This is a genomic window from Pseudomonas yamanorum, from assembly GCF_013386765.1.
Taxonomy (GTDB): Bacteria; Pseudomonadota; Gammaproteobacteria; order Pseudomonadales; family Pseudomonadaceae; genus Aquipseudomonas; species Aquipseudomonas yamanorum_A.
The window spans coordinates 70294-111519 of the sequence record NZ_JACARE010000017.1 but is presented as its reverse complement, the minus strand read 5'-3'; the positions used below and the strand labels follow the sequence as shown (position 1 = coordinate 111519).

Genomic DNA, 41226 nt, shown 5'->3' with positions numbered 1-41226 from the left:
GCCGCCGTGCTGTTGATCTTGCTTTTGATCTGACTGCCCCATTCAACCCGCGGAGCACTCAATCAGGTGCACATATCTCCCCCCCAACCCCACCTACGCAACCATTGGTTACAAGTTGGTGATAACCTCACTTCTCCCCCACCCAGACCTGCCTCCCCGATGCCCAGTGAACCCGCGCTGCTGTTACGTCACCACCGCCCTTTCATCGCGTTCTGGCTGGCGCGGATCTTTACCGCCAGCGGCTTCCAGATGCTCACCGTGGCCATCGGCTGGAACCTCTACCAACTGACCGGCAACGTGCTGGACCTGGGCCTGGTCGGCCTGGTTGAGTTCGTGCCTCGGGTGCTGTTCATGCTGCACACCGGCCATGTGGCCGACCGCTACGAACGGCGCAAGGTAGCCGCCATCTGCCAGACCGTGCAGGCCTTGATCGCACTGTCCCTGGCGATCGGCGGACTGACCGGCAACGTCACCCGCGAGATGATTTTTATCCTGGCATTCCTGCTGGGCGCCGCGCGCTCGTTTGAGATGCCCACCACCCAGGCCCTGCTGCCGAGCATCGTGCCGACCGCGCTGTTTCCCCGCGCCGTGGCGTCCTCGCAATCGGCCCAGCAATTGGCAACCATCGTGGCCCCGGCCCTGGGCGGTTTGCTCTATGCCTTTGGCAGCGTCTGGGTGTATGGCCCGACCGTGGCGCTGTACCTGATCGCCTGCGTGCTGACCCTGAACCTGCCGGCGCGGCAGACACCGTTGAACAAGGCCAAGGCGACCATGGACTCGTTGCTGGCCGGGATTCGCTTTATCCGCAGCCGGCCCGACATCCTCGGGGCGATTTCCCTGGACCTGTTCGCCGTACTGCTGGGCGGCGCCACAGCGTTGCTGCCGGTGTTTGCCAAGGACATCCTGCTGACCGGAGCATGGGGCCTGGGGCTGCTAAGGTCGGCGCCGGCGGTCGGCGCGTTGCTCATGTCGTTGTGGCTGGCACGGTTTGCGGTAGACCGGCATGTCGGGCGGATCATGTTCACCGCAGTTGGCGTATTCGGCGTCGCCACCATCGCCTTCGGCCTGTCGACCTCGTTCTGGTTTTCCCTCGCGGTGCTGGTGGTACTGGGCGCGGCAGACATGATCAGCATGGTGATCCGCGCCTCGTTCGTGCAACTGGAAACCCCGGATGAAATGCGCGGCCGGGTCAGTGCCGTCAACGGGCTGTTTATCGGTGCGTCGAATCAGTTGGGCGAGTTCGAGTCAGGGATCACCGCCCATTGGTTCGGCACCGTGCCCGCCGTGGTCATGGGCGGGATCGGCACGCTGGTGGTGACCGGGGTCTGGATCAAGCTGTTCCCGACCCTGGCCAACCGCGACCGGATGCATGTGCCGGTGGAAGAGACCAAGGCCTAGAACACCTTGTCGAGGGTGACGGGAAAGTCCCGCACCCGCTTGCCGGTGGCGTGATACACCGCATTGGCCACCGCCGCCGCGACCCCGACAATCCCGATTTCGCCGACGCCCTTGGAACCCAGGGCGTTGACGATCTCGTCGTGTTCTTCGACAAACAGCACGTCAATCTCGCCGATATCCGCGTTTACCGGGATGTGGTACTCGGCCAGGCTGTGGTTCATGTAACGGCCCAATTGATGATCAACCTGGGTCTCTTCATGTAACGCCATGCCGATGCCCCAGACCACACCGCCGAGAATCTGGCTGCGGGCCATCTTCGGATTGACCACCCGCCCGGCCGCAATCGCACTGACCACCCGGCTGACCTTGATGGTGCCCAGGTCCTCATCTACCCGCACTTCGACAAACACCGCCGAATGCGTGGCAGAGGCGTAGCCTTCGCGCTGTTTGCCCGGCTCGCAGTCAACCTGCACTTCCAGCGCCGACTCGCCGCTGTCCTGAACCAGTTGCGCCAAAGAAACCCGCTGATCACCGGCATGCAGCTGTCCGTTTTCAAACCTTGCCGACTCAGCGTCTTTAAAGGCCGGGTACGTCTTGCGCGCAATATCCAACAGCTTGGCATTCAAGGCTTCACACGCCTGCTGCACCGCGCTGCCCACCGACGACACGGTAAACGAACCACCCTGCAACGGCGCCGTCGGCAGCGATGAATCCCCCAACAGGAACGTCACGTCACCCACCGGAACACCACTCGCCTGGGCGGCAATCTGCGCCATGACCGTGTAGGTGCCAGTGCCGATATCGGTGGTGGCGCTGCTGACGGTGAGCTTGCCGAGGTGGTCGATCCGCGCCTTGGCGCTGGCCTTCATTTGCAGGGCCTCCCACACGCCACCGGCCATGCCCCAACCGATCAACTGCCGGCCATCGCGCATGCTTCGCGGTTCCGGGTTGCGCTGGCTCCAGCCGAAGCGTTCGGCGCCTTCGCTGTAGCATTCGCGCAACGCCTTGCTGGACCAGGGCTTGTCTTCGTTCTGGTTGCGCTCGGCATAGTTGATCAGCCGCAACTGCACCGGGTCGATGCCCAGGGCGCAGGCCAGCTCGTCCATCGCGCACTCCAGGCCGATCACCCCGAGCGCTGCACCGGGGGCGCGCATATCCAGCGGCGTGAACACATCCAGCGGCACCAGCTTGTAGGTCAACTGCACATTGTCGCAGTGATAAAGCATGCCGCTCCATTCCACCACGTGCTCGCTGAAGTCCTCGAAGCGCGAGGTCTGGCCGATGGCGGTGTGCCCCAGTGCGAGCAGGCGGCCATTGGCAGCGGCGCCCAATTGCAGGCGCTGCAAGGTGCGCGGGCGATAGCCGAAGGTGAACATCTGTTGACGCGTGAGCGTAACCCGCACCGAACGCTTCAGTGCCAGCGAAGCCATCACGGCCAACGGCAATTGATACTGCGGGCGCAAGCCGGAACCAAACGCGCCGCCAACGAACGCAGCAAAGATCCGCACCTGGCGTTTATCCAGGCCGAAGACTTTTTGCACATAGGCCTGGCAGTTCTGCGGGCCCTGGGTTTTGTCGTGGATGTGCAGGGTGCCGTCCGGCTGATACAGCACGGTACTGGCATGGGGTTCCATCGGGTTGTGGTGCTCGATGGGCGTGCTGTAGTGCAGATCCAGGCGAGTGGCGGCGCCGGCCCATTCGGCCTGGAAGTTGCCCCGCGGCTTGGGCGGCGTCTGCGTCGACGGGTGCGCCTGGTGCTGCAAGGCCAGCAGGTCGGTCTCGGCAGGCTCGGCTGCGTATTCGATCTCCACCAGGGAGCCGGCGTGGCGGGCCAGTTCCAGGTTGTCGGCAATCACCAACGCCAGCGGCTGGCCGCTGTAGAGCACACGGTCGTTATACAGCGGGCGAAAGGGCGAGCCGTCGGCGGCATCGGCGTCGGCGTAGCTGTCGTCGTAGCTGGCCAGTTTCGGGCGGTTGAGGTGGTCGAGCACCATCACCACACCGGGCAGCGCCAGGGCTTTGGACGCATCAATGCGGATGACGCGGCCTTTGGCGATGTTGCTCGACACCACGCTGCCGTGCAGCAGGCCATCCTCGGGAAATTCACCGGCATATCGCGCCTGGCCGGTGACCTTGAGCAGACCGTCCACCCGGTCCAACGGTTTGCCGATCGCGCTCATGACGTGGCTCCCGCAACAGCGGCATCGCTCAAGGCGCGAATGATCGCGCGGCGTGCCAGTTTGATCTTGAAGCCGTTGTGCTCCAAAGGCTCGGCGTCTTGCAGCATGGCTTCGGCGGCGGCGCTGAAGGTTTCGCGGCTGACGGCCTGGCCGATCAGCGCCGCCTCCACTGCGCGGTCGCGCCAGGGTTTGTGGGCGACACCGCCCAGGGCCAGCCGGGCATCCACGATCACATCGCCGTCCAACTCCAGCGCTGCCGCAACGGATACCAGGGCGAAGGCATAAGACGCCCGGTCGCGGATTTTCAGGTAGTGGCTGTGGGCAGCCAGGTGGTCGGCGGGTAATTCGATGGCGGTGATCAGTTCGTCGTCGGCCAACTGGTTATCCCGCTGGGGTGCATCCCCCGGCAGCCGGTGGAAGTCGGCAAATTCGATGACCCGCGCACCGCCACGGCCTTGCACATGCACCCGGGCATCCAGGGCGGCCAGGGCCACGCACATGTCCGAGGGATGGGTAGCCACGCACTGGTCGCTGGCGCCGAGAATCGCGTGGATGCGATTCAAACCGACCCGCGCCGGGCAGCCACTGCCGGGCTCGCGCTTGTTGCAGGGCACGGCGGCGTCATAGAAGTAGTAGCAACGGGTGCGCTGCAGCAGGTTGCCGCCGGTGCTGGCCATGTTGCGCAGTTGCGGCGAGGCGCCCGCGAGGATGGCCTGGGACAGCAACGGGTAACGTTGTTCGATCAGCGGGTGCCAGGCCAGGTCGGCGTTGCTCACCAGGGCACCGATCATCAAGCCGCCCTCGCCGGTTTCTTCTACGTCACGAAGTGGCAAGCCAGTGATATCGATCAGGTGCTCGGGGCGGCTGATGTTTTCTTTCATCAGGTCCAGCAGGTTGGTGCCGCCGGCGATAAAGCGCGACGCCGGGCTGACCAGGTGCACCGCTTCCTGCACGTCGGCCGGCTTGCTGTAATGGAAGGGATTCATTGCTCACCTCCCTGCGCACGGCATGCCGGCAAGGCTTCTTCGATGGCGTCGCGGATGTTGTTGTAGGCGCCGCAGCGGCACAGGTTGCCGCTCATCAGTTCCTGGATTTGCGCGGTGTCGCGGGCGCGGCCTTCACGGGCCAGGCCCACCGCCGAGCAAATCTGCCCCGGGGTGCAGTAGCCACACTGGAAGGCGTCGTGCTTGATGAACGCCTGCTGCATCGGGTGCAGGTCTTCGCCCGAGGCCAGGCCTTCAATGGTGGTCAACTCGGCGCCGTCGCACATCACGGCGAGGGTCAGGCAGGCGTTCACGCGTTTGCCGTCGAGCAGCACGGTGCAGGCGCCGCACTGGCCGTGGTCGCAGCCCTTCTTGGTGCCGGTCAGGTCCAGTTGCTCGCGCAGCAAGTCGAGCAAAGTGGTCCATGGCAACACATCCATTTGGATGTCCAGGCGATTGATGGTCAGGCGTATCGGGTGACTGACGAACGGCTTGGCCGCAGCAAAGTTGGGGGTCGCGCTCATAAACACCTCACGGATTGGTGTGCAATCGCGGCGTTCTCGGAAGTCGCCGTCTTAGCGGTACGACTTCCCGGGGTTATGAGCGTTCAAGGCAATTGATGGGTGGCGATCAGCGAATGCTGAGGGTGGTAACCAGTTGGTTGCGCGGCGGGTTGATCGAGGTGTTGCTGTACTGGAACGTGCCGCCGGCTTCGATATCCAGCTGGAACGTATAGATGTAGCCCATCAACGTACCGGCACCACTGCACGCCTGGCTGATGGAGCCGACCTGGCAGATGGGGGTGCTGCTGCCGGACACCGGCGCGCCATCGAAGAACGCGTGGGAACTGTTGCCCAGGCCGACTTCCATCACATACACGAAGGTTTGCCCGCGGTGTGTGCACATCTGGGTGCTGGCCGCCCGCTCAGGGATGGTTTCGGTGCATTTGGCCGACTGCACCTTGAACACCCGAACCTCGCTCAACGCCGGTGCAGGCGCGCCCCACGCCGGTGCTGCACCGAGCCACAGGCCGATACAACCGAACAGAGCTAGACTCCAGGCGCTGGCTTTTTTCATGCTGTCGATGACCCTGTAATAAACGTCGGCGCAGTATGCCTCAAGGCCATGATCAAGCCTATGCGCCACTGGCCCTCGGCTGCTGGTATGATGCGCCGCTTTTTCCGATCCTCTCTGGAACCACAGGCGCTTGGCGCAGTTTGTGCTTTGACTTAGAGGTCAACAAATAACGACGCAAAATAGCGTCACAGGGAGCAGGCATGCTGGAAAAGCTGTTTCAACTCAAGGCACACAATACGAATGTGCGCACCGAGATTCTCGCGGGCGTCACCACCTTCCTGGCCATGGCCTACATCCTGTTCGTCAACCCGAGCATTCTCGGCGAGACCGGCATGGACAAGGGCGCAGTCTTTGTCGCGACCTGCCTGGCGGCGGCCATCGGCTCCACCGTGATGGGCCTTATCGCCAACTACCCGATTGCCCTGGCACCGGGCATGGGCCTCAACGCGTTCTTCACCTACACCGTGGTCCTGCACATGGGCCACACCTGGCAAGTGGCGCTGGGTGCTGTGTTCATCTCGGCGGTGCTGTTCTTCCTGCTGTCGATCTTCCGCATCCGTGAATGGATCATCAACAGCATCCCGCTGCCGCTGCGCTCGGCGATTGCGGCGGGTATCGGCCTGTTCCTGGCGCTGATCGCCCTGCACAACGCCGGCATCGTGGTCAGCAACCCGGCCACCATGGTGGGCCTGGGCGACCTGAAACAACCGGCGCCGATCCTCGCCACGCTCGGTTTTGCGCTGATCGTTGCACTGGAAGCCTTGAAAGTGCGCGGCGCGGTGTTGATCGGCATCCTGGTGGTGACCATCGCCTCCATCGTGCTCGGCTTCACCCCGTTCGGCGGCGTGATGTCGATGCCACCTTCGCTGGCGCCGACCTTCCTGCAACTGGACATCAAGGGCGCCCTGGACATCGGTCTGGTGAGCGTGATCTTCGCCTTCCTGTTCGTCGACCTGTTCGACAACTCCGGCACCCTGATCGGCGTGGCCAAGCGCGCAGGCCTCATGGGCAAGGACGGTCACATGCCGAAAATGGGCCGTGCGCTGATCGCTGACAGCACCGCTGCCATGGCCGGCTCGCTGCTGGGCACCTCGACCACCACCAGCTACATCGAATCGGCTGCAGGCGTGAGCGCCGGTGGCCGTACCGGTTTGACCGCGGTCGTGGTCGCCATCCTGTTCCTGCTGGCGCTGTTCTTCTCGCCACTGGCGGCCAGCGTGCCGGCCTTCGCCACCGCGCCGGCGCTGCTGTTTGTTGCGGTACTGATGACCTCGGGCCTGGCCGAAATCGACTGGGACGACATCACTGTCGCCGCGCCGGTGGTGATCACCGCCCTGGCGATGCCATTCACTTATTCCATCGCCAACGGCATTGCCTTCGGTTTCATCGCCTGGACCGCCATCAAGCTGCTTTCGGGCCGCTACCGTGAGCTGAACCCGGCGCTGGTGATCCTGTCGATTCTGTTTGTGATCAAGCTGGGCTGGTTCAACGCATGACTTTTGACGCCGCAAGCTACACCGTTCAACTGGAAGAAAAGGTCACGCGCTTGCGTGACCTGCTGGCGCCGTTCGACGCGCCAGAGCCGCAGGTTTTCGACTCGCCCTTGCAGAATTTCCGCCTGCGGGCCGAGTTCCGCCTGTGGCGCGAAGGGGGCGAACGCCACTACGCGATGTTCTCCCAGGACGACAAGCGCACGCCGATCCTCATCGAAGAGTTTCCGATTGCCAGCCTGCGCATCAACCAGTTGATGCCGCAGCTCAAGGCCGCCTGGCAAGCCAGCGCCGCCTTGAGCCACAAGCTGTTCCAGGTGGAGTTCCTCACCACCCTGGCCGGCGACGCGATGATCACCCTGTGCTATCACCGCCCGCTGGACGAGCATTGGCACACCGCGGCGAACAAGCTGGCAGCTGATTTGAATGTCAGCATCATCGGGCGCTCAAAGGGCAAGCGTGATGTGATCGGCCGCGATTACGTGGTCGAAAAACTCGACGTCGGCGGTCGCACCTTCAGCTATCGCCAGCCCGAAGGCGCGTTCACCCAGCCCAACGGCACGGTGAACCAGAAGATGCTCAACTGGGCGTACGAAGCCTTGGGCGATCGCAGTGATGACCTGCTGGAGCTGTACTGCGGCAACGGCAACTTCACCCTGCCCCTGGCCACCCGCGTGCGCAAAGTGCTGGCCACCGAGATCAGCAAGACCTCGGTGAATGCGGCCCTGAGCAACCTCGATGAAAACGCGGTGGATAACGTCACCCTGGTGCGTTTGTCTGCCGAAGAGCTGACCGAAGCCTTGAACGAAGTGCGGCCGTTCCGACGCCTGCACGGCATCGACCTCAAGAGCTACGAATTCGGCAGCGTGTTCGTCGACCCGCCGCGTGCCGGCATGGACCCGGACACCTGCGAACTGACCCGGCGCTTCGAGAACATCCTGTACATCTCCTGCAACCCGGAAACGTTGGCGGCGAACATTGCACAACTGCATGACACGCATCGGATTACCCAGTGCGCCATGTTTGACCAGTTCCCGTGGACGCACCACATGGAATCGGGTGTGTTGCTGACTCGGCGATAAGTCCCCAGGACACCGAAAATATCCAATGTGGGAGCTGGCCGGCTCTCACATTGGATCCTCATGTATCAGTGGAATCACCGTCTTCCAGCACCTCCTTGCGCGGCCGGCCACCCTTCTTGCCATTGGCACGGGCGGCAGCGGATTTGGCGGCGCTGCTCTTGCGACCGTTGCTGGAGGCTACCAGGCTTGTAGCCAAGGCCATTAACGGCTGGCTTGTGGCGATAAGGCCCGTGATGGAGATATCCAGGTCCTGGCCCTCACAGCACAGCGCCTTTCCGCCAAACCCCACCTCCAACTGCTGGAAATCCTGCAAGGTAAACCCCTTGAACTCCGGCAGCCCCGCCACCGGCAACAGGATCCGACTGCCGTCGCTGAAGCCAATGGAAATGCTGTCACTCTCATAACGCACGTTGCTGGCGTTGGCGTACAAACGCTTCGACCTGCGTCCTCGATCGATGGCCTTATCGATATCGGCCTCGGTGATCGGTACATACGGTAAAACTTTGGCCTTTACGATTTTTTTCATAAATCGATCTCCACAAAACCCGGTGCCCTGACCAGATTCAAAATTGTTTTCTGCCCCACGACATCGTGCCGGGCGCGTGCGATCACATAGACACCGCGCTGAATGATCAACCCAGGCAACACCTCGCTGGCTTCCCAGTCCCAGGAGTGATTCTCCAGACAAACCGTTTGCAGTTTTTCCCACCAGATCCGGCGTGCCCGCGCCAGGTAATGCGGTTGCATCAGGGTGTAGCGAATCCCTTCAAGAATCGACATCGATGGCCGGTGCCGTTCGGGGTCTACATCCCACAACGCCACATGCCCATCCAGAAAGCTGAAACGAAACCGCGCATCCCATTCCTTGCCCGCCACATGCACATGAGGCGGGCAATGCTCATCCCTGAGAAACACCGCAATCACACATCCTTTGTAAGTGCCTACTTTCATCGTAACCCATCCGTTAGGTTATTTTCCGCCAGGTAACAATTTTCCACATGCACCCGACAACCGGCTCCATGCCTCGAAGCTGTCTCACAGATTAGTAACGACGAACAACCCGTCGAATGCCGGGTTGTAACCACTCATGCCGATGGCTGGAAATACCCGGCCAACGCCCGCAGGTCCTGCTCGCTTAGCAACCCGGCGAAATACTTCAGCTGTATCCGCGCCAGCAGGTACGCATGCCGTGCGTCCGCCAGGTCACGGCGGGCCGTGAACAGTTGCTGCTCGGCGTCCAGCACATCAAGGTTCACACGCTCGCCGCCGGTCACGCTTTTCCTGGTTGCCGTGACCAGGGCAGTGGCCGAGCCGACCGCCATTTCATACGCCCGCACTTTGGCCGCGCCGCTGGTGTTGAGGTTGAATTGTTTGCGCAGTTCGATCAGCGTCTTGGCCGTTTGCGCATCCAGTTCGTGCTGGGCCTGGGACAGTTGATTGGCGGCCTGGCGGGTTGACGCCGACACCGAGCCGCCGGCAAACAGCGGCAGGCTGACCTGGATGCCGACGCTGTTGGTGTCGTACTTCTGGTTGTAGCTGCTTTCCGAATCGGAGCTGGTCTGGCGGCTGCTGGCATACAGGCTGACCTTGGGCAGGTGCCCGGCGCGCTTGCGCTCCACTTCGTACTCGGCGACGTCCAGCGCATGGTGCTGGGATTTAAGTTCCGGGTTGTTGGCCATGGCCATTTCCCGCCAGGTTTCGAAACGGTTGGGCTCCAGTGGCGGAATGTCGAACTGGCGGGTCAGCGGCGCCAACTCTTCGATCTGCAACGGCTGCCCGACGATGGCTTCCAGCTCGCGCAAGGCGGCGTCCTGGGTGTCCAGCGACTCGATCTCTTCAGCCTGGGCCAGGCTCAGGCGCGCCTGGGTTTCCAGCACATCGGTGCGGGTGCCCTCGCCGCCCTTGAGCAGCCGTTCATTGAGTTGCAGGCGCTCCACATATGCACGTTTCTGGGCGCGACTCAGTTCGATCCGCTCCTGGGCCAGCAACGCCTGGCTGTAGGCGCTCAACACCCGCACGGCCAACTCCTGGCTCTTGCCGCGAAAGCGTTCGTCGGCAAACAGCGCCTGCGCCGCGCCCTGGCGATAGCGCGCGTAGGCTTCGTAATCGAGCAGCGGTTGTTGCAAGGTCAGGGTCGAGGCATAGCTGCGGTAATCGCGGTCGCTGGTAACGTTGCCCACCGCCGTTGACTGGGTGACTTCGGATTCATTGCGCGAGTTGTTGTAGCTCCAGGACAGGTTCGGCAGCAGCCCGGCGCGGCCGATGACGCGGTTTTCCTCGCCGGCCTCGCGCTCCTGGATTGCCGCCTGAAACGTCGGATCGTTGCGTAGCGCCAAGTCATAGGCATCGAGCAATCCCAACGCCTGAACCGAACCGCTGCAGGCACAACACAGGCTGAATAACAGCGCCTTCATTCTTCCACCAACGCCATGTGAGTCCGATCCAGCAAGGGTTTGAACAGGTAGTTGAGCATCGAGCGCTCACCGGTTTTGACGAAGGCTTCCACCGGCATGCCCGGGCGAATCTGCAAGCCGTCGAGCTGGCGCATGCCGGCGGCGCTGACCTGGGCGCGCAGGGTGTAATACGGTTCGTCGGTGCGCTCGTCGACCTGCCGGTCGGCCGACACCAGCGTCACTTCACCGGCAATGCGCGGGGTGGTGCTCTGGTTGAAGGCCGAGAACAACAGCTCCACCGGCAAGCCCGGGTGCACCTTGTCGACCATCTGCACCGGCACCCGCGCTTCCACCAGCAATGGTTCGCCCTGGGGCACGATGTCCATCAGCGCCTGGCCGGGCTTGATCACGCCGCCTTCGGTGTACACGTCCAGCCCCACCACCACACCGGCGGCCGGGGCGCGCACCAGGCTGTTGGCCAGTTCGAATTCGGCCGAGGCCAGGCGGTTGCGCAGGTCGTCGCTGCGGGTGCGGGTTTCGGCCAGTTGGCCGCGCAGCTCTTTCTGGAAGTCTTCGCCGAGCTGGCGGATGCGCAGGCGCAGTTCAAGGACTTGCCGTTGCAACTGGCCGATGCGGCCGAAATCCTCGGCAATCGCACCGTCGAGCTGGGCGTAAAGGCGTTCACTTTCCAGCAGCCGATTGCGCGGAATGTAGCCGTCCCGCGCCAGCTCCCGCAGGCCTTGCAGTTGTTCATTCATCGCGGTGCGTTGCAGTACTTTGCTGGCCTGGGAATCCCGGGTACCGCGCAGTTGCGCTTCGGCCCCGGCGATGGTTTCCCGCAGGCCTTGCTGCTCCGTGGCCAGGGCCTGGGCGCGACTGCTGAACAGTTGCCGTTGCAGGCTCAAGGTGGCGGCGGCTTCAGGCTCATTCAGCAGTTCGGGGCCGAAGACAATGGCCGACAAGCCTTCGCTCTCGGCACTCAAACGCGCTTCGCTGGCCTGGGACGCAATGAACTGGCTGCGCAAAGACTGCATCTGCCCGCGCAACGGGGTTTCCTTCAGGCGGATCAGTACTTGCCCCGCGCTCACCACTTCGCCATCGCGCACCTCGATACGCTCGACGATCCCGCCCGCCGGGTGCTGCACTGTCTTGCGATGCCCCGAGACCATGACCTTGCCGGACACCGCCACGCCCTTGTCCAGCGGCGCCAGCGCAGCCCAGCCGAGAAACCCGGCAAAGCCGCCGAGTACCAGCAGCCACCCAAGGCGCGCGTATTTTTTGTCGTCCAGGGCCAGCACGTTATTCACCGGCGGCACGCTGTTGTCCGCCACAAGCACAGGTCGGTTCATGCTTTTTTTCCTTCACCGAGGCGGTAGCTCATGCTCATTGCAGACACCGGTTTGGGCGGCGCCGGTGCAGGTTTCTGCGTGGCCTCCAACACCCGCGCCGTCGGCCCGAATGCTTGCAACTGGCCGTCCCGCAGGATCAGCAACTGGTCGGTCAGGGCCAGCACGTTGGTCTTGTGAGTGATCAGCACCAACGTGCGACGCTGGGCCTTGAGCAGCGTGATGGCCTGGACCAGGGCCTGTTCGCCGGCCTCGTCGAGGTTGGAATTGGGCTCATCGAGCACGATCAGCGCGGGCAGGCCGTACAACGCCCGTGCCAGCGCGACACGCTGCTTCTGCCCGCCGGACAACCCGGCGCCGCCCTCACCCAGTTGGGTGTCATAGCCTTGGGGCAGTTGCAGGATCATGGGGTGCACACCGGCCATTTGCGCGGCGGCGAGCACCTTGTCCGAATCCACGGGGCCGAAACGCGCGATATTGTCGGCGATGCTGCCGGCGAACAGCTGGATGTCCTGGGGCAGATACCCAATGTGCGGGCCGAGTTGCTGCTTGTCCCATTGCGCCAGGTCCGCGCCGTCCAGCCGCACCTTGCCGGCCATCGGCGCCCAGGCCCCCACCAGCAACCGCACCAGCGTCGACTTGCCGCAACCGGAGGGGCCAATAACGCCCAGCACATCGCCTGCCGGCAGACTGAAACCAAGGTTGGCCAACGCCGGGCGACGACTGCCCGGCGCACACGCACTCACCTGCTCGACCGTCAACTGGCCGCTGGGCGCCGGCAAGCTCATGCGCTCAGGGCGCGCCGGGTTGGCCGCCAGCATCAGGGTCAGACGCTCATAGGCCAGGCGCGCCGAACTCCATTGTTTCCATACGCCGATCAGTTGGTCGATGGGGCTCAGCACCCGTCCCATCAGGATGGAACCGGCGATCATCATGCCCGGCGTGATCGCCCCCTGCACCGCCAGCAACGCACCCAACCCGAGGACCAATGACTGCAACGCCAGGCGCACGCCCTTCGACCAGGCGCTGATGGCGGCGGTCTTTTCACTGGCCAGGTTCTGCGCCGCCAGAAACGCCTGGTGCTGGGCAAACCAACGCGCACGCAGGGTTGCCAGCATGCCCATGGCTTCGATGGTTTCGGCATTGCGCAGGTTGGACGTGGCCTGTTGGCTGGCGCTGATGGACAGCTGATTGGCCTGGGTCAACGGCGCCTGGCAGATATGCTGGTTGGCCCACGCCAGCGCCATCAGCATCAGCGCACCAACCAGCGCCAGGAGGCCGAGCCAGGGGTGGAACAGGAAGATCACCAGCAGGTACACCGGAAACCACGGCGCATCAAAAAACGCGAACAGCGCCTGGCCGGTGGCGAACTGGCGCAAGGTCGTCAGGTCACTCAACGCCTGCCCCGCCGCCTGGGTGCCACCCTTGAGTTGCGCCTCGAACGCGGCGTCGTACACCCGCTGGTTCAGGCGCATGTCCATCTGTGTGCCGAGGCGTATCACCACCTGGCTGCGCACCCACTCCAGCGCGCCCATCAAGCCGAACAAGCCGAGGATCATCAGCGTCAGCATCAACAGGGTCATTTCGTTGCCGGAGGCCAGCACCCGGTCGTAGACCTGCAACATGTACAGCGCCGGGGCCAGCATCAGCAGGTTGATCACCGCCGAGAACAGGCCGATGTTGAGGAAGCCACTTTTATAGGCCGTGAGGGCGGCCAGGGTTTCGTTGCCGGCATGGCGCATCGGGGGAATTCTCATGGGGGAAAACAGGAAGCGCCGCCCGGGTTTGACACGCCGTACGCCGCTGCGCAGAATTTGGCACCGCCGTCGCCCTGGCCTTCGATAACTCATGGCGACGACGGGGTTTACGCAGCGAATGGGAGAGCGATCTTCCATTCGCTTTTTTCATGGCGCAGCAAAATCAGGCAGCGAGCGCCCAGTCCTGTGCCACGTCCTGCACGCCCACCAGGGCGACGTCGGTGGTGGTTGCCGTAGCGTGTGCCGCCAGGCCGGCCGAGATCTCGTCGAAGGTGTTGGCGGTGGACAGGCCGAAGTCGTCCAGCAGGTTATTGAGCACGGTTTCCAGGGCCGAGGTGTTGCCTTGCATCAGGCTGTAGATCACGTTCTGCACGTCGTTGCCAACGCGGCCTGCGCCTTGCGCCGCGCTCAGGTCGAGGCCGTTGAACGCCACTTTGAACGCGTCGAGGGTGAAGTCGCTGCCATTGCCGCCGCCCAGGCCGGTGCCCAGTTGAACGTTATCCAGGTTGCCCCACAGGTAGTGGTTTTCGTTGTGGCTGGCTGGCAGCGCCGGGTTGAATACGTAGTGCAGGCCATTGCTGGTGTTGCTGTCGGCAATGAAGGCGTAGTCGGAATTGTTGGCGCCGTGGGTCGAATATTGGTCGCCGCTCAGGGAGCCGTTGCTGAAGCCGCCGGTGTTGCTGTTGCCGTGACCCGCGGTGTTGAACCCCAGTGCCCAGTCGGTCAGGTAGTCCGAGACGGAGTAAGCACCGAGCGCAGCTTCGTAACTAACAGAAATAGTCATCACTTAACCTCGTTATAAACAACACGATTGATCAGCACGCTCATACAGCGCACTTTTTGCCCACCCTTGGGCAAAACCGTTGGTTGATAAAGTGCCGTGCACCTTGATCAAAACTTGTATTCGAGCATCCCGCTCAACGTTCTCCCGCGCGCCAGGCTCAGGTTGTTGGCATCCCCCATGGCGACGAAGTAGGCCTCATCGGTGGCGTTTTCCAGCGCCAGGGCGATGTTCAATTGGTCGGTCATCCAGTAACTGGCGTACAGGTCATAGAGGGTGTACTGGGGCCATAGCGCCTGGTCGATGAAGTCATAACCTTGTGAGTCGAGGTTTTCGCCATTGCCCGAGCTGTAACGCACCCGTACGCCCATATCGAGTCGCTTTTCCAGGAAGCGCGCGCCCAGGGTCAGCGAGCCGCGATCCGCCGGCATATAGGTGGCGTTGCCCATGATCCGGCCACAGCTTTCCTTGTTGTTGGCAGCATCGTCGTCCAGCACTTCATAGGTGGTCACCGGGCGCAGGCCGATCGTGCCGTTTGGCCGGGTGTAGCGTTCATAGCGCGTGGTGGACGGCCCGCTCTTCTTCGCCCCGCCCAGGTAATAGTTCTTCGAGCAGAACTCGTTACTGCCGATCATGTGGGTGTAACTGAGATTGGCGTACGCCCGCCCCATGTCGTAGTTGAGTTGGTACTCCACCCCGCGAAAGCGCGTCGGGTTGGTGTTATTGACGTACGCCATCGTGCCGAGAAAACCGCCGACGGAGGTCTCCGGCAAACTGACGCTGTGATTGAGGAACGAGAAGTTCTCGATCCGGGTATCAAAGTAAGCCACCTTCATGCCCAGCCGGTCGTCACCGAACAGCAGTCCCTCTTTGAGGATGTTCACGCCCATTTCCCAGTCCCGCGACTCTTCGGGTTTCAGGAAAGGGTTGGGAAATACCCGCTCAGATGAGTTGCCGCCGTGAGGCCGCCCGGTCATGAAGGTTTCCGTCACCGCCGGCGGGCGCCAACCCTTGCCCCAGCGGGCGTAGAGTTGCAGCCAGTCCAAGCCCGGCTTTATGCCGATACCGAACGTGGGAGAGAACTGGCCCTCCTCTCGATCGATGTCGAAAACCTCCTCGACACGCTTGGCGCCTACCGTACTGTTGTAGAAACGATCGCGCCGGTACAACGTCATCCCGGTGACGCCTTCCAGCCGATAGCGGTCGTACCGCAAGCCCGCATCCAGCGTCAGCCAGTCGCCATATTCGTACTGCAGGTTGTTGAACAGGCTGGCGATGGTGCGTTTGCCACCGGGCGTCCCGCCTTCAACGTAAGGCAACAGGCCGGAAAGGTTGGTGGCCTCGACTTTGTTGGTATCGGGCTTGAACTTGTCTTGATACACCTCCACGCCGTAGTTCCAACTCAGGTGGCCCAACGCATCGAAGTCGAACCGCGAAGTGTTGTCGCCCTGTACGCCCCAGGTATCGGTCTGAAAATGATCCGTGTAGCCCGCCACATAGTTGCCGGAGGTCAGCGACGCGGCGTTGGGCGCATTGTCCCGGTCCATTTGTGTGGTGACGTAGTAGACCTTGGCCTTGAAATCGATCAGCGGGTTATCCGGCGTGTAGCGATAATCCAGCGCGATATTCTTGGCATTGAGGTTGTTCTTGCTGACGCGCTGGTAGTAGACGCTCTGGTTATCCGGGGCGGTATAGGCCCAGGCGTCATTGCTGTCGCTGTCACTTTCCAGATAGCTCAGTTGCACCCGCTGGTCATTGGGCAGGTTCAGCCCGAACTTGACGATTTGAGAACGGGTCACGCTGCCGGTGTCACCGACCTCACTGTTCAACCAATCGTCAAAGGCCGCAGGCTGGGAGTCACGCGCACGCAAATGAGTACCCAGCTTCTGGTCGTTGTGGGTACCGGCGCGGTAGTCGCCAAAATGCCGTTCGCTGTACCCCAGCAGCACGTCGCCACGCTCGTCGCCAAACGCGAACACTCCGCTGCCGTTGAAATAGGTGCCGTTACCCAGTTCACCAATCCCGCTACCGGCACGCAGACGCCCGCCATAGTCCTTGCCATCGGCCAGAAACTCACTGGCCTCCAGGGTCTTGAACGATGCAATCCCGCCCAACACTGCTGCCCCGCCTTGCCCGGACTGGCTGCCCTTGTCGATTTCGATGCTGGAGATGAATTCCGGGTCGATCAACATCGTGCCGTTGCGCTGCTGGTGGCCGTTGACGTTGAAGTTCTGGCGCATGCCGTCGATGTTCATGTTGACCCGGCCGTAGTCCTGCACGCCGCGGATGTTCACCGACAGGCCTGGGTCACGCTGGTTGACGGCGGTGTACACGCCGGCGGTTTCTTCCAGCATGTCGGCGGCGTGGCGCGGCGGGCGCTTGTCGATCTGCTCGCGACTGATCACGGCCACCGAGCGCGGCGTGTCGTACACCCAGTCGCTGGGCTTGCCGTTGGTGTTGCCGGTAATGGTGGTGGTGCCCACGGTCAGCGCACTGTCATGGTCGGCGCTGACGCGAGTCAGCGTTACTTGCCGATCCCCGGTAAAGCGATATTCCACCGGCGCACTGCCCACCAATCGGCCGAGGCCTTCCTGGGCGCTGTAACGGCCCTTGAGCGCGGTACTGGTGAGGCCTTGCAGGCGCGCGCTGTCGAACAGCACCTGCAGCCCGGCCTGGTCGGCGAAGGTCAGTACGGCACGCCCCAAGGGTTGCGCCGCAATATCGAAGGTCAGCGTGACGGGCTGTGACTCACCGGCTGGCGCCTCGGCGGCCTGCACCTGGCAGGCAGAGGCGAACAGCCCCAGGTGAATGGCAAGGGCCAACCGGCTACTGGTGTTGCGCCCCTTGGTGATTGCAGACATCTACGTTATCCCTTCGCTGACCATGCTTGTTTATGCGAATACTTCTCACTTAACAGGACGTGTCAGGCGTTGGAACTCAGTAAGGTTTTTTGAAAGTTTTTTCGAAGGGCGTAAACGGGGCCCGACGACCCCATCAATAGATCAGGCTCAGCCCCGCCAAATCCAGGCGCTGCACCTGCAATTCTTCGGTCAGGGTGCCGAGGGCGGTGTCGAGCATATCGAGACGGAACACGCCGCTGACTTCGCGGCTGCCCAGGTCGGCATTGGTCAGCACCACCTTGCCAGGCCGGTAACGGTTGAGCTGCTCGATGACCTTGGCCAGTGGCAAGCGGTCGAAGATCAGCACACCGCGACGCCAACTGGTGGCGCGCTCCAGGTCGAGATCGTTGAGGGCCACCACACCGTTTTCAGGACTGTAGCGCGCGGCCTGGCCTTCCTTGAGCACGGTTTGTTTCTGCGGCACTGCCTGCAGCGTGACCGCCACACTGTGCTGCAGCACGCCGACCCAGGCCTGCCGGTCATCCTCACGCTCGACCACAAACCGCGTGCCCAGGGCGCGGGTTTGCCCGCTGGCGCTCTGCACCACGAATGGCCGCTTTTCCTCGCCGGCCATCGGTGCCACATCAAAGATTGCCGAGCCCTTGATCAGGCTGATGCGCCGTTGCACGCCGTCAAACTCCAGCTTGATTGCACTGGCGGAATCCAGCTGCACGCTGCTGCCGTCCGCCAACTGCACGGTGCGCACTTCGCCCTTGTGGGTGACGTAATCGGCCTGCATCTGCAACAACGCCTCAGGCCCGCGCACCCAGCCGACACCGGCCACCACCAGCAACAGCGCGACGCTCGCCGCCATGCGCCACGGCTTGCGACGACGGGCACCACGCACCGGCGCAGCGGCCGAGGCGGGACGCTGGCGATGCACCGCCTCATCGCGATGCACCTCGCCCAGCGCCGCCCACGTCTGCTCGGCAAAGCGCAGCGCCGCTTCATGGCGGCTGTCCCTGGCGATCCATTGGCGCAGTTCGGCTTGCTCCTGATCGGTCAGGTCGCCGGCGTGCAGGCGCACCGCCCAATCGGCAGCCGCCTCGGTAATACTGTGCTGTTGGGAACCAGGGCTATTCACGTGTGAATCTCGAATTTTTCGTTATATAACGCTGTGACGTCTGACCCCAGGTTTGTCGGTAATTCATTCGTCGGACGGCCCCGTCTCGCTTTCCTGCAAACGCTGCATGACATACGCCAGCGCCTTGGCCAGATGCTTTTGCACCGAGCTGTCGGAAATATCCAGGTGCCGCGCGACCTGGGCATGGGTCATGCCCTCGATGCGGTTGAGGCGGAAAATCTGCCGGGTACGCTCCGGCAATTCCGCCAGTGCCTGCTTCAATGCCTGCCGCTGTTGCTGCGCCATTGCCTGAGCCTCCAACCCGGCCATTTCGTCTTCAATCTCGGCCAGCGCCTCATGGGGCACGGAATCAGTCTTGCGCCGCGCTTCCTGGCGAATATGGTCGATCAGCAGATTACCGGCCGTGCGATAGAGATAGCCCTGGGAGTTGTCGATGCGCTCGCCGGCCGGCTTTTGCGCCAGGCGCAGGAAACTCTCCTGCACCAGGTCTGCGGCCAACTGCGGGTCCCGTACCTTGCGGGCCAGATACCCGCGCAGGGTATCGGCATGCTTGAGAAACAGGCCTTTGAGATCCACGTCCGACAAACCGACTCCCTGGAATGTAAAGGAAACAGGCGGGCATCTTAAGCGTTGTCGAGAATGATTTTCAATTGATATCAACTCTGATCTGCACAACACCGGGTTTATTCTGCGTTCGATAATCGAACGGTTCCCACCCCGACGATTGACCAAATTAACCATTCAGTACATTTTATCCGCAGACATAAAAACAACAGCGGAGAATCTCCCATGCCCCCTATCGTGCTGGTGCTCAACGGCCCCAATCTCAACCTGCTCGGCACCCGCGAGCCGGCCACTTATGGCCACGAAACCCTGGCCGACCTCTCCGCCCTGTGTGGCCGCAGCGCCGAACAGCTGGGATTGAAAGTCGAATTCCGCCAGACCAACCACGAAGGCGAATTGCTGGACTGGATCCACGGCGCCCGCGCCCGTTGCGCCGGCATCGTGATCAACCCGGCGGCCTGGACCCACACTTCAGTGGCAATTCGTGACGCACTGGTGGCCAGTGAAGTCCCGGTGATCGAGGTGCATTTGTCCAACGTGCATGCCCGCGAAGCGTTCCGTCATCACTCTTTTGTGTCACCGATCGCCAAGGCGGTGCTCGCCGGTTTTGGCAGCCATGGCTATCACCTGGCCCTCGAACATTTCAGCAAGACCTTGAAGGGATGAACCCGGTGTCCAAACCTCGAATCCTCGCCGGCCTGATCGGCGCCGGCATCCAGGCCTCCCGCACGCCGGCCCTGCATGAGCACGAAGGCGATGCCCAGGGCCTGCGTTATCTGTATCGCCTGATCGACCTTGACCAGTTGCAAGTGGACACCCGCGCCCTGCCCGACTTGTTGATGGCTGCCGAGCAGATGAATTTCACCGGCTTGAACATCACCTACCCGTGCAAGCAGGCGATCCTGCCGTTGCTGGATGACCTGTCGCCCGAAGCGCGGGGCATCGGCGCGGTGAATACCGTGGTGTTTCGCAACGGTGAGCGCATCGGCCACAACACCGACTGCCTGGGTTTTGCCGAAGGCTTTCGTCGTGGCTTGAGTGACGTGGCGCGCAGGCATGTGGTGCAGATGGGCGCAGGCGGTGCCGGGGCGGCAGTGGCCCATGCGCTGCTGGGCGAAGGCGTGGAACGCTTGAGCATTTTCGACGTGGACGTGGAGCGCGCCCGCAGCCTGGCGGACAACCTCAACCAGCATTTCGGTACAGGCCGGGCCCAGGCCGGCAATGACCTGGAAAGCTCCATGGCCGAGGCCGACGGCTTGGTAAACACCACGCCCATGGGCATGGCCAAGCTACCGGGCATGCCGGTGCCGCTGCACACCCTGCACGCTGGCTTGTGGGTGGCGGAGATTGTGTATTTCCCGCTGGAAACCGAACTGCTGCGCAACGCCCGTGCCCTGGGTTGCCGCACCCTGGATGGCGGCAACATGGCGGTGTTTCAGGCGGTGAAGGCGTTTGAGTTGTTCAGTGGGGAAGTGGCGGATGCAGAGCGCATGCTTGCGCACTTCCAGAGCATGAACCACTAGCTGCAGGAACCGGATCAAAATGTGGGAGCTGGCTTGCCTGCGATGCAAGCACCTCGGTACTTCAGACAAACCGAGTTGATCCTATCGCGGGCAAGCCCGGCTCCCACACAAGCCGGCTCCCACATTTGTTCGGTGTTGACCTCAAGCCTGCAAATAGCGCAACACCGACTCGCAGATCATCGCCCGATGCCGCTGCTTGACCGCCTCATCCGACAACTCGATCTGAAAGATCTCGCTGAAGGTGTGGCGGTTGGACACCCGGTAAAAGCTGAACGAGTTGATCAGCAGGTGCACGTCCAGCGGCTCCAGCCCTTCACGGAACAACCCCAGCTCCGCGCCCCGGCGCAACGTGGTGCCGAGGGCTTCGAGGATGTTGCTGTTCATCGCCTTGATCGACGTCGACTGTTTTACATACTCGGCGTTGTGGATGTTCTCGATGCTCACAATCCGCACAAAATCCACGTTCTGATCGTGGTGATCAAAGGTGAATTCCACCAGCCGGCGGATCGCTTCCCGGGGCTCCAGGGCCGTCAGGTTCATCCGGGTCTCGGTGTTGCGAATGTCGCCGTAGAGCTTCTCCAGCACCTCGACGTAGAGCTGCTCCTTGCTGCCGAAGTAGTAATAGATCATGCGCTTGGAGGTCTGGATACGCTCCGCGATCGCGTCCACCCGGGCGCCGGAAAGGCCCTGGGTGACAAACTCGACGATGGCCTCCTGGAGGATATTCTCGCGGGTCTTTTCCGGGTTGTTCTTGCGCCCCTTGCGTGGCGCGGTGGCCACGGCGGGAAGCTCGGAAGTCAGGGTCATGGTGCGCTCACGGCCTTAGGTGCAGGCGGTGATTATGGGCCGCGCCGCACGCCGAAGGAAGCGCCGGCACCTTACAACCTGGCCTGGCGCGCCGCACCGCTGCGGGACTTGGCCATGGCCGCCAGGCGCACCGCCACGTTGGCCGCGCCGTAACCGGCATAACCGTTCTTGCGCTGGATGATCTCGAAGAAAAACCGGCCTTCAAACGGTTCGGTGTACACGTGAAACAGCTCACCGCCCTGGGCGTCGCGGTCGTACAGCACGTTGTAGTACGCGAGCTGGCTGAGGAACTCGTCATCGAAATCAAACCGCGCCGCCAGGTCGTCGTAGTAGTTCAGCGGGATATCCAGCAGCGGCACCCCGGCGTCCTTGGCCCGGCTGACCTCGGCGAAAATGTCCGCGCAGTCGAAGGCAATGTGGTGCACACCCGAGCCGCGATAGCTCGACAGCGCGTGGGAAATCGCAGTGTTGCGGTTCTCGGAGATATTCAGCGGCAGGCGGATCGAGCTGCAGCGACTGCGCAGCGCGCGGCTTTTCACCAGGCCGTACGGGTCGGGCAGCACCACTTCGTCGTCGGCTTCGAAATCCAGCAGGCTCTTGTAGAACAGCACCCAACTGTCGAGGCTGTCGGCGGGCAACGCCATGGCCATGTGGTCGATGCGCAGCAGGCCACCGCTGGCAGCGCTCGCCGGTTGCAGGTTGAAATCGGTGTCGTAGAGGCCGCCTTCGTTCTGGTCCACCAGGTAAATCAGGCTGCCATCCGGTGCACGCACCGCTGCCAGCTCCAGCTCGTTGGGGCCGACCAGCCCGCGATACGGCTGGCCCTTGTAGGCCACCGCCCGCTCCAGGGCCTTGGCGCTGTCCTTCACGCGGATCGCCGTGGCGCACAACGACGGGCCGTGGGCCTCGAAGAAGTTATGGGCGAAGGAATAGGGTTCGCAGTTGAGGATCAGGTTGATATCGCCCTGGCGCAGCAGGCTGACACTCTTGGAGCGATGCTGCCCGGCCTTGACGAAGCCCAGGCGTTCCAACCACGAGGTGAGCTTGGCGCCGAGGTTTTCATCCACGGCGAATTCCAGGAATTCGATGCCGTCGTATTCACTGGCGGGCGGGGTTTCAAACAGGATTTCCGGGACCGGGGTTGCCTCTTGCTGCAGGCGCTGGCGGGTCTTCTCTTCGAGGTACAGCAGCGAGCGCAGGCCGTCGGCGGCGTTGGCTCGGGTGGGCGCGGCGCGGAAGCCATCGTTGAAGATTTCCAGGGACAACGGCCCGCTGTAGCCGCGCTTGATGATCGGGGCGAGGAAGCCCGCCAGGTCGAATTCGCCCTGGCCGGGGAAGCAGCGAAAATGCCGGCTCCACTCCAGTACATCCATCGCCAGGATCGGCGCGTCGGCCATCTGCACGAAAAAAATCTTGTCGCCGGGAATCTCGGCAATGGCGCTCGGGTCGCCCTTGAGGGACAGCGTGTGGAAGCTGTCGAGCAGCACGCCGAGGCTGGGGTGATCGATCTTGCGCACCAGGTTCCACACCTGTTGCCAGGTATTGACGTGTCGCCCCCAGGCCAACGCTTCATAGCCGATGCGCAGGCCACGGCGGCCAGCGTGTTCGGCCAGCAGGCTCAGGTCATCCAGCAGAATGCTTTCATCGCCGACGGAATCGGCTGACGCGTTACTGCACACCAGCACCAGGTCGGTGCCCAGTTCCTGCATCAAATCGAACTTGCGCTCGGCCCGCTCCAGGTTGCGCGCCAGGCGGTCGCGGCGGCAGCCTTCAAAATCCCGGAACGGCTGGAACAGGGTGATGGCAATGCCGAGGTCGGCGCACATTTGCCTGACTTCACGCGGGCTGCCGTCGTAATACAGCAGATCGTTTTCAAAGATTTCCACGCCATCAAACCCGGCCGCCGCGATGGCTTCGAGTTTTTCCGGCAGGGTTCCGCTCAAGGAAACGGTGGCGATGGAGCGTTGCATGGGGCGACTCCCGGCATTGAGGCATGTCTTGTTTACGGCAAATTATTGGCCGCTAAACTCATCACAGCAATTGAAATGTACGAACCGGTTAGTTTTATGGGCGATTATCGAACAGAATGGCAATCAGCGAATTGACGATTTTTTAGCCACTGCGCACCATCGACAGCACATTGAGTCCCGCTCCTGTTGAGCGGCCTCGGTTAACCAAGACCCTGAACACACCATAAAAATTTCAAAAAAACGGGTACTTCCTCATGCCTTCGCAAACTCCCGCTGCGGCCGTGCGCCACAGCAATCCCCATAGCGGCATCGGCGACAAAATCCGTGGCGCCATGGCTGTCGGTAAAACCCGCTGGGGCATGCTGGCCCTGGTGTTTTTCGCCACTACTCTGAACTACATCGACCGCGCCGCCCTCGGCGTGATGCAGCCGATCCTGGCCAAGGAAATGAGCTGGACGGCGATGGACTACGCCAACATCAACTTCTGGTTCCAGGTGGGTTACGCCATCGGCTTTGTGCTGCAGGGCCGGTTGATCGACCGGGTCGGCGTCAAGCGCGTGTTCTTCTGCGCGGTGCTGCTGTGGAGCCTGGCCACCGGCGCCCACGGCCTGGCCACCTCGGCGGTGGGCTTTATGGTGTGCCGGTTTATCCTCGGGCTCACCGAAGCCGCCAACTACCCGGCCTGCGTCAAGACCACCCGCCTGTGGTTCCCGGCCGGCGAGCGTGCGGTGGCCACCGGGATCTTCAACGCCGGCACCAACGTCGGCGCAATGATGACGCCGATGCTGCTGCCGCTGATCCTCCATGTGTGGGGCTGGCAGGCCGCGTTCCTGTGCATGTCGGCACTGGGCGCCATCTGGCTGGTGTTCTGGGGTTTGAAGTACTACAACCCCGAAGACCATCCGAGCGTGAAGCAATCGGAACTGGACTACGTGCAGCAGGAAGTGGAACCGGAACAACCCCGCGTGCCGTTCAGCCGCATCCTGCGCATGCGCGGCACCTGGGCCTTCGCCCTCGCCTACTCGATGACCGCGCCGGTGTTCTGGTTCTACCTGTACTGGCTGCCGCCGTTCCTGAACCAGCAATACAACCTGGGCATCAACGTGACCCAGATGGGCATCCCGCTGATCATCATTTACCTGACGGCGGACTTCGGCAGCATTGGCGGCGGGATTCTGTCTTCGTTCCTGATCGGCCGTGGGATGAATCCGATCAAGGCGCGGCTGTTGTCGATGCTGCTGTTCGCCTGCTGCATCGTCGGTGTGATCATGGCCGCCGGTTCCAGCCAGCTGTGGGTCGCGGTGTTTGCCATCTCCCTGGCCATTGGCGCGCACCAGGCCTGGACCGCCAACATCTGGAGCCTGGTGATGGACTACACGCCCAAGCACATGATGAGTACCGTGTTTGGCTTTGGCGGCATGTGCGCGGCCATCGGCGGGATGTTCATGACCCAGATCGTCGGCCATATCCTGACCGTGACGAACAACAACTACACCGTGCTGTTCACCCTGATTCCGGCGATGTACTTCATCGCGCTGATCTGGATGTACTTCATGGCGCCCCGCAAGATTCCGACCGTCGAGGCCTGAGTTTCCTACCTGCGCCGCTGCTGCCAGGCAGCGGCCAACCCGCTCAGGCATATCACCCCGATGCCAACCACCGTGGTCAGGTCCGGGGTGTGGTTGAACACCAGCCAGCCCAACAACCCCGCAAACACGATCTGGCAATAGCCGAACGGCGCCAGCAGTGCTGGCGCGGCGAAGCGGAAGGCCTGGGTCAGCATCAAGTGTGCAGTCATACCGCAGGTGCCCAGCGCCAGCATCAACACCCCGTGCCACAGGCTCGGCACCTGCCAGAAGAACGGTACCAGTGCACTCATCACCAAGGTGTTGCACAGCCCGGCGAAGAAGTTGCTGGTGGTGGGTGTGTCGTATTTGCTGAGGATGCGGGTGAGCAGTTGGTAGAAGCAGAAGAACAGCGCCGACGTCAGCGGCAACAACACCGCCGGGGTGAACAGTTCGCCGCCCGGATGCACGATGATCAGCACCCCGATAAACCCGCAAATCACCGCCAGCCATTGGCCGCGGGTCACGTGTTCGCCCAGCAGCGGCACCGACAACGCGGTGACCAGGATCGGCGCAAGAAAGTTGACCGCCGTGGCCTCGGCCAACGGGATAAAGTGCAGCGCCGCCGTGAAGAACAGGCTGGTGCCCAGCAGGCACAAGGCCCGTGCCACTTGCAGCAGCGGCCGCTTGCTGCGCAGCACCCGCAAGCCTGACTGCGGCAGGAAAATCCCGGCCATCAACAGCGTGTGCACCAGGTAACGGGCCCACACCACCATCACGATCGGGTAAAACCCGGCCAGGTATTTGGACAGCGCGTCGTGGCTGGAAAACAGAAAGGTCGCCACCACAATCAGCAAAATGCCTTTGAGTGGGTGGTTGACGCCGGAGAGTGGGGTGCTGAGGGTCATTGCATTCTCTTGTGTGGCAGGCTGAAATGACCGCCGCATACCGCGGCATAATCTAGAACGTGTGACGCGCCTCGCTCAAGAGCATAACCAAACACTGTTCGAACAGCGCACTAAATTGCGGTTTTCCAGTCCAACGCTCCACGCCCGCCCGCCCATTGCGCGTTTTTTAACCAAGGCCTTCTCACCATGAAAAAAACCCTGTTGATGCTTTCGACCCTGGCGCTGCTCAGCGCCTGCGATAAACAAGCCGAGACGGCCAAAGCGCCTGCCCCGCCGTCGGTGCAAGCGACGCTGGTACCGGAAGTACTGCCCACCGACAAATGGGTGGGCAAGTGGATTGGCGTCGAAGGCCTCAACCTGACCATCGCCAAGGACGACAGCATCGGCCGCGGCCACTATGTACTGACCATGAAATACGGCCTGGATGACGATGATTCCGGCACCTTCAAGGGCCAGGCGTCTGAAGACGGCATCACATTTGAACGCCCGGACGGCCCACAGATCCTGAGCGCCGGTGACGGCGAAGCCACGGGCCTCAAATGGCTGGCCGACAAGAAGGACTGCCTGATCGTCGACACCGGCGAAGGTTATTGCCGCGACTGACACAAGCTTCATACAGGCCGGACGACACAGCGTTTAGCATCGTCAGACAGCCGGACTGGCGCCAACCCTACACACCAACAACACTGAGCTGCAGGTTCAACAAGAGGATTGCCACATGCTATGGAAAAAAGGCCGACGCAGCGACAACGTGGTGGACGCCCGCGATGACAGTGGCGGCGGTGGCGGTGGCATGCGCTTTGGTGGCGGCAAGGGCCTGAGCCTGACGGCCATCGTGCTGATCGTCGGCATCGGCTGGCTGACCGGCCAGGACCCGATGCAGATCCTCGGGCAACTCAGCGGCCAGCTTACCGAGCAAGCGCCCTCCGTCAGCCCGCAAACCCGCCAGGCACCACCGGCCAATGATGAACAGGCCGACTTCGTGCGCGCCGTGCTCGGTGACACCGAAGACACCTGGGCCCAGGTGTTCCAGGAAAACGGCCTGACCTACAAGAACCCCAAATTGATTCTGTTCCGTGGCCGGGTGAACTCCGCGTGCGGTGGCGCCACGTCCGCCAGCGGGCCGTTCTATTGCCCGGCCGACCAGCAGGTGTACCTGGACCTGGATTTCTTCCGGGAAATGTCCCAGCGCTTCAAGGCCGCCGGTGATTTCGCCCAGGCCTACGTGATCGCGCATGAAGTCGGACACCACGTTCAGACGCTGCTGGGCATCTCGGCGAAAATTCAGGCAGCCCGCCAGCAAGGCCGGCAGATGCAGGGCGACGGCGGCCTGCTGGTGCGCCAGGAGCTGCAAGCCGACTGCTTCGCCGGGGTGTGGGCCAACCGCGCGCAAAAACGCCTGAACTGGCTGGAGCCCGGCGACATTGAAGAAGCACTGAACGCGGCCAACGCCATTGGCGATGACCGCTTGCAGCAACAGGGCCAGGGCCGCGTGGTGCCTGACTCGTTTACCCACGGCACCTCGGCACAGCGGGTTCGCTGGTTCAAGACCGGCTTCGCCCAGGGCCAGATCACTCAATGCGACACCTTTACCGCCAAGAGCCTTTAAATGAATAAACGACTGGGTCTGCTGTTAGGTTTGTTGATCACCTGTTCCACCCCCACCTGGGCCGCCGAGCATGGCGTCAAGGAAGTCAGCCCCGATCGTTTCCACCTGGATGCCGGCGACCTGAGCGTCGGCTTGAGCCAGGACTGGCGCCAGCCACTGCCGCAAGTCACCCGAGCGCTGATCATCGTGCATGGCCGTTTGCGCAACGCGATGACCTACCTGGACAGCGGCGAAAAAGCCGCCGAAGCCGCCGGACAAAATGCCAACACCCTGGTGATTGCGCCGCAGTTCCTCAACCAGACCGACCTCAAGCGCAACCAGATCGACAGCCAGACCCTGCGCTGGAACAGCAACGACTGGATGGCCGGCGAGCCGTCCACCGGCCCGGGCCAGATCAGCTCCTACGGCGCGCTGGACCAGATCATCAAGCACCTGGGCAACCGCAAGCTGTTCCCGAACCTGAAGGAAATCGTGGTGGCCGGCCATTCCGGCGGCGGCCAGGTGGTGCAGCGTTTTGCCCTGACCGGGCATGATCACCCGCTGCTGCATACCGAAGGCATCAGCTTGCGTTATGTGGTGGCGAACCCGTCGTCCTACGCCTACTTCAGTCCGCAGCGTCCGGTGAAGTTCGATACGGCCAGTTGCCCGGGTTTCAACGACTGGAAGTACGGCATGCAAAACCTGCCGGCCTACGCCAAGGGGCAAAGTGCCGAGCAGCTTGAGCAGGCGTATGTGTCGCGCAATGTGACTTACCTGCTGGGCCAGCAGGACACCGACCCGAACCACCCGGCGCTGGACAAGAGCTGCGGGGCTGAAACCCAGGGTGCCTATCGCCTGATTCGCGGGCACAACTATTTTGACTACCTCAAGCAGCGGCACCCGCAGTTGGGCCATAAGCTGGTTGAAGTGCCGGGGGTTGGGCATAACGGGGACAAGATGTTTACGTCGCCTGAAGGGCAGAAGGTGTTGTTTCAATAACCCCTGAAGAAACCGGATCAACAGGTGGGAGCTGGCTTGTGTGGGAGCTGGCTTGCCTGCGATAGCATCACCTCGGTCTAGCTGAAAGACCGAGGTGCCTGCATCGCGGGCAAGCCCGGCTCCCACACAAACCAGCTACCACAGTTGATCTTCATTGCCGGTGCTAAATCATCCGGCGCAACACCGCGCAATCCTCGGCATGCCAATCCGCCAGCTCCGGCCACAGGTTTTCCGGCAGATTGACCAGCACCGTCTTCGTGCCCGCCGCCCGCCCGCAATCCAGATCAAACCGGTAATCACCGACCATCACCATCGCTTGCGGCGCCACGTCCCAAGCCTCAGCCAGCTTCAGCAGCCCACCCGGATCAGGCTTTGGCGGCGCATCATCACGCCCCAACACATCCTCGACCGCAAAGCAGTCCGCCAGACCGATCGCCTGCAACGTCACATGGGCCAGCTCCCGCGCATTGCGCGTCAGGATGCCCAGGCGATAACCCCGCCCCGCCAATTCCCGCACCAACTCCACCGCACCGACAGCCGCCACCGAACCCAGCGCCAACTCACGCTCATGCGCAAGCAACCACGCGTGCTTGGCCGCGGCTTCATCGGCAGGCAACGCCGCCAGGTGGGTCAGAATGTCGTCGGTCGCCGGAATATCCAGCGCCACGCGAATCGCCGCAAAGTCATGCACGGCCACCGTCAGGGTGCCGTCCATGTCGAACACCCAGTGCTTCACATCGCCCAGGCTCATGCCCAGTCCTTGCGATGACGAATCAGGCCTTCCTGGGTCACCGACGCCACCAGTTGCCCGGCGCGGTTGTACACGCTGCCCCGGGAGAACCCACGGGAATTGCCGGCCCACGGGCTGTCCATGGCGTAGAGCAACCAGTCATCGGCACGCAGGTCGGCGTGGAACCACAGCGCGTGGTCGAGACTGGCGACCTGCATGTCTTTCTGCCACACCGTCTTGCCATGGGGCAGCAGCGAGGTGGTCAACAAGCCGAAGTCCGAGGCGTAGGCCAGCAGGTATTTGTGCAGCGCCGGCGAGTCGGCCAGGGCGCCATCGGCACGAAACCACACATACTTGACCGGGTCCGACGGCTGCGGGTTGTACGGGTCTTTCTCGGTGACCGGGCGTACTTCGATCGGCTTGGGGCACAGCAGCTTTTCGCGCATGTGCTCAGGGATAAGGTGCGCACGCTGCTGGGTCAGTTCCAGCTCCGACGGCAGGTTTTCCGGGCCGACCACCACAGGCATGGTGGTCTGGTGCTCGAAGCCTTCTTCGTCGTACTGGAACGAAGCGCTGCAGGTGAAAATCGGATTGCCCTTCTGGATCGCCGTCACCCGGCGCGTGCTGAAACTGCCGCCATCGCGCACCCGGTCCACCGAATACACCACCGGCAACGCCGCATCGCCGGGGCGCAGGAAGTAACCGTGCAGTGAATGCACGTGGCGGGTTTCTTCAACGGTCTGGCTGGCCGCCGACAGCGACTGGCCCAATACCTGGCCGCCGAACAGCTGGCGAAAACCCAGGTCCTGGCTGCGGCCGCGAAAGAGGTTTTCCTCGATCGGCTCCAGGGTCAGCAGGTCCACCAGATCTTCCAACACTTGGCTCATAGAGCATCTCCTACAACAATCTATTGGGCATTCCGGGCTGCTTATCCGTGCAGCGTGTCCAACCATTGGGCGCGGGTGATGCGATACAACACATGATGACGCACCGGGTCATCCGCTGCGACCTTGGGGTGCTCAAAATCTGCCAGGGGATCGTAATGCATACCGATGGCCTGCATGACTTTTTGTGATGGCAGATTGGCTTCAGTGGTAAACGAGACGATCTCATCCAGCTTCAGCCGGTCGAAACCGCAGCGCAGGGCCGTCCAGGCGGCTTCACTGGCGTAGCCCAGGCCCCAGTGTTCCTTGGCCAGGCGCCAGCCGATTTCCACCGCCGGGGTGAACGGGGCCTCGAAGTTCACATTCAACAGCCCGGTGAGGCCGATGAATTCGCCGCTGTCCTTGCGCTGCAAGGCCCACAGGCCAAAACCGTACTCGGCGAAATGGCCGCGAATGCGCCCGATCAGCGCGGCGCTTTCCAGGCGACTCAAGGTGGCCGGGAAATAGCGCATCACCTGCGGGTCGGCGCACATGCGCGCAAACTCCGGCAAGTCGGCATCGCTCCATTGGCGCAGCACCAGGCGTGCGCTCTCCAATTCCAGTATCGGCTCCATTGATCCCCCTCCCTTGCCATGTGCGTGAGTGTAACGCGCTGTTAAGATCCGTCGCTGGTTCCCGTCAGAAATCGCCATGCCTTTGCCACTGATCTACCACGACGACTACAGCCCCGAGTTCCCGGCGGACCACCGCTTCCCCATGGATAAATTCCGCCTGTTGCGTGACCATTTGGTGGAGAGCGGCCTGACCCGGGACAGCCAGTTGCTGCGCCCGGAACTCTGCCCAGCCGAGATTCTGGCCCTGGCCCATGAACCTGGGTATATCGAACGCTACATGAGCGGCGAGTTGTCCCGCGAAGACCAACGGCGCCTGGGCCTGCCGTGGAGCGAAGCCCTGGCCCGGCGCACCGTGCGCGCGGTAGGCGGCTCGTTGCTGGCGGCCGAACAGGCGCTGGAACACGGCCTGGCCTGCCACCTGGCCGGCGGCACCCATCACGCCCACTACGATTACCCGGCCGGCTTCTGCATCTTCAATGACCTGGCGGTGATCAGCCATTACCTGCTGGCCAGCGGGCGGGTCAACCGCGTGCTGATCTTCGACTGCGACGTGCACCAGGGCGACGGCACCGCGCGCATCCTGCACGACACCCCGGACGCGATCACCGTGTCCCTGCACTGCGAAAAGAACTTCCCCGCCCGCAAGGCCGAAAGCGACTGGGACATCCCGCTGCCCATGGGCATGGGCGACGCTGATTACCTCAAGGTGGTGGACGATGCCCTCAACTACCTGCTGCCGCTGTATCAGCCCGACCTGGTGCTGTACGACGCCGGCGTGGATGTGCACAAGGACGACGCCCTCGGCTACCTGAAGCTGACAGACGCAGGCGTCGCCGCCCGCGATGAAAGCGTGATGCGCCACTGCCTGGGCCGCGATATTCCGGTGGTGGGCGTGATCGGCGGCGGCTACAGCAAGGACCGCCCGGCCCTCGCCCGTCGCCACGGGATCTTGCACCACAGTGCGCAACGGGTATGGACGTCATCAGGTTGTCATTGAGTTATGCACGTTACCCACAATCGCTGTGGAACTGCCTGTGGATAACCTGAGTGAAAGCCACTGTAAGCCATAAGCCGCCTGGCCTGTAGGAAGCTGTACGTTTTTTGATCAGGCAGCAACGGCATCCTCGGGTAGAATGCTCGGCCTCCTTTGCCGAACCGCAGTTATCCCCATGTCCCAGACTCAAACCCCACCTCAACACGTCATCATCATCGGCGGCGGCCCGGCCGGGTTGATGGCCGCCGAAGTGTTGAGCCAGGCCGGCGTGCGCGTCGACCTGTACGACGGAATGCCGTCGGTGGGCCGCAAGTTCCTGCTGGCGGGCGTGGGCGGCATGAACATCACCCATTCCGAAGCTTACCCGGCATTCCTGTCGCGCTACGCCGAGCGGGCGCCGTTTATGGCGCCGTTGCTGCGTCAGTTCGGTGCCGAAGCGTTGTGCGAATGGATACACGGGCTGGGGATAGAAACCTTTATCGGCAGCTCCGGGCGGGTGTTTCCGACCGACATGAAAGCCGCCCCGCTGCTGCGGGCCTGGCTCAAGCGCCTGCGGGACCAGGGCGTAGTTATCCACACCCGCCATCGCTGGCTGGGCTGGAATGCCGACGGCAGCCTGCTTATCCACAGCCCCGAGGGCGACAAAAATGTGCGCGGTGATGCGGTGCTGCTGGCGTTGGGCGGCGGCAGTTGGTCGCGGTTGGGTTCGGATGGGGCGTGGCTGAAATTGCTGGAAGACCAAGGCGTGCCTTACGTGGCCCTGCAACCGAGCAACTGTGGCTTCGAAGTGTCGGCCTGGAGCGAATTGATGGTCAGCAAATTCGCCGGGGCGCCGTTGAAGAACGTCACCATCGGGTTGGCGGACGATAAACCTCGGCTGGGTGAATGTGTGATCACCGCAACGGGGATCGAAGGCAGCTTGATCTACGCGTTGTCGGCGCAGATTCGTGAGGCAATCAACCGGGATGGTTCGGCCACAGTGCATATCGACCTGCTGCCAAGCAAGCCGCTGGACAAGGTGATTGCGGCGCTGAGTAAGCCACGCGGGTCACGCTCTATGAGCAAACATTTGCACAGCCAGTTGGGGTTGGATGGGGTGAAGGCAGCGCTGTTGCGGGAGCTATCACCGGCTGAGCACTTCAGTGATCCGGCGCAGTTGGCGGTGGATATCAAGGCGCTGCCGCTGACGCTGGTGAAAACCCGGCCGATGGATGAAGCCATCAGTACGGCGGGCGGTGTGCCGTTTGAGGTGTTGGATGAGCGTTTGATGCTCAAGCAATTGCCGGGCGTGTTTTGTGCGGGAGAGATGCTGGATTGGGAGGCACCTACCGGCGGGTATTTGCTGACGGGGTGTTTTGCCAGCGGGCGAGTGGCCGGGCGCGGAATTCTGGAGTGGTTGGCGGCGCCTTGAATTACGCAATCGCAGGCAAGCCAGCTCCCACATTTTGACTTGTGAACACATTCAAATGTGGGAGCCGGGCTTGCCCGCGATGAGGCCCGGCCAGTCAACGCAAGTTACTTCTTCTTACGCGGACCCGTATTAAACGCAGGCACCTTGCGCACCGGCTTGATCGACGGCTCCGCCACCGACACTTCACCACTTTCCACCCACTTGCCCAGGTTGCGCTTGCCGCCACCGGACGCCTTGGGTTTCTTCGGCTTTTTCGGCTTCTTCACCACCTGCCCGCTGGCATCGGTATCCGGCACGCGATGCTCAGGCTCGAAGTCCTGCTCCATCTTGCGGGTCAACGTCTGACGGGTCAGCATCTCGATGGCCGACAGCATGTTCACTTCGTCGGCACACACCAGGGAGATCGCCTCGCCGGTGTTGCCCGCACGCCCGGTACGGCCGATGCGGTGGATGTAATCCTCGGCCACGATAGGCAGGTCAAAGTTGACCACCAGCGGCAAGTCTTCGATATCCAGGCCACGGGCAGCCACGTCGGTGGCTACCAGGATCTGCACGTCGCTGCTCTTGAAGCGATCCAGCGCCCGCTGGCGTGTGGCTTGTGGCTTGTCGCCGTGGATCCCGTCGGCATTGATGCCCAGGCCCTGGAGTTTTTCCACCAGCGCGTCCACGCCGTTACGGGTCTTGGCGAACACCAGCACCTGCTTCCAGCGGCCCTTGCGCATCAGGTGCACAAACAGCTCGGCCTTGCGCTTCTTGTCCACCGGCACCACCCATTGCTTGACGGTGTTGGCGGCGACGTTGCGCGGGCTGACTTCGACGGTCAGCGGGTCAATCAGCATCTGCCCGGCCAACTGGCGGATCTCGTCGGAGAAGGTCGCGGAGAACAGCAGGGTCTGGCGCTTTTTCGGCAGCATGCGGTAGATGTTCGCCAGTTCTTCGGAGAAGCCCAGGTCGAGCATGCGGTCGGCTTCGTCCAGCACCAGGGTTTGCAGCTGGTTGAGTTTCAGCGCGTTCTGGCGGAACAGGTCGATCAGGCGGCCAGGCGTGGCCACCAACACATCGACGCCTTTGCGCAGCTTCATCATCTGCGGGTTGATGCTCACGCCGCCGTACACAGCATAAGTGGTCAACGGCAGGTTTTGTGCGTACTCGGCGACGCTGGCGTGAACCTGCTCGGCGAGTTCGCGGGTCGGGCACAGAATCAGCGCGCGCACCGAGTTGGCGGCGACTTTCGGCCCTTCCATGGTCAGCAGTTGCAGCAGCGGCACGGCGAAACCGGCGGTCTTGCCGGTGCCGGTCTGGGCTGCGGCCATCAGGTCGCGACCGGCCAGCACCGCCGGAATAGCTTGCGCCTGCACCGGCGTCGGGGTCTGGTAGCCAAGCGTCTCAAGGGCGCGCAGCAAGGGTTCGATCAGGCCAAGTGTGGCGAAAGTCATGGAAATACCGTAGGAAAAGTTCAGCGCAAGGTCGCAATGCGCGGCAGTTTACCTTATTTCCGGTTTCGGCTTTCGCCACTGTGGCAGGCTGATCAGCAGCACCGCGCTGATAATCACCAACATCGCCAGGGCTTCTTCCGTGCCGATGGTCTCGCCGACAAACACAATCCCGAGCAACACCGCCACCGCCGGGTTGACATAGGCATAACTGGTGGCCGCCGCCGGGCGCACGTGCTTGAGCAGGTACATATAGGCGTTGAAGGCGATGATCGAACCGAACACGGTCAAGTACGCCAGGGCCAGCCAGCCTTCCAGCGGCGGCATGGCTTGCAGGTGTTCACCGCTGACGGCACTGAGCACCAGCAGCACCGCGCCTGCAATCAGCATCTCCGCCGCGCTGGCCATGGCGCCTTGGGGCAGTGGCAAATGCTTGCTCCATACCGAACCAAAGGCCCAGGCCGCTGCGGCAAAAATCAACAAGGCCGCACCTGTAGGGCTCGATTGCAGGTTGGAACCCATATTGAGCATGGCGATGCCGATAATCCCCAGCACCACCCCGGCCCATTCCAGACGGGTGTTACGCGCGCCCCAGAAATAACCGCAGAGCAAGGTGAACAACGGCACGGTCGCCACCGCCAACGCGGCAACCCCGGAAGCCACGCCCGTATGCTCCGCCACACTGACCGCGCCGTTGCCGAAGGTCAGCAGCAAAATGCCGATCTTGGCGGCGGCCTTCCACTGCACCCAGCTTGGCGCCGGGGCCCCGCGCCAGCGCAGGAAGGCATACATCAACGCGCCGGCCGTCATGAAGCGAATCCCCGCCAGCAACAGCGGCGGCCAATACTCCACGCCAATGCGAATCACCAGGTAGGTAGACCCCCAGATCACGTACAACGCAAAAAAGGCAGCGATCAACGGTAAGGGAAAGCGACGTGGGCCAGGCATTGGGCAGCTCTGCGGCAGGACAAGGGAGCGTTATTTTAGAAATCCTCGACTGTAAACATAAGTTACAAAACCTGTTTAAAGCGCCAGTACACTTTTCAAAACATGGTTGTTGGGGCTATAAACCGTGCTTTCGAAAGCCACGCATTCCCGGAGCCTTATCATGGACAAATACGACCGCATGCTTCTCAGCGCCCTGCTGGAAGACGGCCGCGCGTCCTACGCGCAATTGGCGCGCACGGTAAACCTCTCGGCGCCCGCCGTTGCCGAGCGAGTGGCGAAGCTGGAAGCCAGCGGGGTGATTACCGGGTATCAGGCCAAGGTCGACCTGTCCAAGGTGGGGTTGCCGATTCAGTGCGTGATTGAGTTGCGGCTGACCAATCATGGGAGCCAGAAGGTGTACGACGCGCTGTCGGAGATTCCTGAACTGACTGAATGCCATCGGGTGACCGGGGATCCGTGCGTGATCATGCAGGCGGCGGTGGGCTCGATGCCGGAGCTGGAGAGTTTGATCAATCGGGTGGCGAAGTTCGGGTTCAGCAAGACCTCGATCATCTTGTCGAGCGCGATAGAGCGGCGGGTGCCGTTGGGGCAGTTGGAGGGGAATGGGAAGAATGGTGGGTGATCTATCGCCATCGCGGGCAAGCCCGGCTCCCACAGTTGACCTAGTTGCCCGAAATACACGCGACCAACTGTAGGAGCTGGCTTGCCTGCGATGGCGTAAGTCGACTCACTGATGCTGAACAATCAAGTCGACGATATCAACAAAAAGTTGAATGACTTTTTCGCTGATCTAAATTCGCGTGAGGTTACTTTCCATTTCCTTCCTCATACACCTACTTTTTAAGGGCCAGCAAGACTGATCCCTTTCATTTGCAGGACCTTTCCTAGAAAATCCCACGGCCTTGTTTCGGCCGGACCAGGTAGCTAGTCTCGCTCGGTCATCGAACAATCGGTGACCGGACGTGCAAGTCCGACCAACGGGAAATGCGTAAATGCCTTATGGCAGCTGTGCGCGGGAGATCTTCGGATCTGCCGGGCTTATTCCGTCCCGGTCTTGCACACCCGCGTACTGCTGCCACCTTCATTCGCGTGCAAGCGAACAGGTGCAGCTTCTTACCTTACGGAGTAGCTAAACCATGGTCAAAGTCACCCCCGATCCACCAGAGTTTCGCAGCGACAGCCCCCTCACCCGCCGCGCCATCGATTACTACCTCAAAGCCTCCGCCCCGGACGGCGCCCCCTTCGTGCTGAACGACAACATGAGCTTCGAAGACGCCCTGGCACGCGCTGCCGACTTGCTGCATTGCGCAGTAGCAACCGCACAGATACCCGGCGAGCCCATGAACGGGCAGCAGCGGGCGATGATGCATTTGGTGGAGATGGCGAAGGTGGTGGTGGACCGGTCGCTGGACTGCCTACAACCTCGATAAATTGCGATTTCTGTGGCGAGGGAGCTTGCTCCCGCTGGAGTGCGAAGCGCTCCCAAAGCATGCACAGCGGTGTATCTGATGTAACGCCGACTGCAGGTGTTGGGGCTGCTGCGCAGCCCAGCGGGAGCAAGCTCCCTCGCCACAGCAGCGCGTCATCACTTGGGAGCAGTACCGGAATCAGAACCCGCGATGCTTCTTCAGGTGATCATTGATCTTCGCCGCCGGAACCTTCTGCAAGCTGCACAGCAGTTCGTGGGACAATTCCCGCAGCCCGTGGGTGCGGCGCAGTTCCTCGGCCAGGTGCGCGGTGAGGTTCGCCGCCATCTCCGCATCCGCCATCGCCCGGTGAGCCTTGCCGGTGTGGGGCAGTTGGGCAAATGAGGTCAGTGTGCCCAGCTTGTGATTCGGCGCCGCCGGCATCAAGCGCCGCGCCAGCAACAACGAACAGGCAAACTTCTGCAAACGCGTACGCCGGATCAACCCCAGCTCGAAATCCCAGAACTTCTGGTCAAACGCGGCGTTGTGGGCCAACAAAGGCGTGGTGCCGACAAACTCGTTCACCTCGTTCATCACCCGCTCCGCCGACGGTGCCGTACGCAGCATGGCGTTGCTGATGCCGGTCAGTTGCTCGATAAACCCCGGCACGCGCACGCCCGCATTCATCAGGCTCTGGTAGCGGTCCACGATCTGGCCCTGCTCCAGGATGACCACGGCGATTTCCGTGGCCCGGCAGCTGCTGCTCGGCTGGATGCCGGTGGTTTCAAAGTCGATGACCGCTATACGTTCCAAACCTGTTCCAACTCCGTCAAAAATCTATTTAAGCAGCAACGCGCCTTCGATCGGCACGTAGCGGCTGGCGGCGCGTATCAATGAATTGGCCGTCAGCCCCGGCACGCCGTAGGCCACGGCTTCGACGCCGTGCTTGCTGATGATGCGGTCCAGCAGCATGTCGAAATCACCGTCGCCGGAGGCCAGTACCACTTCGTCGACATGGGCGGCGGCGTCCATGATGTCGATGGTGATGCCCACGTCCCAGTCGCCCTTGGCCGAGCCGTCGCTGCGCTGGATGTAGGGCTTGAGCTTCACGGTAAACCCCAGGTTGCGCAGGATCTGCTGGAACTGCTGCTGCTTGCTGTCGCCACGGTCGATGGCATAGGCGTACGCCTCGACAATCTGCCCGCGCTGGCTGATGTCAGCCCACAGGGCGGCGTAGTTGAAGTGACAGCCGTACGCCTGGCGCACGGTGTAGTAGAGGTTTTGTACATCGGCGAACACGGCTATCTTTTTCACCGCAAATCCTCATGACACGCGCATGGACCCCGGACTCAAGGGCCCGGAAAGGTTGCCAGTATGCCAGCCACACGGAAGTTTCCGAGAAAAATCAGCCCGGAGCGACGAAGCGCCCCGGTTGAGTGTGGGTCAGACGAAGGAATCGTCGTCGCCAAAGGAGGAGGAGTCGTCGGAATAGTCGTTGTCGGCGAAGCTGTCGGAGGAGTTGTCGCTGCCCCAGCTGTCGTTACCGGCATATTTCTGGTCGTCGTTGCCCCAGTTGCCGTTGTCGCTGGCAGGCGCCGGCTCTTCGCGGATGATTTCTTCAACCACTTGAGGTTGTTGCGAGTTGTGGCTGAACAAGCTGCTGATGCCTTCTGCCAGCATCACACCACCGGCCACGCCAGCTGCGGTTTTCAGCGCGCCGCCGAGGAAGCCGCTGCCAATCGGTGCAGCAGGTGCCTGTTGTGGCTGCTGGTAATTCTGCTGCGGGGCACCGTAGTTCTGCTGCGGTGCAGGTTGCCCGCCAAACGACGGACGCGCCGGCTCACGCCAGCCACCGCCCGACGACGCCGGTGCGCTCTGGGCAGGCTGCGGGTCGCGGGAGCCGCCGCCAAAGATGCTCGACAGGAAACCGCCGCTGCTCGGTGCAGGCTGCGCCGCCTGAGACCTGGCCTGTTGCAGTTGGTCCTGCAATTCCTGGATCTGTTGGGCCTGCTGCTTGTTCTGCGCATCAAGGCTCTTGATCGCATGTTCTTGCACCAGGATCGACTGGGTCATGTAGTACGCAGCGGCCGGTTGGCGAGTGACGTGTTCCTTGATCCGCGCTTCGGCCTGGGCGTCGCGGGGGGCTGAGTCCGTTTCGGCTTGCTGCAACCGTGAAAACAGTCCATCGATCAGGGTTTGCTCTTCGCTGTTCATGGCGACCTCGTTAGATTGCCGGTAGAAATCTTTGCCTTGCGCACGATGTGCAAGGTACAGACTAGTTATGGGGCTGTTACTGATTGTTTCAATGGTCTTTACGCAAGGTTTACGTTTGCTTGCATCTGGTCATGATCGGTTAAAGTAACGCCCTTGCTTTTTGGCCTGTGAAGACCCTGATGAATCCGTTAGACGTACTGCGCGACTCCTTCTTCTTTTTCAAGCGCAACCTGGGCGCCATCGTGCAGTTGTGCCTGCCATTGGTCATCCTCGAAGCCCTGCTGCAACAGGTGCTCGATCACACTCTCGGCCCTGATGCGTTTCCCGGCTACAGCGTGGTCATCGGGTTGCTGGTGTATCCGCTGTACACCGGCGCACTGATCCTGTTCCTCGACGCCCGCACCCGGGGCGAATCGCCGCGCACCCTGGATGTGCTGGCGATGGCCCTGACCCTGTGGCCACGCTTTGCCTTGCTGACGGCGATCAGTACGCTGCTGATTCTGCTGGGCTTGTCGCTGTATTTCCTGCCGGGCCTGTGGCTGATGGTGGTGCTGGCCTTTGCCGAATACCTGCTGGTGTTGCGCGGCATGTCGGCGCTGTCGGCCATGAAGGAAAGCCTGCGCCTGACCCGTGGGCATTTCTGGCGCATCCTGGTGTGCCTGCTGTGTGTGATGACCCCGCTGTGGCTGCTCAAGGGCGCCAGCGTGGCGGTTTACCCGGACCCGAACCCGCTGCTGGGGCTGCTGATCGACAGCGCACAAAGCTTCCTGCAACTGTTCACCAGCGTGGTGTTGTTCCGCCTGTTCATGTTGATTGGTGGCGACGCCGACGCGCGGTGATATGCTCCGGGCCTTGTCCTGCAACGCCATAAGCCGAGCCGATGACCCGATTACTGCGCATTACCTTGCTGGGCCTGCTGATCCTCGCGGCCCTGCTGACCGGCTTGATCTACAGCCTGACCTGGCGCCCTGCCGACAAGGAAACCCTGCCCATCCGCTGCGTCGCGCCCCGCGCGCCGACCCTGTTGCCGGGCCAGGCGCTCAAGGTGATGACCTGGAACGTGCAGTACCTGGCGGGCAAGAACTACGTGTTCTGGTACGACACCCCGGACGGCAGCGGCCCGGACGACCGCCCTACCGTTGAAGACATGGCCGCCAGCCTCGACGAAGTGGCACGGGTGATCCGCGACGAGCAGCCCGACATCCTGTTGCTGCAAGAAGTTGACGAAGGCGCCAAGCCCTCCAGCTACCAGGACCAACTGGCCTTGCTCCAGGAGCGCCTGGCCGACCTCTACCCGTGCAGCGCCCAGGCGTTCGACTGGAAAGCCGACTTCGTGCCCGACCTGCACATTTTCGGCAGCGTCGGCCGCAAGCTGGTGACCATGAGCCGCTACCAGATCGAACACGCCGAGCGCCTGCAATTGCCGGTGGCACGGGCCAACCTGATCAGCCGTCAATTCCAGCCCAAGCCGGCGTTATTGCTGACCTACCTGCCGTTGAGCGATGGCGGCCAGTTGGCCGTGCTCAATACCCGCCTGGACGGCACGGCCCCCGGGCACAACGCGGTGCAGGAACAGGTGCAGGCGACGGTCAAGCTGGTGGATAAGTTCGAAAGCCGCGGCACGCCATGGCTGATGGGCGGGGATTTCAACCTGCTGCCGCTGGGGCAGTTCCTGCGCCTGGACGCCGGCAAGCGCGGGCAATATTCACCGGACAGTGAGCTGCATCTGTTGTGGGAAAAGTACCCGATGGTCCCGAGCAACAGCCAATCCAGCGGGATTGACCGGGACCAGTGGCTGACGTATTTCCCGAATGACCCGACGGTGGAAGGGCCGGATCGTACGCTGGACTATCTGTTCCACAGTTCGCGGATCAAGAAGGTCGAGGCCAAGGTGCGGCAAAGCGATACGGTGCGCATCTCGACTCACTTGCCGGTGATTGCGCGGTTCCTGTTGCCTGCCGCGCAGTAAGCCACACTGCAAAACAGTGTGGGAGCTGGCTTGTGTGGGAGCCGGGCTTGCCCGCGATGCAGGCACCTCGGTCTATCAGACAAACCGAGGTGATGCCATCGCAGCCAAGCCAGCTCCCACATTTGATCTTCGGCGCGCTTACTTTCTCGGTTTGATCCGGGCAGTCGGTTCAGCAATCAATGGATCATCCGGCCAGTAATGCTTGGGATACCGCCCCTTCAAATCCTT

The 41226-nt window shown here is 62.2% G+C and carries 40 protein-coding genes (1 of these 40 only partly in view); 15 read left to right on the top strand and 25 right to left on the bottom strand.

Annotated features, from left to right (window positions below; genetic code table 11):
- The first annotated feature begins 159 nt into the window (after window positions 1–159).
- Window positions 160–1398 (top strand): MFS transporter, encoded by a 1239-nt coding sequence (locus tag HX875_RS11975; RefSeq protein ID WP_177043355.1) that lies wholly within the window; start codon window positions 160–162, stop codon window positions 1396–1398.
- Here HX875_RS11975 and HX875_RS11970 read toward each other — a convergent pair.
- The 4 genes from HX875_RS11970 to HX875_RS11955 form a co-directional block, all read right to left on the bottom strand.
- Complete coding sequence (locus HX875_RS11970; RefSeq protein WP_177043354.1) at window positions 1395–3578, bottom strand: xanthine dehydrogenase family protein molybdopterin-binding subunit; 2184 nt, start codon at window positions 3576–3578, stop codon at window positions 1395–1397. The two genes, HX875_RS11975 and HX875_RS11970, sit on opposite strands and share 4 nt — an antisense overlap.
- Window positions 3575–4564: an FAD binding domain-containing protein gene (locus tag HX875_RS11965; RefSeq protein ID WP_177043353.1), complete on the bottom strand. Its 990-nt coding sequence runs from the start codon at window positions 4562–4564 to the stop codon at window positions 3575–3577. The genes HX875_RS11970 and HX875_RS11965 overlap by 4 nt, the downstream gene beginning before the upstream one ends.
- Window positions 4561–5085 carry a (2Fe-2S)-binding protein gene (locus HX875_RS11960; RefSeq protein ID WP_177043352.1) on the bottom strand — a complete coding sequence of 175 codons (525 nt, stop codon included), beginning with the start codon at window positions 5083–5085 and terminating at the stop codon, window positions 4561–4563. The genes HX875_RS11965 and HX875_RS11960 overlap by 4 nt, the downstream gene beginning before the upstream one ends.
- A gap of 106 nt (window positions 5086–5191) precedes the next feature.
- The gene (locus tag HX875_RS11955) at window positions 5192–5638 is read right to left on the bottom strand and encodes a DUF4879 domain-containing protein (protein ID WP_177043351.1); all 447 of its coding nucleotides are present in this window, start codon (window positions 5636–5638) and stop codon (window positions 5192–5194) included.
- A 200-nt stretch (window positions 5639–5838) separates the two neighbouring features.
- Here HX875_RS11955 and HX875_RS11950 point away from each other — a divergent pair, with 200 nt between their 5' ends.
- Both HX875_RS11950 and trmA read left to right on the top strand, forming a co-directional pair.
- Window positions 5839–7134, top strand: a complete 1296-nt coding sequence (locus HX875_RS11950; protein ID WP_003215557.1) for an NCS2 family permease — start codon at window positions 5839–5841, stop codon at window positions 7132–7134.
- Window positions 7131–8210 (top strand): tRNA (uridine(54)-C5)-methyltransferase TrmA, encoded by a 1080-nt coding sequence (trmA, locus tag HX875_RS11945; protein ID WP_177043350.1) that lies wholly within the window; start codon window positions 7131–7133, stop codon window positions 8208–8210. The genes HX875_RS11950 and trmA overlap by 4 nt, the downstream gene beginning before the upstream one ends.
- 58 nt (window positions 8211–8268) lie before the next feature.
- Here trmA and HX875_RS11940 read toward each other — a convergent pair whose 3' ends face one another.
- The 9 genes from HX875_RS11940 to HX875_RS11900 form a co-directional block, all read right to left on the bottom strand.
- Complete coding sequence (locus HX875_RS11940) at window positions 8269–8736, bottom strand: DUF2442 domain-containing protein (RefSeq protein ID WP_177043349.1); 468 nt, start codon at window positions 8734–8736, stop codon at window positions 8269–8271.
- Window positions 8733–9161, bottom strand: a complete 429-nt coding sequence (locus HX875_RS11935; protein ID WP_177043348.1) for a DUF4160 domain-containing protein — start codon at window positions 9159–9161, stop codon at window positions 8733–8735. The genes HX875_RS11940 and HX875_RS11935 overlap by 4 nt, the downstream gene beginning before the upstream one ends.
- A gap of 134 nt (window positions 9162–9295) precedes the next feature.
- On the bottom strand, window positions 9296–10624 hold the full coding sequence (locus HX875_RS11930; protein ID WP_177043347.1) for a TolC family outer membrane protein: 1329 nt from the start codon (window positions 10622–10624) through the stop codon (window positions 9296–9298).
- Window positions 10621–11952 carry an HlyD family type I secretion periplasmic adaptor subunit gene (locus HX875_RS11925; RefSeq protein WP_177043346.1) on the bottom strand — a complete coding sequence of 444 codons (1332 nt, stop codon included), beginning with the start codon at window positions 11950–11952 and terminating at the stop codon, window positions 10621–10623. The genes HX875_RS11930 and HX875_RS11925 overlap by 4 nt, the downstream gene beginning before the upstream one ends.
- Window positions 11949–13691, bottom strand: coding sequence for a type I secretion system permease/ATPase (locus HX875_RS11920; RefSeq protein ID WP_177043513.1), 1743 nt, complete (start codon window positions 13689–13691; stop codon window positions 11949–11951). The genes HX875_RS11925 and HX875_RS11920 overlap by 4 nt, the downstream gene beginning before the upstream one ends.
- Before the next feature lie 178 nt (window positions 13692–13869).
- Window positions 13870–14490, bottom strand: a complete 621-nt coding sequence (locus tag HX875_RS11915; RefSeq protein ID WP_177043345.1) for a heme acquisition protein HasA — start codon at window positions 14488–14490, stop codon at window positions 13870–13872.
- Window positions 14491–14597: 107 nt separating this feature from the next.
- On the bottom strand, window positions 14598–17348 hold the full coding sequence (locus tag HX875_RS11910; protein WP_177043344.1) for a TonB-dependent receptor: 2751 nt from the start codon (window positions 17346–17348) through the stop codon (window positions 14598–14600).
- A gap of 133 nt (window positions 17349–17481) precedes the next feature.
- Window positions 17482–18471, bottom strand: coding sequence for a FecR family protein (locus tag HX875_RS11905; RefSeq protein ID WP_177043343.1), 990 nt, complete (start codon window positions 18469–18471; stop codon window positions 17482–17484).
- A 63-nt stretch (window positions 18472–18534) separates the two neighbouring features.
- The gene (locus tag HX875_RS11900) at window positions 18535–19056 is read right to left on the bottom strand and encodes an RNA polymerase sigma factor (RefSeq protein WP_177043342.1); all 522 of its coding nucleotides are present in this window, start codon (window positions 19054–19056) and stop codon (window positions 18535–18537) included.
- Between the two features lie 204 nt (window positions 19057–19260).
- Between HX875_RS11900 and aroQ the strand changes: the two genes are divergently transcribed.
- A complete protein-coding gene (gene aroQ, locus HX875_RS11895) occupies window positions 19261–19701 on the top strand; it encodes a type II 3-dehydroquinate dehydratase (RefSeq protein ID WP_177043341.1) in 441 nt (146 codons plus the stop codon).
- 5 nt (window positions 19702–19706) lie between these two features.
- Complete coding sequence (locus HX875_RS11890; protein WP_177043340.1) at window positions 19707–20558, top strand: shikimate dehydrogenase; 852 nt, start codon at window positions 19707–19709, stop codon at window positions 20556–20558.
- Window positions 20559–20699: 141 nt separating this feature from the next.
- Here HX875_RS11890 and HX875_RS11885 read toward each other — a convergent pair whose 3' ends face one another.
- Both HX875_RS11885 and quiC read right to left on the bottom strand, forming a co-directional pair.
- Window positions 20700–21365, bottom strand: coding sequence for a TetR/AcrR family transcriptional regulator (locus HX875_RS11885; RefSeq protein ID WP_177043339.1), 666 nt, complete (start codon window positions 21363–21365; stop codon window positions 20700–20702).
- Window positions 21366–21436: 71 nt separating this feature from the next.
- Window positions 21437–23335: a 3-dehydroshikimate dehydratase QuiC gene (quiC, locus tag HX875_RS11880; RefSeq protein WP_177043338.1), complete on the bottom strand. Its 1899-nt coding sequence runs from the start codon at window positions 23333–23335 to the stop codon at window positions 21437–21439.
- Window positions 23336–23589: 254 nt separating this feature from the next.
- Between quiC and HX875_RS11875 the strand changes: the two genes are divergently transcribed.
- The gene (locus HX875_RS11875; RefSeq protein WP_177043337.1) at window positions 23590–24924 is read left to right on the top strand and encodes an MFS transporter; all 1335 of its coding nucleotides are present in this window, start codon (window positions 23590–23592) and stop codon (window positions 24922–24924) included.
- 5 nt (window positions 24925–24929) lie between these two features.
- Here the strand turns inward: HX875_RS11875 and HX875_RS11870 are convergent, their stop codons facing one another.
- Window positions 24930–25808 carry a DMT family transporter gene (locus HX875_RS11870; protein WP_003215531.1) on the bottom strand — a complete coding sequence of 293 codons (879 nt, stop codon included), beginning with the start codon at window positions 25806–25808 and terminating at the stop codon, window positions 24930–24932.
- A gap of 186 nt (window positions 25809–25994) precedes the next feature.
- On the opposite strand from HX875_RS11870, the gene HX875_RS11865 reads away from it, so the two are divergent.
- The 3 genes from HX875_RS11865 (at window position 25995) to HX875_RS11855 (ending at window position 28395) form a co-directional block, all read left to right on the top strand.
- Window positions 25995–26411 carry a hypothetical protein gene (locus HX875_RS11865; RefSeq protein WP_177043336.1) on the top strand — a complete coding sequence of 139 codons (417 nt, stop codon included), beginning with the start codon at window positions 25995–25997 and terminating at the stop codon, window positions 26409–26411.
- A 115-nt stretch (window positions 26412–26526) separates the two neighbouring features.
- Window positions 26527–27417 (top strand): KPN_02809 family neutral zinc metallopeptidase, encoded by an 891-nt coding sequence (gene ypfJ, locus HX875_RS11860; RefSeq protein WP_003215526.1) that lies wholly within the window; start codon window positions 26527–26529, stop codon window positions 27415–27417.
- Window positions 27418–28395: an alpha/beta hydrolase gene (locus HX875_RS11855; protein WP_177043335.1), complete on the top strand. Its 978-nt coding sequence runs from the start codon at window positions 27418–27420 to the stop codon at window positions 28393–28395.
- Window positions 28396–28558: 163 nt separating this feature from the next.
- Here HX875_RS11855 and HX875_RS11850 read toward each other — a convergent pair whose 3' ends face one another.
- The 3 genes from HX875_RS11850 to HX875_RS11840 are packed head-to-tail and all read right to left on the bottom strand — an operon-like array spanning window position 28559 to window position 30623.
- On the bottom strand, window positions 28559–29146 hold the full coding sequence (locus tag HX875_RS11850; protein ID WP_177043334.1) for an HAD family hydrolase: 588 nt from the start codon (window positions 29144–29146) through the stop codon (window positions 28559–28561).
- Window positions 29143–30012 carry an acyl-CoA thioesterase II gene (gene tesB / locus HX875_RS11845; protein ID WP_010174840.1) on the bottom strand — a complete coding sequence of 290 codons (870 nt, stop codon included), beginning with the start codon at window positions 30010–30012 and terminating at the stop codon, window positions 29143–29145. Before tesB ends, HX875_RS11850 begins: the two co-directional genes overlap by 4 nt.
- A 41-nt stretch (window positions 30013–30053) precedes the next feature.
- Window positions 30054–30623, bottom strand: a complete 570-nt coding sequence (locus HX875_RS11840) for a GNAT family N-acetyltransferase (RefSeq protein ID WP_177043333.1) — start codon at window positions 30621–30623, stop codon at window positions 30054–30056.
- A gap of 76 nt (window positions 30624–30699) precedes the next feature.
- On the opposite strand from HX875_RS11840, the gene HX875_RS11835 reads away from it, so the two are divergent.
- On the top strand, window positions 30700–31620 hold the full coding sequence (locus HX875_RS11835) for a histone deacetylase family protein (RefSeq protein WP_177043332.1): 921 nt from the start codon (window positions 30700–30702) through the stop codon (window positions 31618–31620).
- A 172-nt stretch (window positions 31621–31792) separates the two neighbouring features.
- Window positions 31793–33028 (top strand): TIGR03862 family flavoprotein, encoded by a 1236-nt coding sequence (locus HX875_RS11830; protein ID WP_177043331.1) that lies wholly within the window; start codon window positions 31793–31795, stop codon window positions 33026–33028.
- 104 nt (window positions 33029–33132) lie between these two features.
- Here HX875_RS11830 and HX875_RS11825 read toward each other — a convergent pair whose 3' ends face one another.
- Window positions 33133–34464: a DEAD/DEAH box helicase gene (locus HX875_RS11825; protein WP_177043330.1), complete on the bottom strand. Its 1332-nt coding sequence runs from the start codon at window positions 34462–34464 to the stop codon at window positions 33133–33135.
- A 48-nt stretch (window positions 34465–34512) separates the two neighbouring features.
- A complete protein-coding gene (gene yedA, locus HX875_RS11820) occupies window positions 34513–35409 on the bottom strand; it encodes a drug/metabolite exporter YedA (protein ID WP_177043329.1) in 897 nt (298 codons plus the stop codon).
- A gap of 160 nt (window positions 35410–35569) precedes the next feature.
- On the opposite strand from yedA, the gene HX875_RS11815 reads away from it, so the two are divergent.
- On the top strand, window positions 35570–36031 hold the full coding sequence (locus tag HX875_RS11815) for an Lrp/AsnC family transcriptional regulator (RefSeq protein ID WP_177043328.1): 462 nt from the start codon (window positions 35570–35572) through the stop codon (window positions 36029–36031).
- Between the two features lie 514 nt (window positions 36032–36545).
- Window positions 36546–36839 carry a DUF6124 family protein gene (locus HX875_RS11810; RefSeq protein ID WP_177043327.1) on the top strand — a complete coding sequence of 98 codons (294 nt, stop codon included), beginning with the start codon at window positions 36546–36548 and terminating at the stop codon, window positions 36837–36839.
- Window positions 36840–37016: 177 nt separating this feature from the next.
- On the opposite strand, the gene HX875_RS11805 is transcribed toward HX875_RS11810, so the two are convergent.
- The 3 genes from HX875_RS11805 to HX875_RS11795 form a co-directional block, all read right to left on the bottom strand.
- Window positions 37017–37628, bottom strand: coding sequence for a 3'-5' exonuclease (locus HX875_RS11805; protein ID WP_003215504.1), 612 nt, complete (start codon window positions 37626–37628; stop codon window positions 37017–37019).
- A 24-nt stretch (window positions 37629–37652) separates the two neighbouring features.
- Entirely contained in the window at window positions 37653–38129 is a 477-nt protein-coding gene (locus tag HX875_RS11800) for an NYN domain-containing protein (RefSeq protein ID WP_003215502.1), read from the bottom strand.
- Between the two features lie 129 nt (window positions 38130–38258).
- Entirely contained in the window at window positions 38259–39029 is a 771-nt protein-coding gene (locus HX875_RS11795; protein WP_177043326.1) for a DUF2076 domain-containing protein, read from the bottom strand.
- 179 nt (window positions 39030–39208) lie between these two features.
- On the opposite strand from HX875_RS11795, the gene HX875_RS11790 reads away from it, so the two are divergent.
- Complete coding sequence (locus HX875_RS11790) at window positions 39209–39868, top strand: YciC family protein (RefSeq protein ID WP_003215498.1); 660 nt, start codon at window positions 39209–39211, stop codon at window positions 39866–39868.
- A gap of 41 nt (window positions 39869–39909) precedes the next feature.
- Window positions 39910–40998 (top strand): endonuclease/exonuclease/phosphatase family protein, encoded by a 1089-nt coding sequence (locus HX875_RS11785; RefSeq protein WP_177043325.1) that lies wholly within the window; start codon window positions 39910–39912, stop codon window positions 40996–40998.
- Between the two features lie 138 nt (window positions 40999–41136).
- Here HX875_RS11785 and hrpB read toward each other — a convergent pair whose 3' ends face one another.
- Window positions 41137–41226 carry the final stretch of an ATP-dependent helicase HrpB gene (gene hrpB, locus HX875_RS11780; protein ID WP_177043324.1) on the bottom strand. 2418 nt of this gene lie beyond the right edge of the window, so the window shows 90 of its 2508 coding nt (coding positions 2419–2508); its start codon lies beyond the right edge, outside the window; its stop codon occupies window positions 41137–41139.

Bases quoted from the DNA above. Each gene is read 5' to 3' on its own strand.
- HX875_RS11975 (WP_177043355.1), top strand. From the start codon at position 160: ATGCCCAGTGAACCCGCGCTGCTGTTACGTCACCACCGCCCTTTCATC.
- HX875_RS11970 (WP_177043354.1), bottom strand. From the start codon at position 3,578: ATGAGCGCGATCGGCAAACCGTTGGACCGGGTGGACGGTCTGCTCAAG.
- HX875_RS11965 (WP_177043353.1), bottom strand. From the start codon at position 4,564: ATGAATCCCTTCCATTACAGCAAGCCGGCCGACGTGCAGGAAGCGGTG.
- HX875_RS11960 (WP_177043352.1), bottom strand. From the start codon at position 5,085: ATGAGCGCGACCCCCAACTTTGCTGCGGCCAAGCCGTTCGTCAGTCAC.
- HX875_RS11955 (WP_177043351.1), bottom strand. From the start codon at position 5,638: ATGAAAAAAGCCAGCGCCTGGAGTCTAGCTCTGTTCGGTTGTATCGGC.
- HX875_RS11950 (WP_003215557.1), top strand. From the start codon at position 5,839: ATGCTGGAAAAGCTGTTTCAACTCAAGGCACACAATACGAATGTGCGC.
- trmA (WP_177043350.1), top strand. From the start codon at position 7,131: ATGACTTTTGACGCCGCAAGCTACACCGTTCAACTGGAAGAAAAGGTC.
- HX875_RS11940 (WP_177043349.1), bottom strand. From the start codon at position 8,736: ATGAAAAAAATCGTAAAGGCCAAAGTTTTACCGTATGTACCGATCACC.
- HX875_RS11935 (WP_177043348.1), bottom strand. From the start codon at position 9,161: ATGAAAGTAGGCACTTACAAAGGATGTGTGATTGCGGTGTTTCTCAGG.
- HX875_RS11930 (WP_177043347.1), bottom strand. From the start codon at position 10,624: ATGAAGGCGCTGTTATTCAGCCTGTGTTGTGCCTGCAGCGGTTCGGTT.
- HX875_RS11925 (WP_177043346.1), bottom strand. From the start codon at position 11,952: ATGAACCGACCTGTGCTTGTGGCGGACAACAGCGTGCCGCCGGTGAAT.
- HX875_RS11920 (WP_177043513.1), bottom strand. From the start codon at position 13,691: ATGCGCCATGCCGGCAACGAAACCCTGGCCGCCCTCACGGCCTATAAA.
- HX875_RS11915 (WP_177043345.1), bottom strand. From the start codon at position 14,490: ATGACTATTTCTGTTAGTTACGAAGCTGCGCTCGGTGCTTACTCCGTC.
- HX875_RS11910 (WP_177043344.1), bottom strand. From the start codon at position 17,348: ATGTCTGCAATCACCAAGGGGCGCAACACCAGTAGCCGGTTGGCCCTT.
- aroQ (WP_177043341.1), top strand. From the start codon at position 19,261: ATGCCCCCTATCGTGCTGGTGCTCAACGGCCCCAATCTCAACCTGCTC.
- HX875_RS11885 (WP_177043339.1), bottom strand. From the start codon at position 21,365: ATGACCCTGACTTCCGAGCTTCCCGCCGTGGCCACCGCGCCACGCAAG.
- quiC (WP_177043338.1), bottom strand. From the start codon at position 23,335: ATGCAACGCTCCATCGCCACCGTTTCCTTGAGCGGAACCCTGCCGGAA.
- HX875_RS11875 (WP_177043337.1), top strand. From the start codon at position 23,590: ATGCCTTCGCAAACTCCCGCTGCGGCCGTGCGCCACAGCAATCCCCAT.
- HX875_RS11870 (WP_003215531.1), bottom strand. From the start codon at position 25,808: ATGACCCTCAGCACCCCACTCTCCGGCGTCAACCACCCACTCAAAGGC.
- HX875_RS11865 (WP_177043336.1), top strand. From the start codon at position 25,995: ATGAAAAAAACCCTGTTGATGCTTTCGACCCTGGCGCTGCTCAGCGCC.
- ypfJ (WP_003215526.1), top strand. From the start codon at position 26,527: ATGCTATGGAAAAAAGGCCGACGCAGCGACAACGTGGTGGACGCCCGC.
- HX875_RS11855 (WP_177043335.1), top strand. From the start codon at position 27,418: ATGAATAAACGACTGGGTCTGCTGTTAGGTTTGTTGATCACCTGTTCC.
- HX875_RS11850 (WP_177043334.1), bottom strand. From the start codon at position 29,146: ATGAGCCTGGGCGATGTGAAGCACTGGGTGTTCGACATGGACGGCACC.
- tesB (WP_010174840.1), bottom strand. From the start codon at position 30,012: ATGAGCCAAGTGTTGGAAGATCTGGTGGACCTGCTGACCCTGGAGCCG.
- HX875_RS11840 (WP_177043333.1), bottom strand. From the start codon at position 30,623: ATGGAGCCGATACTGGAATTGGAGAGCGCACGCCTGGTGCTGCGCCAA.
- HX875_RS11835 (WP_177043332.1), top strand. From the start codon at position 30,700: ATGCCTTTGCCACTGATCTACCACGACGACTACAGCCCCGAGTTCCCG.
- HX875_RS11830 (WP_177043331.1), top strand. From the start codon at position 31,793: ATGTCCCAGACTCAAACCCCACCTCAACACGTCATCATCATCGGCGGC.
- HX875_RS11825 (WP_177043330.1), bottom strand. From the start codon at position 34,464: ATGACTTTCGCCACACTTGGCCTGATCGAACCCTTGCTGCGCGCCCTT.
- yedA (WP_177043329.1), bottom strand. From the start codon at position 35,409: ATGCCTGGCCCACGTCGCTTTCCCTTACCGTTGATCGCTGCCTTTTTT.
- HX875_RS11815 (WP_177043328.1), top strand. From the start codon at position 35,570: ATGGACAAATACGACCGCATGCTTCTCAGCGCCCTGCTGGAAGACGGC.
- HX875_RS11810 (WP_177043327.1), top strand. From the start codon at position 36,546: ATGGTCAAAGTCACCCCCGATCCACCAGAGTTTCGCAGCGACAGCCCC.
- HX875_RS11795 (WP_177043326.1), bottom strand. From the start codon at position 39,029: ATGAACAGCGAAGAGCAAACCCTGATCGATGGACTGTTTTCACGGTTG.
- HX875_RS11790 (WP_003215498.1), top strand. From the start codon at position 39,209: ATGAATCCGTTAGACGTACTGCGCGACTCCTTCTTCTTTTTCAAGCGC.
- HX875_RS11785 (WP_177043325.1), top strand. From the start codon at position 39,910: ATGACCCGATTACTGCGCATTACCTTGCTGGGCCTGCTGATCCTCGCG.